Genomic DNA, 57,509 nt, shown 5'->3' on the forward strand with positions numbered 1-57,509 from the left:
TGCTGATTTTCTATAGCATAAGAAATAGTAATCTGACCATTTTCTTGGGAATACTGAATGGCATTTTCAATTAGATTCTTCACGATTGGATAAAACAATTCGTATTTGGTGAAAAACTGGCTCTCTGGCAGACCATGAACGACTGTTTTCAGCTGTTTTGCTGCCAATTGTTGCTGATAAGAACCGAGAATTTCTGTAATAAATTTTTCTAAAGTAATTTCTTGTTCTGCATAAGGAATTGTCGCGCTGCCCCGAGAAAGTTCTAAAATTTCTTGAATTAATTGTTGCAGACGCTGGGCATCTTTTTGCATGATGTGCAAAAATTGATTAAGGACTTCCGGATCTTCTTTGGCACCGTCTATGAGTGTCTCGGTAAAGCCCAAAAGAGAAGTGACAGGCGTTTTTAATTCATGAGACACGTTTGATACAAAATCTTTTTGCATTTTTTCTAGTTGGCGAACGCGCGTTAAATCATAGGCAATTCCTAACACTTGATAATCATTGGCGCTTTGATCATCCAAGTAACGAAGAGAAAGATCTAATCGTAAAGGTGTTGGTCCTTGTGTCACAGTGATTTCTTGATGTAAACTGTTTTTTTCAGCGACGACTTGATGGATTAAATGAATCAAATCGGCGTCTTGAATCACTTCGAGATAATTGCTTTGCATATTTTTAGCAGAGAGTCCTAACATTTCCTGCATTTTAGGGTTCAACAGACGAAGCCGTCCTTGCGTATCAATGATAAAGACACCAATCATCAACTCATCTAAAAGTTCGTGAAATTGCTCATCCGCAGACGTATACGCTTTATACGTTTGACTTACTTGTTGACTCAGTAGGTTAATAGTTTCGTAAAGTTCATTCCATTCAGAAGATTGCTGGATAATGGATCGATTTTCATCTGGATGTTTAAGCATTCGTTTCAGAATCGGTAAGACAGTCACTAGCGGTTGATTTTTTTGCCGTAACAATAAAAAGATAAACAAGGTAATTAGTAGGAACAAGATGCCAAATGTAAAGATAATATAGCGACGAAAAGATTGAATATTTTTAGAAAATAGCGCGGTTTGTTCCGAAATCCGAATAATGCCAACGATTTCTCCTGATTTTAAAACAGGCGTGGCAACGTACAGAAGTTCTTTATTTAACGTTTTACTCTTTCGTAAAGCTGAACCATAGGTAGCTCCTGATAGAACCGCAGCGATTTCAGGTCGTTTTTTGTGCGACTCTAGCGGTTCATTTTGGCTGCTGTCAAAAAAGACGGTACCATTTTTTTGCAACAAAGTTACCCGTTCTTCTGCATCATCTAACGCATGGGTGACAAGGAGTTGTTGTTGGTTTGTCAGTTGCCCTTTTTCGAAAACGGAAGGGGGCAACTGGTCTGTTAAAAGGGTATTTTTTCTTCTTAAATAGGTTTCTTGCTGAGCAACCATTTCTTTTTGAAAGAAAAAATTGGTCGCTGCAATACTCCCGACAAATAATAAAAGCATGACTGCCGCAACTAAAAAATATTCAATCCGCAGTCTCTTTTTCATCGTTTTGGCTCCTGAAAACGGTAGCCAAAGCCACGGACAGTTACTAAGTAAACGGGCCGTTTGGGATCGGGCTCGATTTTATCACGTAAATGACTAATGTGGACATCGACGATGCGACTTTGTCCAGCGAAGTCATATTGCCAAATTCGTTCCAACAAGGTTTCCCGATTAATGACCCGATCTTTGCGTTTCATGAAGTAAACGAGTAATTCAAATTCTTTCGGTGTTAGCTCAATGGGCTGATTGCGCACAAAGACTTCATAATTTTGTTCATCCACACGAATCTCGCCAATCACAAGCGGAGCTTTAGGTGTGTCCTCTTGAAGCGTTTCGGTCGTGGTAGGTTTTAAACGACGGAAAATAGCTTTCATGCGTGCTAGGACTTCTCTGGGACTAAAAGGTTTTGTTAAATAATCATCTGCCCCAATTTCTAAGCCGATGATTTTATCTACTTGTTCATCTTTGGCAGTTAAAATCAAAATAGGCGTGTCAATTTTTTCTCGACGAAGTGCTTTGGTAATTTCTAAGCCATCCATACCAGGAAGCATTACATCTAAAATTATAAAATCATATTGATTAGACAAAGCTAATTCGAAGCCGTTTTTACCATCTTCGGAAGTAGTCACCTGATAGCCTTCTTTTTCCAAATTAAAGGTTAACAAAGTTAAAATCGATGGTTCATCATCGACGACAAGAACTTTTTTCATTTACATAACTCCTTCAAGAAATTTCTGAAAATAAGTGTATATTTCACTATTGTTAGTTTAACATATTTTTAGAGGAAGAACGTACTTTAAAGTAAGCGAGAATGCTACTTTTGAGAAAAGTCAACTCATGGTATAATAGAGAAATGAAATGAGGAGAAGCGAATGATTGGTATTAGTAGTTGCTTAGGTGGGATTTGTTGCCGTTACGATGGAAAATCTCAAGAACAAGAAGCGTTAAAACAACTTGTAACTAATGGAAAAGCAATAATGATTTGTCCCGAAGTTTTAGGGGAGTTGCCTATTCCACGTCCGCCAGCAGAAATCATTGGCGGGGATGGCTTTGATGTTTGGGCGAATACTGCTTATGTATATACGGATAACGGGGAAGATGTGACTGAGACATTTAAAGCAGGGGCACAACGCGCGTATCAAAAATTAAAAGCCCTACAAATTACAACCTTGATTTTGAAAGAAAAAAGTCCCAGCTGTGGCAGCCAGCTGATTTATGATGGACAATTTTCTGGCATTAAAAAAGCTGGAGTTGGAGTCGCAACTGCTTATTTTATTCAACAAGGAATGACCGTTTATTCTGAAGAAACATGGCAACTTGCGGACATTTCTTTTTAAAAGGTAAAAACTTAGTAAAAAAAGATTGACTATTCCCTATGAAATCGGTAACCTATAAGGGATTGAAGATGGGAGCACGGCTCATGGAAATGGAAAAAACAAACCGCATGAATGCGTTATTTGAATTTTATTCGACATTATTAACGGAAAAGCAGATGAATTATATGGAGCTTTACTATGCTGATGACTTTTCTTTAGGAGAAATTGCGGAAGAATATGAGGTTAGTCGCCAAGCGGTTTATGATAACATTAAACGAACCGAAAAAATTTTAGAAGAATACGAAAAAAAGTTACATCTTTATTCAAACTATGTTGTACGGAAAGAATTTCTTGAACAACTACAGCAGTATGTTCAAGAAACTTATCCCAAAGATAGTGAAATCAAAAAATATATTGAACAAATTCAAGAAATAGAGGAATGAAACTATGGCTTTTGAGAGTTTAACAAACCGCCTACAGCAGGCAATGAGTAAAATCCGTCGTAAGGGAAAAGTTTCCGAAGCCGACGTAAAAGAAATGATGCGAGAAATCCGTTTGGCTTTATTAGAAGCCGACGTTAATTTACAAGTGGTCAAAGATTTCACAAAACGTGTCAGAGAACGGGCAGTAGGAGTCGAAGTATTAGAAAGCTTATCACCAGCCCAACAAATTGTAAAAATTGTTGATGAAGAATTAACGAAAACGTTAGGTTCAGAAACGGTTGAACTGAATAAATCTCCAAAAATCCCGACAGTGATTATGATGACAGGGTTACAAGGGGCTGGTAAAACAACTTTTACTGGTAAATTAGCAAAACACTTAATGAAAACTGAAAACGCTCGTCCGCTTTTAATCGCTGGTGACGTTTATCGTCCAGCAGCGATTGATCAGTTGAAGGTTTTAGGTCAACAATTAGAAGTTCCCGTTTTTGATATGGGAACAGATGCTAATCCAGTGGAAATTGTTCGTCAAGGGTTAGCATTAGCAAAAGAAAAGAAAAATGATTATGTCTTAATTGATACGGCCGGCCGTTTACACATTGACGAAGCTTTAATGGACGAATTGAAACAAATTAAAGAGTTGGCTGATCCCAATGAAATTCTGTTAGTTGTTGATGCGATGACGGGGCAAGATGCTGTCAACGTTGCAGATAGTTTTAATGAACAGCTTGGAATTACTGGGGTTGTTATTACCAAAATGGATGGCGATACTCGTGGGGGGGCTGCGCTGTCAATTCGGGCAGTAACGGGTGCTCCGATTAAATTTGTCGGTTCTGGTGAAAAATTAACCGATTTAGAAATTTTCCATCCCGATCGTATGTCGAGTCGTATCCTAGGTATGGGGGACATGTTGACGCTAATTGAAAAAGCGCAACAAGATTACGATGAGAAAAAAGCAGAAGAACTTGCTCAAAAAATGAAAGAAAACAGTTTTGACTTTAACGATTTCATTGAGCAATTGGATCAAGTTATGGGCATGGGACCGATTGAAGACTTATTAAAAATGATCCCTGGAATGAGTAACATGCCTGGTATTGAAAATGTCAAAGTCGATCCAAAAGATGTGGCACGGAAACGGGCGATGGTCTTATCAATGACCCCTGCAGAACGTGAAAATCCTGATCTATTAAATCCTAGTCGCCGCCGCAGAATTGCAGCTGGTTCAGGAAATAGTGTGGTTGAAGTCAATCGTATGATTAAACAATTTAAAGAATCCAAAAAAATGATGCAACAAATGTCCAAAGGGGATATGAACATTCCTGGTATGGATCAAATGTTAGGTGGCGGCGTTAAAGGCAAGCTAGGTAAAATGGCCATGAATCGTATGATGAAGAAAAACAAAAAGAAGAAAAAGAAAAAAAGATAAACAGGCTTTAGTTAATTATTGGAAGAAACAGAAAGTGCGTCATCAGTCTCTTCGACTGATGGCGCACTTTCTGTTTAAGCGTAGTTTTGGATAATTGCGTTTAACGCTTCGGCAAAACCAGCGCCGTGTTGTTCATAATATGACGTAAATCGTTCATCGCCAACATACATAAGGCCTAACCCTTTGTGTGCTTCTGGCGAATAGCTTGACCAAGAGTACATTAACCAATCTTTGTGTAATTGGAAAATTTCTTGCGCAAGTTGGCTAGTCAACTTGGGTGATTTTTGATACATGGCTAACTTAGAAAATAAATCTTTTTCCACGTTCTGCATTGCTTGCATGTCTTTTTCCGTCAAGTTTAAATATTTTTTGTTGGCTTGTTCAATCGTTTCGTTGCCATATTTTTCCCGAATCTCTTTACCATATTTTTCTTCGTTTTCTTGAACTTTTTGTTGTTTGAATGCTTCGAATTTTTGCTGATCTGACATGTTTATCTCTCCTTTGTAATGGTGTAAGGTTTGTTGAACAGAGGCTAAAAGACGATCAATTTCATTGCGCTTTTCCAATAGTTTTTGTTGATGCTCGTATAAAGCCTGTTCAACATTAAAGTCAGGTTGCTCCAAAATTTCTTTAATTTCATCTAGTTTCAGATCCAATTCACGGTAAAAAAGAATTTGTTGCAAACGATTCACCTCGGCTTGCCCGTAAATTCGATAACCAGAAGAATTAATTCTGGCTGGTTGAAGAAGACCAATTTCATCATAATATCGTAACGTCCGTGCACTGACGCCAGATAGTGAAGCCATTTTTTTAATTGTATATTCCATCATTCATTCCTCCTGACAAAATCTATCATAAACCTTTACGTAACGAGAGGGTCAAGCAAAAAAATAAAAAAAGTGAGACAACCTGTAAAAAGTTGCCTCACTTTTTCTCGATTGATTCAATTAGGCAGTTAAGCGATTAAAGAAATCCACGTAAGCATCTACAATTGATTGTAAGAAGCCAACAGTGCCATCAATAATTTTACCATCTTCACCAATTAAGTTCGTAATACCGCCAATATAGGCTTCAGGTTGTTGTAAAGTTGGAACATTTAAGAAGACTAATGATTGTCTTAAATGATGGTTCGCACCAAATCCGCTAATTGCACCTGGTGAAACACTCACCACAAGTCCTGGTTTTTTATCCCAAACGCTTTCGCCATACGGACGTGAACCGACATCCAATGCATTTTTTAAAACAGCTGGTACTGAACGGTTATATTCTGGTGTTACAAACATTACGCCATCTACTTGTTTAACTTCTTCACGGAATGTTGTCCAAGCTTCGGTGGGGGTTCCTTCATCATCCAAATCTTGATTGTATAATTCTAAATCACCTATGTTAATGAAAACAGGTTCGAAATCAGCTGGAAATAAGTCCGCCATTGTTTTTGCTACCAATTTGTTAAATGAATCTTTTCTTAAACTCCCTACAAAAATACCAATTTTTTTTGTCATGTAAATCCCTCCATTTTTCTTTTACTTACTTTATGATAGTACTTTTTCAAAAAAAGCGCAAACGTTTTATCCTTGTACATTGTTGAACTTCGTAACTTCACGTATAATAGCTAGTAAAAGGATGAGTAAAGGAGCAACTGCTTGAATAAAAAAATAAATTGGCGCCGACAGTTAACACAGTTGGAGAAACAAACATTGACTGAATTAAAAAACAAGGAAATGATTAAACAAGGAACTTTTTATAAATTGGAACAAACATTTCCTGAGGAATCAGCTTATACTTATTATGGTTTATACAGGAAGGAACAAACCATTCAAGCATATATCGTAGGGTATTGTTTTGATGGGGAAACCTTGGAAGCGACGATTGTTGCGCCAAATGTAGGACCATTTTTTGAAGAACTTGTTCAAGAACTCGAAAAGCAAGCAGCTTTGTGGGGAATGAAAGAAGTCTTTCTCGTGATGGACGACAAGCAATCTGTTGGCCTGAATTATTTTAATAGACAAGGAATTGTGCCAGCTTTTTCAGAACAGTATCTGGTTTTTCAAAGAGAAACTTACTCACAGGCGTTGGCGAAGCTGACACTTCTCCGACCACAAGTGGCTGATTTGGATTCCTTGGCTAGGTTACTCGAAGGTACGCCTTTGCCGGAGGACCTTCAACGAACACTTATTTATAAAGAAAACAATCAACTTTTAGCCACGCTACGTTTGGATCATTTTGAAAACGAATGGGGGATTTATGGCTTTGTTGTGACAAAAACGCAACGAGGTCGCGGTCTTGGCCGTCAAGTGTTACAGTCTGCGCTCCGAATGATTTTAGAAAATTCAGCTTCAGCGACTATTTTTTTAGAAGTTGAAACAGAAAATCAAGCAGCGCTTCATCTCTATCAAACAGAAGGCTTTCAAGTGAGAAACCAGTACAACTATTATCAAATTTTGTAAAAATTCTTCATTATTTCGTTTGTTTTCCTGCAAATTGGCTAAAAAAATTGAAAAAAAGTAAAGGTGTCAAGAAAAAACTCTTTACAGGTTGTTGTTAATCTGTTAAACTAACTCTTGTGATTAAGTTAATGGAGGTGTATTTAATAATGGCAGTTAAAATTCGTTTAAAACGTATGGGTTCTAAAAAGAGTCCTTTTTACCGTATTGTAGTAGCTGATTCTCGTTCTCCTCGTGATGGACGTTTCATCGAAACTGTAGGTACTTACAACCCTTTGAAAGACCCTGCAGAAGTAGTTTTAAAAGAAGATTTAGTTTTAGATTGGTTATCTAAAGGTGCGCAACCTTCTGATACAGTTCGTAACATCCTTTCAAAAGAAGGCGTTATGAAAAAACATCATGAAGCTAAAAACGTTAAGAAATAAGGTGATTGAACATGGCAGATGTGAAAGAGTTAATTTTAACTATTGTCCGTCCGTTAGTCAGTCAACCTGAAGCAGTCTCATTAGAAATTGAGGAATCAACTGATTTCCTCGAGTATAATTTGACTGTGGCCAAAGAAGATATTGGACGTATCATTGGTAAACAAGGGCGTGTTGCAAAAGCAATTCGGACAATTGTTTATAGTGTACGTATCGATGGTCCGAAAAAGGTCCGTTTAAATATTCTTGATGGTAAATAAGCATTAACAAGGAGGTAGCCTAGCTATCTTCTTTTTTTATACATAACCAAAAAGTTTTCATTGCTAGAGATAGGCCTTTCTTGCTAAAATAGATGTATCCAGAATAAAGGAGCGATTTGTATGGCAAAACGAATTATCATTATGAACTTTGATATTGAAAGTAAATCGTACCAAGCATTTTCCGAAATAAAAAAGATGCAGGCAGAAAGACAGCTTAAAGGTGAGCAAATGGCGGTTGTTACGCATGTTAATGATGGCCAGCATCAATTTAAAATCAATGATTTTATCGATTTTACAGGCAACAATCATACATCAAAAGATAGCATGATTGGGATGCTAGTAGGCATATTAGGTGGTCCTCTGGGCATTCTTTTTGGCTGGTTTGCTGGAAGTATGTATGGTGCAAGCAAAGACGCCAAAGAAATTCAAGAAGCACAAACGGTTTTTGAACATGTGATTCAAAAGATTGATGAAGGACAAACGGGATTGTTATTAATTGCAGAAGAAGAAGACAACCGTCCGCTCAACCAATTGGTTATGTTTGACTTAGGTGGCGAAATCACGCGGCTTGATTTAGAGGAAGTCCAACAAGAAATTAACGATGCGAACGAAGTTGCAAATGAAGCGAAACAATCGTGGCAAGCAAAAAAAGAACAACACAAAGAAGCAACATCGAAAGAAGAATAAGGAGCAAAGACTGTTTTCTGAATAAAGGAAAACAGTCTTTTAAAATACTAAGAAATCACGGTTTTTTATGGTAGTTTGCTAATTTTTTGTTATTTTATCGTAAAATACGGTAAACTAAGAAGGAAACTTTGAGAAAATAGATAAATTATTATTTGCTAAAGGAGCAAACTTCTTCTAAAATAAAAAGGAAGTTTAAAAGAAAGTATGGTAGCAGATGGAAATACAATTTTTAGGAACAGGCGCTGGTGTACCAGCAAAACATCGCAATGTCACAGGAATTGCGTTGAAATTATTAGATGAACGAAATGCAGTTTGGCTCTTCGATTGTGGGGAAGGGACTCAATTGCAAATTTTAAAAAGTAGTATTCGCCCAAGAAAAATTGAAAAGATTTTTATTACACATTTACATGGGGATCATATTTTTGGTTTACCTGGTTTGTTAAGTAGTCGTTCTTTTCAGGGCGGGACAGAACCTTTAGAAATCTATGGACCAGTTGGGATTGCTGACTTTGTCAAGACTTCTTTACGGGTCTCGCAATCGCGGTTGTCCTATCCACTGAAATTTATTGAATTAACGAAAGAAAATGACGTTATTTTTAAAGATAAACAATTCACTGTTCGCTGTAATATCTTGGACCATGGCATCACGAGCTTTGGCTATCGAATTGAGGAAGCAGCGCATGAAGGAGAATTACAAGTAGAGAAACTTCAAGCTTTAGGGATTCCTTCTGGGCCGTTGTATGGCAAACTCAAACGTGGTGAAACGATTGTTTTTGATGGACAGGAAATTAATGGACAAGCGTTTGTGGGAGAGCGTAAACCTGGACGAATCGTGACGATTTTAGGAGACACTCGCAAAACCAAAAATAGTGTAACTTTAGCACGACGAGCGGATGTTTTAGTCCATGAAAGTACGTTTAATAAACACGAAGCAAAAATGGCAAAAGCCTACTTCCACTCAACCAGTCAACAAGCAGCTGAAGTTGCAAAAGAAGCGCAAGTAAAACAACTTATTTTAACGCATATTAGTGCCCGTTATTTAACCAAAGAGGCCTATCAGCTTCAAGAAGAAGCCCAAGAAATTTTCCCCAATACAAAAATCGTAAAAGATATGGATATCATTGAGATTCCATTTGCCAATGAAGGAGGAGCTTAGATGGATTTAACAAATAAAGTCGTTGTCGTAACTGGAGGTTCAGCTGGTTTAGGTGAACAAATTTGTTATGAAGCAGCTAAACAAGGGGCGGTCGTCGTTGTCTGCGCCCGCAGAATTAATTTGATTGGTAAAGTTCGCGAGCAGTGTGCTGTTTTAAGCGGACGAGAAGCATTTTCTTATCAATTAGATATTGCCGATCCAGAAAGTGTTGAACGTGTGGTTGAAGCTATTTCAGCAGAAGTTGGTCCTATAGATGTTTTAGTCAACAATGCTGGTTTTGGCTTGTTTGAAAATTTTGTTGAAATTGACTTGGCTGTTGCACGCCAAATGTTTGATGTCAACGTTCTAGGAATGATGACGTTTACTCAAAAAGTAGCTATTAAAATGATTGAAGCTGGGCAAGGACATATTATCAACGTTGCTTCAATGGCTGGGAAGATGGCTACAGCTAAATCAACCGTTTATTCTGCAACGAAATTTGCTGTGTTAGGTTTTTCAAATGCTTTACGTTTAGAATTGAAACCGTTGGGTGTAGCAGTAACGACTGTCAATCCAGGACCAATCCAAACAGAATTCTTTGATAAAGCGGACCCGACAGGCACATATCTAGCTGCGGTGGATAAAATTGTTTTGGACCCTACGAAATTAGCGAAAGAAGTGGTTGGGAGTATGGGGACTTCTCGACGTGAGATTAATCGTCCATTTGTCATGGAAGCGGCAGCCCGCTTTTATACATTGTTTCCACATTTAGGAGATTTCATAGCGGGAAATATTTTAAATAAAAAATAAAGGAGTCGATCAAGTCATGAAAAATCAATGGCGTGTTATTTTGGGCCTTGTGTTGGTCTTAATTGTTGTTATTTTTGCTGTTTTAAATAATCAAGCTGTTCCAGTAAACTTTGGTTTTACTAAAATTAGTGGACCGTTAATCTTAATTATTTTAGGTTCTGCAATTATTGGCGCACTAGTTGGATTACTAACCTCCACAACCACCATTTGGAACCAACGTAAGGAATTAAAAGCTGTACAAAAAGAGTTGGATATTTATAAAAATGATATGGATAAATTAGTCAAAGAAGAAACGGAAAAAGTTCAACGTTCTTTTGATAATCAATTGGCTGATTTGCAAGCCAAACAAGCGGCAGCACCACAAGTCTCAGAACCAGTGGTCAACGAACAAACGTCAAACACAGAAGTAGACGTAACGCCTGTGTCAGGTAGTCGTATTGATCGTTATGTGAAACCTCGTGTGAATGAAGAGGAACAAAAATAAGGAAGAGACTTTATCACTAAGTTTCTTTTAAAATAAAACTGTGATATCTGCTATTTATCTAACAGATATCACAGTTTTTTTCTCAGATTTAAAAAAATGCTTTCTTTAGTTTTTGGAAAAATTTTGCTATAATTACTTGGTTAGGAGTGACGTCGTGAAAAAATCAAACTATCAATGGCAGTTACAGACAAAGACAGAATTACCTGTAGAATTTATAGAACAATTAAAAAAAGAAGAAATTAATCCATTAATTGGCCAACTTTTATGGCACCGCAATATCCGGACAGAAGAAGCATTACGTAAGTTTCTACATCCGACTATCGAAGATATTTATGATCCGTTCTTAATGCATGATATGGAGAAAGCGGTAGCCCGCATCCAGCAAGCCGTCGAAGCGGGTGAACAAATCCTTGTCTATGGGGATTATGATGCAGATGGCATCACTAGTACCACGGTTATGAAAGAAGCAATCGAATTAGTCGGTGGCATGGTTCAGTACTTTCTACCGAATCGTTTTGTTCATGGCTATGGGCCTAATAAAGACGTATTTGCTGAACAAATTGAACAAGGAGTCCAATTAATTGTAACCGTTGATAATGGTGTAGCCGGACATGAAGCAATTAACTACGCTATGGCACAAGGAGTAGATGTAATCGTTACTGACCATCATGAATTGCCTGAACAATTACCAGAAGCCTATGCGATTGTCCACCCTAGACATCCACAAGGTGACTATCCTTTTGGAGATTTAGCTGGTGTTGGCGTGGCTTTCAAAGTCGCTACTGCGTTACTTGGTGAATTGCCAATTGAGTTATTAGATTTGGTAGCAATTGGGACGATTGCTGACTTGGTTTCATTAACCGATGAAAATAGAACGTTTGTCAAAATGGGCCTTCAAATGATTCAAACTGGTGATCGAATTGGTTTAGACGTTTTATTACAAGAAGCGGGTGTGAAAAAGGAAGCTGTTTCAGAAGAATCAATTGGCTTTACCATTGGACCTCGTTTAAACGCATTAGGTCGATTAGGGGAAGCCGCACCAGGTGTTGAATTGATGACTACATTTGATGAAGAACAAGCGCTGGAAATCGCTAAATATATTGATCAACAAAACAATGAACGAAAAGACATTGTAACGACGATTGCCAAAGAAGCCCTGGATTTAATCGACCCGAATGCGCCGGTCCATATTTTAGCGAAACAAGGCTGGCATGAAGGCGTCTTAGGGATTGTCGCGGGCCGCATTATGCAAGAAACGGGGAAACCAACCATTATTTTAGCAATAGATGAATCTGGTACGACTGCTAAAGGCTCTGGACGCAGCATTAGCGCATTGAATCTCTATGAGGCGTTGAACGAAGTGCGTGAGCAATTCACTCATTTTGGTGGGCATCATATGGCAGCGGGAATGACTTTACCTGTTGAAAATATTCCTTTTGTTCAAGAACATTTGGCACACTTTATTGAAAAAAATCAAATTGATATGGCTAATGGACAAGAGTTGCTCATTAGTGAGAGCTTAGCGGTTTCGCAGGCCACGACTACTTTTATTGATCAATTGCGTATTTTGGCGCCTTTTGGGACCGATAATACTGTTCCAACTTTTGTATTTAAGGAAATCACGCCTACGCAAATTCGGCAAATTGGTGCAGATAATGCACATCTGAAATTTCAAATGAATCAAGAAGGGGCACAATTGGATGCAATTGCTTTTCAAATGGGGCCTCAAGCGGATGAACTAGCACAAGGAACCGCCGATGTGGCAGGCCAACTTTCCATCAATGAATGGAATGGTCGTAAGAAACCACAATTAATGGTGACTGATTTTGCTGTATTGGGAAGACAATTATTTGATTTTCGTGGCAAAAATAATCAAACGAAACCAATTCCTTCAGAAGCAACAGCTTATCTTTTGTTTGATGAAAAAAATCAAAAATTCATTTCAGATCCAACCGCTAATATTATTGTTTGGTCAAACCAAGAAGAATTGGTGGAAGCTGTTTCTCAAAATCAAATCGAACAACTGGTTTTTGTCGACTGTCCTGTGGAAGCAATCACGGTTAAAGAAATTGTTGAAGCGACTGAGATACAACGTATATACATGATGTTTATTTCACCAGAAGAAGCTTATTTAAACGGTATGGCTTCACGTGAACAATTTGCAACATTGTATAAATTTATTTTGCAGCAAAAAGAAGTAAATCTACGTTCCCAGCTATCGAAGGTGGCAAATTACTTAAATATCCAAGAAAAATTATTAATTTTCATGATACAGGTGTTTTTTGACTTAGGATTTGTTACAATAGAAAGCGGTGTTTTAAACAGTATTGAGAAACCCGACAATCGACCATTGACTGAAAGTCAAGTGTACCAACAACGATTGAAAAAAATAAAAACAGAAGAATTTCTACTTTACAGTGATTGTCAAACAATACAACAATGGCTGTGGAATGAGGAGGACAAATAAAAATGGATTTAAGAGATTACATTGCAAGCATTCCAGATTATCCTGAGAAAGGGATCGTGTTCCGTGACATTTCTCCATTAATGGCTAATGGGGATGCCTATCGTGAAGCAACGAAACAAATCGTGGATTACGCGAAAGAAAAAAGAATTGATATGGTTGTAGGACCGGAAGCTCGTGGCTTTATTGTCGGCTGTCCAGTGGCTTATGAACTAGGGGTTGGCTTTGCTCCGGTTCGTAAAAAAGGAAAACTTCCTCGTGAAACCATCGAAGTGACTTATGACTTAGAATATGGTTCAGATACATTAACGTTGCACAAAGATGCCATCACACCAGGCCAACGTGTTTTGATTTGTGATGACTTGTTAGCAACTGGTGGTACAATTAAAGCAACCATCGAATTAGTCGAACAATTAGGTGGTATTGTGGTTGGTTGTGCGTTCCTAATTGAATTAATGGATTTACATGGCCGCGATAAAATTGATGGCTACGATATTGTTACCTTAATGGAATACTAATCTAATTTAATTAGAAAGAGCGAAGGATTTAATCTAAGTAGTTCAGTTTTGGAGTACAAAAAGTGAAAATGTAAACCTAAATGAGTATCAAATTGCAACTGAATTTGATACTCGTTTTTTATTGTTAAATCAACGTTTGTTGTTAATTTACACCACAAAATGTAAGTTAAAATGTATATAAAAATGCGAACGTGAAATAATTATTGTAGGAATGCAAATTGGTGTGTTAAAATGGTTACAATTTACTAAGCAAAAAGGGGTGCATTTTCCTATGCAATTTCTTGAGCCAAAAAATAAGAACGCTAAGTCTGTGGATTGGGAAATATCAGAGCAAGTAAGGGTGATAGTTAAGCAATACGCTGAATATGCAGAGCGTACTGAAAGCGAAGCAGTGGATGAATTCTTATTGAACATTTTAGACGATAAGAAGTTTATTGAATGGATTGCCAACAAGCGAAGTAATAAGCGGATTGTTGAAAAAATGGGTATCAAAGATAGAGTGGGTTGATAGACAATGACCAAGCTTAAAAGATTAGCCACGAAGGAAGATGAAATTGTAGATGTTAAAATTCCGATTTCAAACGAAGAATTAAAAGATAGGGCTAAACAATATGATTTATTAACTCCAAAACGATTTGCAACAAGGTATAACAAAATGTTGTTCTTGCCAACGTCTTTTAAATGGAACGGTTCTGAATATCCCATTCAATATAATTACTGCATCAATCCGTTTTGTTGTAATTTTGGGAAAGAACAGCACAAATTCAAAGATGTAAAAGGGAAACCAAGTCGATATAAAATGACTGGTAGTTCCAAAGATAAAGGTCATAAAGGTATGTACTGCAATGACAATCCTATTGGCAGAGGTGTATCGCAAAACTGTACAGTAACCCCTTTATCTAATTGGTCTGTTGTTGAAGAAATTAAACGCCTTATAGAAATCAATAGCATCCAAGATGTTGAGCCAGATTATCAATTTCATAAAGAAGGCTGCTCGGAAGAAGAATCAACCCCATTCAATGAGCCGAAGCAATTTTACAAAAGGGGGAAAAGTAGGGGCAAATCTCAACGCTATCAATGTAAGGCGTGTAAGAAGTTCACTAATGTTCTACCAAAAAGAGAAGAAACCACTACTTATCACCAACAAAAGAACACCATTCTTCCAATGTTCGCTAAGATGGTTGTTGGAAGGGTTTCAGTCAGTCGTACTTGTGATATTTTAGGAATTGGAGTTGGAACCTACTATCATAAGCTGGAGTGGCTGTATAGGCGTTGTTTGGAGTTTTTAGAACGATATGAGACACAACCCCTTCAAACAAAGAAATTTAACGAGATGTGGCTTAATACGGACAAGATGCACTACTACCTAAATAACGTCCGTAAGAAAGGACAAGGTTCAAAGAAATATACGGGGTTTGAAGACCTTAATATGCAAACGTATATAGTTGTATCTGCTGAGGTCTTATCAAGATATGTGTTCCGTTCTGATGTTGCCTATGATTGGAATATTTCAATGGATGAATTAAATGAAGATACAAGAAAATTCAAAGAAGACCATCTCAATACTTTTAGTCGTAAAAATGATAGGTTAGATTGGTCTTATTATCCACAAGAACCATCCGCTAACGATAGCGAAAATAGGAATGCTTATCTTCACGAATTAGGGAAAATTACTAATAGGAGTAGATTTGTCGATGGTTTAAATGTTGATGCTCCTTATACTACAACTGCTCACTATTGGTTAATTAAACAAATGGTTAATGCCGACGAATGGCGAATGATTAGTGATGATGACTTCTCTATTAGAAACGCCTTTTATAGAGTATTCACGAAAGAATTAAGGTTGAGCGATGCACATCATTTTATTTGCCAAGTTAACAAGACGAAAAGCAGAAAACAATGCTTAAAAGAATTCGGACAAGCAAAAGCAGAACTGCTCGATTGGGGAGATATCAGAGGATTCAAAACAAAGTTTCTACGGACTTTGGCATCTCATTATCTAACTGAATTACTAACAAGTCATCAATTCCACGAAGAGGCTATTAGTAAAGATGGAGAAAGATATCGCAAATATGCCGATAACCCTATCAAACATCCATTAGCCACTAAGGATAAAGGATTTTATTCAGTTGATTGTAGAACGGATTTATCTGCTCTGGAACCAAACGAAATCGCAAAGATGCTATTAAATGTTAATGACCATTCGACCAATAGCTTTATTCAACAGATAAGACGTTATATATCATCTCTTGAAAGACCATTAACAACAGCTCGTGGTGATAAGAAGAGCTATATTTACGCTAACTTCAATCCGAAGTATGCTCAATTTGCGATTACAATTCTAAGAACTTACTACAACTTTTGTCGCCCTTTTAAATCAGCGGATAAAAAGGTTTTGACACCTGCTCAAAGATTAGGGATTACAGATAAACAATTTGATTGGAAAGATATAATTTATTTCAAATGACAAAAAGAGCTTGGAGTAATCCCAAGCTCTTGTGCTTTATCTTTACTGTTCTTCTTCAATTAACGCACCCGTTAACTCAATAAGTTTTTTCTTTCATATACATGAAAATAGTAGTTATACGGATTTTTATCATTCTTTATCCCTTTTTGGGCAAATACCTCATTCCATTCCTCATAATTCACTTCTGGAAAAAAAGTATCTCCTTCGAATTCATGATGTATTTTTGTGATGTACATTTTCTCAACATAAGGGAAAAACAAATTATAAATCTGTTCTCCTCCGAAAATAAAAATTTCTTCTTCGTTTTTACATAACTCAAAAACATCTTCTATTGAATGAACAATTTCACAACCATTAAAGGTAAACCCCTTATCTCTCGTCAGAATAATATTTCTTCTGTCAGGTAAGGCTCTTCCGATTGATTCAAGGTTCTTCCTACCTAATATTATCGGATGTCCCTTTGTAGTATTTTTAACATATTCCCAGTCCTTGGGAATCCTCCAAGGAATGTCATTCTCTTTGCCAATCACTCTATTCTTATCCATCGCAGCAATCAAAGAAACTTTCATTTATAACACAGCCTTTTTAACTAATTTACCATCTAATTTCTTATTTCTATCAAAAAACCTTTTCTCATTATCCTGCCCGTTAGTTGAATAAGCAATTTTTTCTATAAGTTATATTATCATAATACCACAAAATCACAAATTTTCATTCAATTATCATTTTCAATTGCATTTTATAAATCATTTTGTATGTAATTTGGTATGTAAGTTAAAATGAAAAAAGTAGTCCATTTTGAAGTACATTTTGTCATTTTGTACTCCAAAACTGAACTACTTAGATTTAATCCTTCGCTCTTTCTTTGACATATTTATAAAAACGGAGCGTAGCTTGGGGGGAACACACCGTTTTATTATTTATTAAGGGAACTTACGATAAACGTATCTTGCTTGCTGTTGTTTACGTGTACGTGTATAACGCTTCTCATCCCATGACATAAACCAAAGAATAAATAACGGCGTCACGATCATAAAAGCAAGACGTAATCCTAATGTTCCCAAGAAAATACCTATAACCAATACAAAAAATAAAAATCCAACACGACGAATTGCTTCCATGTGTATCACCTCTTCATTTGATTCGAACGAGTGTTCGTATTGTTATTATACGAATGTATGTTCGTTTTGTAAAGTCTTTTCTACTAATTTATGTTAAAATAATTCGAAAAGAAGAATAATCCTTTATAATAAAGAGATTTAGGGCAATAAAAGAACACGATGCTTTGAGCATCGTGTTCTTATTGTGCTGTGATTACGTATAAAAGAGAACAGAAAAATACATGAGGATCGCTGCAAGCATGACGAACAAATGCCAAACCACATGCATAAACCGCACATTTTTCAATGAATAGAAGGCTGCACCTAATGTGTAAGACACACCCCCTGCGACCAATAACGCTGTTCCTGTAAACCCAAGAGATTCATATAACGGACGAGCAGCTATGATACAGAGCCAACCTAAAACAATATAAATAATCGTTGAAATGTTTTTCACTGTTTCTTGTTTATGCAACGTGAGGGATTTATAGACAATACCGACGATGGCGATTAACCAGACTAAACTAAATAAGGTCCAACCTAACCAACCGCCAATACTAATTAAGCAAAACGGCGTATAGCTGCCAGCAATCAATAAGAAAATAGAACTATGATCGAAGACCTGAAAGACCTTTTTGGCTCTTGTAAAAATTAAACTATGAAATAACGTTGAAGATAAAAAAAGTAGAATCAACATGGAGCCATAAATAGCATAAGATACCACGTGAATCGGTGAGCCTAAACGAGCTCCTTTAACAAGTAAAATGACTAAGCCAGCAATACTTAAACCTGCGCCTATGCCATGTGTAACTGCATTCAAGACTTCGTTCACGATTAGGTATTTTTTTGAGAAATGCGTTTTTTCCAATAAATTCACTTCCTTTATTTTAATTTGATGAAAAATTCGGCAGTGTCTGTTATACTATAACTAGATAATTAACCGTTTAATGGTATTCTACCATGAAAACAGGTTCCTTTTAAAGAAAGAGTGATAAATTTATGACAAACGTTAAAATCGTAACGGATTCTTCATGTACGATGGAAAAAAGTCTTAGAGATGAATTAAATATCCATATGATGCCTTTATCAATTATGGTTGATGGCGTTGTTTATCCAGATGATGATCATTTGCCAGGCGAAAAATTTATGGACATGATGGCTAATGCGAAGGCCTTACCCAAAACGAGTCAACCACCAATTGGTGAATTTGTAGAATTATATGATCGCTTAGGTGAAGATGGCAGTGAAGTAATTTCGATTCACATGACAAAAGGCTTAAGTGGAACGGTTGAAGCGGCCCGTCAAGCTAGCAACTTATCATCAAGTAAAGTAACGGTGATTGATAGCGATTTTACAGACCAAGGTTTGTCTTTCCAAGTCATTCAAGCAGCAAAATTGGCACAAGCGGGAGCGGGTGTTCCAGAAATTTTAGCTGAAATTGAACGCGTCAAACAAAATACTAAATTATACATTGGCATTTCAACATTGGATAATTTGGTTAAAGGTGGACGAATCAGCCGTACAACAGGATTATTATCAAACATTTTTAATATGAAAGTTGTCATGGACTTTGAAAATACGGAATTGATTCCTGTAGCGAAAGGCCGAGGCGTTAAAACGTTTAATAAATGGTTTGACGAATTGAAATCAGAATTAAGTAAGATTCCAAATGTTCGACAAATTGGCATTTCTCATGCGGATGGGCTAGAACTAGCAAATGGATTCAAAGAAGGATTACAAGCAATCTTTAAAGACATGGATATTCCCGTATTACATACGAATCCAGTCATTGCAACACATACAGGAAAAAATGCCTTTGCTATTATGTACTATACAGACTAAGAAATAACGAGGTTGGGTCTCACTCTTAAACGAGTAGACGCAACCTCTTTCTAACAAGAAAAGGAAAATTTCTTGTTGGTTTATTTAAAAGGAAGTGACGAAGATGAAAAAACAAACACAGCATATTTTGCTGACCGTCTTAACACCTATCCTCATTGCGCTAGGTGTTTTTACATTGTTAAGTGTGGCCATCCCCAAAGCAAAGCCACTATTAAAGCAAGAGAAAGTGGCCACAACTGCTCAAAAAAATCAAAAAGAAGTCATTCATTATACAGCTATCGGTGATTCTTTAACTGAAGGAATTGGCGATTTGACGAATAGTGGAGGTTTTGTTCCTATTGTGGCAGATGATTTAAAAGAACACTACAACTTGAACGGTGTTCAAACAGACAATTTTGGGAAAAATGGGGATCGTAGTGATCAAATTTTAAAACGAATCAAAGAGAAACCTGAAATTCAAAAGGGCCTTGCCTCTGCGGACGTGATTACGCTAACGGTTGGTGGAAATGACTTAATGAAAGTAATTAGTAGTAATATTTTCGACTTGAAAGTCAGCTCGTTCAATCGTCCACAAAAAGCCTATCAACGCCGAGTAAGACGACTACTTGAAGAAATCCGAGAGTACAACGAGAAGGCCCCTATTTATGTCTTAGGAATTTACAATCCCTTCTACTTAAACTTTTCCGAAATTACAGAAATGCAAGAAATCGTTGATAATTGGAATCAAGCAACCGAAGAAATGGTTCAAGAGCAAAAACGAGCCTATTTCATTCCTATCAATGATTTACTCTATAAAGGTCGTGGCGATGAAGTTGGCGTAACTGGTGGCGACTCAGAAACTACAGGAAGTAGTGCTAGCAAAGAGGATTTAAACAATTTGTTATATGAAGAAGATCGCTTCCATCCGAATAATCTTGGCTACCAAATTATGTCCGGAGCTGTCCGGGATGAAATGGTCAAGACAGAGAAAGAATGGATAACCAAATCAGAAGGTAGTGAATAAAATGAATGAAGAAAAGCCAAAAACAAGTAAATCAATTAAAAAGACACAACCAACCAATCCTAAACGAAATCCCTGGAAAATCGCTTTTCTTGTTCTAGTGGGTTTAGTCATTGGTAGTGTAGCTTTCGTGACATTTCGAGCAACACAAGTTCGCGAACCAGATTTAAAGAAAATACCAGCAATTGTTGAAAAAGAAGGCGAGCCAGTCGTCACCATTCAGTCAAAAAAACAACAGGTGAACAAACTGATTGACTTTTATTTAGCCGACTTTCAAAAAGGTTCGGAGATCAAATATAAATTTTATTTAGAAAATGATGCTTTATTAAATGGAACATTTCAGGTGTTAGGGCATGACATTCCTTTTTACTTATATTTTGATCCTTACGTGATGGCGAATGGCAATGTACAATTAAAAGCAAAAAGTTTATCTATAGGAACGTTAGGCTTGCCAATTAAAGAAGTATTGAAATTTGCTAAACGTTCTTACAAACTACCTAAATGGGTTGAAATCAATCCAGATGATCAAACTGTTTTATTACGTTTAGATCAGTTTAGAATGCAAAATGGTCTATTTGTTCGAGCAGAAAAGATTAATTTAGTTGACGATGACATTCGGATGAATATATACTTGCCAAAAGAGAAATAAAAAAGGAGTGTTAGAGATGGAAGAAAAAGCAATTTTTGCAGGCGGCTGTTTCTGGTGTATGGTGCAGCCTTTTGATACACAACCAGGGATTATCTCAGTTGTTTCGGGTTATACAGGTGGGCACGTGCCTAATCCAACATATGAACAGGTTCTAACACACACAACAGGCCATACGGAAGCAGTAGAAATCACTTTTGATCCGGCGATTATTTCTTATGAACAATTAGTGGATATTTATTGGCAACAAACGGATCCTACTGATGCTTTCGGTCAGTTTCAAGACCGCGGCGATAATTATCGGCCAGTTATTTTTTATCGTTCTCAAGAACAAAAAGAAATTGCTGAGAAAAGTAAAGAACGTCTAGCTAATAGTGACCGTTTTACAGAACCAATTGTTACCACCATCGAACCAGCAGCACCATTTTATCCTGCTGAAGAATACCATCAAGACTTTTATAAAAAAGACGCTTTGCGTTATGGATTGTCCCATCAACGTAGAAGTGAATTTATTGAAGAAAAATGGAGTGACTAATTTACATGAGACGAAGCTTTTACCATTACTTAATGACATTAAAAGGTCCGGCTAAAGATCCTGAAACTGATTTTGCCAATGAAGCGGCCAAAGATATTCAGTTTCCAAAACAAACCGAGGATTATCATGAACTTTCTTCTTATTTAGAAATGAATGCTGACTATTTAAGCAACATGGACATCTTTGATGAGTTATGGGAAAAGTACCTTGAAAACAATAAATAAATCCAGAGGAAAAGCAAACAAAGCTTTTCCTCTTTTTTCATTCATGTTATAGTAAACAAAAGTAGTGACGAATTTGTTAGAAATGAGATGAAATCTATGAAGAACAAACGAACTGTTCCTTTTTATCAATATATTATTTCGCTCCTCTGTGTCGCATTTTTAGCTGGAGGAAGTAGTTATATTTATTTTGATCATCGTGTTAAAAAGATGAGTCAAGAAGGGGCAATTACCAATGCTGATTTAAGCAAAGTGCAGGATTTATATAATGAAATTAGTACCAATTATGTAGGTGAAGTAGATAAAAATGAATTAGTTGAAGGCGCCTTAAAAGGCATGTCTGAAGCTATTGGAGACCCATACTCAACTTATCTAAATGAATCTGCTGCCAATGATTTAAACGAAAGCTTATCTGGCGATTTTGAAGGAATTGGTGCCACTATGACAATGAAAGATGGCGAACCAGTTGTAGCAGAGGCCCCTGTAGCAGATTCCCCAGCTGAAAAAGCGGGAATCAAAGAAGGCGATATTATTGAAAAAGTTGATGGTACAGCTACAAAAGGGATGAAACTAGCAGAAGTCGTCTCAAAAGTCCGAGGTAAAAAAGGAACTTCCGTTGAATTGACTATCCAAAGAGAGGGAGAAACTAAAAATATCTCAATCAAACGTGGGAAAATTCCCGTTAAAACAGTGACAGGTGAGTTAGACAAAAAAGATGCACAAATTGGCTCGATTAAAATTACGTCCTTTGGTAAAAAAACATATCAAGAATTGAAAGAAACAATCACGAATTTACGAGCCAAAGGAGCTAAATCCTTTGTAATTGATGTACGCCAAAATCCTGGTGGACTGCTAGATCAAGCAGAGCGAATGGCCAGTATGTTTTTAAAAAATGGCGAAACAATTGTTCAATTTGAAGACAAAAAAGGACGTACGATGAAAGAAGTTGCTTCCAAAGAATTAGACGACGGCTTTAAAGTAAAAGAACCTGTTGCAGTTATCATTGATGGCAATAGTGCCAGTGCATCCGAAATTTTTGCTGCAGCACTGCATGAATCTGCGAATGTCCCACTAATTGGAACGAAAACATTTGGCAAAGGAACGGTCCAAACGGTGAAGGATTTAAATGACCAAACCGAAATAAAATTGACTGTTTTAAAATGGTTAACACCAAAAGGCGAATGGATCAACGAAAAAGGAATTGAACCAACCATCAAAGCTGATTACCCCGAGTATGCCTATTTAAAATTGATTCCTCGCGATAAAACGCTAAAAGAAGGGGATCAATCTGAAGATATTCAGAACTTAAATGCTATTTTAGCTGTATTAGCGTATCCTGTTGATGAAAACAATGCAAACTACACCGCAGAAACAAAAGCAGCGGTTAGCGATTTTCAACAGAAAAATGGCTTGCCTGTAACTGGAGAAATCGACAATGAAACAGCCACAAAAATTGAAGCCACTTTAGGTAAATTAATTCTTGAAAATGACGCTGCCTACGATACAGCAGTCAAAGAAATTCAAAAAAACTAGAAAAAAGGTGGCACGAAGTTGAAGAAGAAACGTGATTATGTTGGGTATTTAATGTACTTTCTGAAAATTTTAGTACCAGCAATCGTAGCCGTTTTTATTTTAAGAGGATTTTTCCTGATTCCTGTTCGGGTGGATGGCCATTCCATGCAAAAAACCTTGAATCAAGGAGATATGATTGTGATGGAAAAATTCTCCGCCATTAAACGGTTTGATGTGGTGGTCTTTAAAACAGACACAGGATCGATTCTGATTAAACGTGTGATTGGTTTACCAGGAGAAGCTGTGCGTTACGAAAACGATCAATTATATGTCAATAATCAGCCAATCGCTGAACCCTATTTAACTAAAAACAGAAAAAAAGATCATGAAACGATGCCTTACACTACGAATTTTGATTCAAAAGAATTGTTAATGCAAGAAAAATTACCTAAAGATAGCTATTTTGTACTTGGTGATAATCGCCGTATGTCCAAAGACAGCCGTTCTTTTGGTGCAATACATGCAGATCAAATCTTAGGGAAAGCACAATTTGTTTATTACCCACTCACTCATATGAAGATCATTCCTAAATAAGTAAGACCACTAGTTCGTTTATTTAAATAACGACTAGTGGTCTTTTCTAATCTGAAAAATTGTTCTCTTAGCTGAAAAATGTTAAGGTTAAAGTAATGATAGATGTAGGAGGTCATGCAAATGATTAGAAAAACTATTTTAGCAAGCTCTATCTTAGGCGTTGGGTTGCTAATTGGTGCATGTGGGAATCAAACCCAAACGCAAATGAATTCAACCAATACTAGTGAATCATCACAGCCTAAAGTAACCGAATCAAGTCGCAAGTCATCTGAAAGTGCGTCTAATAACGAAGGTGTATCAAGCGATTCTAGTAAATCCACAAGTTCCACTACAGAATCAGAAATCTTAAAAGGTCTGGCGGAAGAAAAAACGCTAAAAGAAAAAATTCCGTCCTTAAATCAAACAACGATTAAGCAAGTCACTGATAATGAGTATAAACGCATTCTTGTGATGGAAGAAAAGGCTACAGGAACAACCTATAAAAGTATTTTGATCAAAAAACAAAATCGCTTAAAAATTGTCAACGAAACAACCGATGAATTGTTGTACAATGGAACCCTATAAGAAGGAACGGATTCAATCAACTCAAAAGTATCGCCATTGTTTTCAAAGAAAAATTTCTTTGGAAACAATGGTTTTTTTGTTGACAAAAGAATTTCTAAGATATATAGTTAGTTACATAAGTAGTTAACCGTTTAAGCGAGGTGTAAAAATGGAATTTAATTTTTCGGGGGAAAAGCCTTTATTTCAGCAAGTAGCCGATCAGATTGCCGAAGGAATTTTTAATGGCGCTTACTTAGAAGGCGAACAAATTCCCTCAACCACAGAAATATCAAAAAGTTACCAAATCAATCCAGCCACCGTTTTAAAAGGAATGAATTTATTAGTAGAACGACAGCTGATTGAAAAGAAACGGGGGATTGGCATGTTTGTTTTACCAGGCGCTCAAGAGAGAGTAAGAAGGGCACGGAAAGAAGAATTTTTAAATAAAGAAGTATTAGAAGTTGTCGCAGAAGCTAAAAAATTAGGGATTACAGCCGAACAATTAAAACAACTAATTGAAAGAGGGTATGACGCATGAGTTTGCGGGTGGAATCAGTAAGCAAAAAATATCATCAAAAAAAGGCATTAGATAATATTTCAATTACTTTTGAAAAAGAAACGATTTATGGGCTTTTAGGCAGGAATGGGGCTGGTAAAAGTACGTTATTAAATATCATTAATAATCGAAGTTTTGCCACTTCAGGTTCCGTTCAATTGGCGGGAGAAACAGTGACCGATAATGAGACTGCTTTGAATCATATTTACTTAATGAGTGAAGATAATTTATTTCCTCCTCAGTTAAAAATTAAAGATATTTTTAAAACGACTGAAGGTTTTTATGGATCATTTGACTGGTCTTTGGCCGAACAAATGTTAAGCGATTTTGGTTTAGATAGTAAAAAGGCATTCAAAAAATTATCAACTGGTTATCGGAGTATTGCTAAACTAATAGTGGCGCTATCCGTCCCCTGTGAGTATATTTTTTTAGATGAGCCGGTCTTAGGTTTAGACGCCAATCATCGGGAATTATTTTATACTTATTTAATTGAGACATACCAAGAACGTCCCCGTACGTTTGTGATTTCTACCCATTTGATTGAAGAAATTGCGAATTTATTAGAAGATATTATCATCATTGATCAAGGAAAATTGATTCGCGCAGAATCTATTGAAACAATTTTGAAAAACGGTCGCATTGTTTCTGGGCCGAAAGAACAAGTAGAGCGCTATACTCAGTCATTGGAAATCTTAGGCATGGACACTTTAGGTGGGGCAGTTACGGCTTACGTGTACGGCGACTTGCCAACTGAAAAAGCAGAGGTTCAAATTGCGCCGCTAAATTTACAAACATATTTTGTGCAATTAACCAATAGAAAGAAGGAAAAGTAAAATGAAATTTAAAACAGCTTTGCGGTATCGTGTAATTTATCAAGTCCGTTCCTTAGCAATTTATTTTGGCTTTTATGCTTTGTTCGGCATTCTTTTTCCTCTTATTGGGTTGCTCTTTTCTAACGACGTGAATACTGTCAGCTCTGATGCAGTAATTCCTTGTCTGGTTTTTATGGGGATACTATCATTTTTTGGGATGAACACAGATTTTAAACTGTTTATTCAAAACGGGCTTTCCCGCTGGACAATTTTTTTGGTGAATTTTGTAAGTAATGCTATTTTATCTTTGGTTGGATCCTTGGCTGTACTTGTACTGATTAAAGTATTTAGCGGCAATTTCATTTCTCATTTTCAATTATCAATGAAATTAATTGATGTCTATGCTCAAGGAAACTTTTTCATGTCGTGGTTGCTCTTTTTTATCTTACTAATGCTTAGCGGCTCACTTGGCTTGTTAGCAGGTGTCTTTAATGATCGGATAGATGGCGTAAAAAAACTCATTGTTTTATTGCTGTTATTAATGATTCCTATTTTACTGGGCACGATTGCACAATTAGGGGGGACACCAATGCGCCTGAGAATGCTCCACGTCTTGCAAGCAATGGTTGGTTATCAATCCACTGGTTTTACTGTCCTGCCACTTCTTCTGACAATCAGTTGCTTTGTTGGCATTAATCTTGGTTTGGCCTATTTATTGAATAAACATCGTGAAATTAAACGCGTAAATGCATAACTAATTAATAAGAACATGTTCAATGAGGTGAATTTGGAACATGTTCTTATTGTTTTAATTGAGAGATACATCGGAAGTACCATGACAAAGGAAAGGGCTTCCGTCAAAATAGAAAGAGAAGAAAGGAGTATGAAAAGAGTAAAAAAACTTTGTAAATAAGTAAACGACAAAGAATGAAAAATGGAGGGGTAACATGGCGGTAATTGAAGCAAAAAATATCAAAAAAAGTTATGGAAAGAACGAAACAAAATTTGATGCGTTAAAAGGTGTTGATTTAAAAGTTGAAAAAGGTGAATCTGTGGCCATAATTGGTAAAAGTGGCTCTGGGAAATCAACATTTATGCACATTTTGGCATTGTTAGATCAACCAACTTCAGGAGATATTTATTTAAATGGTAAAAATGTTACTAGTATTAGAAAGAAAGTGCTGAATAAAACGAGAAATGAAGAATTTGGTTTTGTTTTTCAACAATTCTTTATGAATGCCAAGGATACAGTTTTAAATAATGTTCTTTTACCATTAAAAATTGGTGGTATTTCCGGTAGCAAGAGGAAAAAGATGGCTTTAGATGCGTTAAAAGCAGTCGGTTTGGAAGATAAAGTTCAAAACAAAGCGAATAATTTATCTGGTGGCCAAAAACAACGGGTATGTATAGCGCGTGCTTTAGTTAATAATCCGCAAATTATTTTTGCAGATGAACCTACAGGGAATTTAGATTCTGCCACTGGGAAGAAAATTGAAGAATTGTTATTTGATTTAAATAAAAATAAAGGAATTACCTTAATTATTGTGACACATGATCCAGATTTAGCAGCACGTTGTGATCGGCAAGTTCATGTTCGAGACGGCTTGATTGTAGGAGGAGATGAGTAAATGAAATTTAGAGATATTTTAAAATCAGCTAGTACCAATTTAATGCGTAATAAAGGTCGAACCGTATTGACCATTATTGCAATCTTTATTGGAGCATTTACCATAGCTTTAACTACAGGAGTCAATATTGGTGTAAATGATTATATTGACAAACAAGTCGGCAGTGTCGGTGGTGCAAATCAGCTATTTATTCAGCCAAAAATGGAGATGAATGTTGGTAACGGAACAGAACCAAGTAAATATAATCCAGAGAAAAAAACCAGTACGATTCAACAACAAAGTATGCTTGCTGAAAAAGATATTGAGAAGATTAAAAAAATCTCGGATGTTACATCAGTGGAACCAATGAAATCCGTTGCTATCGATTATATAAAAGGAGCAGATAAGCATAAATATGTATTTTCAGCAACTTCTGCGCTAGATGAGATGACCATTGATTTAGCGGCTGGCCGTAAAGTTTCGCAAACGAGCCAGGACTTCGAAATTAATTTGTCACCAGAATATGTAAAGGCGCTCGGCTATACATCTAGTAAAGCTGCCGTGGGAGAAACAGTTCAATTAGGTATCTCAAGTTCCTTGAAAGGACAAGAGCAAGTTATTGAAGCAAAAATTGTTGGCGTTAGAAATACCAGTGTCATTCAAAATGGGCTCTCGCTGATGAATAAAGCATTGATTGATAAAGTTGTCTCAATCAATCAAGCAGATCTTCCAGAACATTTAAAAAATCAATACGCGATGATTATTGCTGAAGTTAAAAAAGACAGCACGCCAGAGCAGATTAAGGACATCAAAAAAGATTTAGATAAAGCTGGCTATTTAGCGACTACTGTCGAAGATGAAATTGGTATGATTCGTAATATAATCAATGCAATCACTGGTGTTTTAACCATGTTTGGTGCAATTGCCTTGTTAGCTGCAAGCTTTGGCATTATTAACACGCTGTATATGTCTGTCCAAGAAAGAACGCGAGAAATTGGTTTAATGAAAGCCATGGGTCTTAGCAATGGGAAAGTCTTTACAATTTTTAGTGTTGAGGCGGCTTTAATTGGCTTTTTTGGCTCAATATTAGGCATTTTAGGAGCTGTTGGGGTTGGAAATTTAGTTAATCGTTTGGCAACGGATTCTTTTTTAAAGGCTTTAACAGGATTTAAATTAATTCAATTTTCATTGCCATCTTCACTAACGATTATCTTAGTTATTATGTTTATTGCTTTTTTAGCAGGAACTTTACCAGCTCGAAGAGCAGCAAAATTAGATCCAATTGAATCTTTACGTTATGAATAATAGACTAAAAACAGCTACTTTCTCTCAATTTAACTAAAGCATATTCTTATATAAAAAGAAGGCAATAGGCGTATACTAAAAGTGTGAAAAATGAAACAAATGAGAGGAAGTTGGTTTATGAAAGCTGTTGTGATTAATCAGTACGGAAGTAAAGAGGTACTTGAAGAAGCAGAAGTAACACTGCCAGAATTATCGGAACATCAAGTGTTGGTAAAAGAATACGCGACATCAATTAATCCGATTGATTGGAAATTGCGTGAAGGATATTTAAAACAGATGTTTGATTGGTCCTTTCCGATTATTCTTGGTTGGGATGTCGCTGGTGTGATTACAGAGGTGGGGAGTCAAGTAACGGATTGGCAAGTTGGCGATAAAGTTTTTGCTCGTCCTGAAACTACTCGTTTTGGTACCTATGCAGAAGTAACGATTGTGGATGATCATTTATTAGCAAAAATCCCTGAAACAATTAGCTTTGAAGAAGCGGCTGCCGTTCCGTTGGCTGGTTTAACCGCTTGGCAAGCATTGTTTGATCATGGTCACCTTAAAGAAGGAGAAACTGTTTTAATTCATGCTGGTGCAGGTGGGGTCGGTACTTATGCGATTCAACTAGCAAAAGAAGCGGGCGCACATGTCATCACGACCGCTAGCGCAAAAAATCATGCCTTACTGAAAAAAATTGGTGCAGATGAAGTGATTGATTATCATACAACGAATTTTGCAGAGGTATTAACTGATGTTGATTTGGTTTTTGATACAATGGGTGGTGAGGTTCAAAAAAATAGTTTTGACGTCTTAAAACCAAACACAGGTCGTCTTGTTTCAATTGTGGGCATTGAAGATAAACAATTGGCAGCCGAAAAAAATATTTCTGCTGAAAGTATTTGGCTTCAACCAAATGGAGAACAATTACAAAAAATTGCTGATTTGATGGCAGCTGGAAAAGTGAAATCAATTATTGGTGAAGTTTTCCCTTTTTCTAGACAAGGGATTTATGATGCACATGCACTCAGTGAAACGCACCATGCAGTTGGCAAAATAGTTGTTCAAATGGCAAAATAAAAGAAGCTCAGACAGTGAATTATCTTAAAATAGAAAAAGTGAGCCTGGGACAAAAATCCAAAGAGATTTTTGTCCCAGGCTCAAAACCTGATAAACGGCGGGAACAGAACCAACTCCTTCGGAAATAAGCCGAAATTCTCCAAAAATTATAGAGCAATTTTCGGAAATTTCTTCTTATTTCTCGGAGCTAAACGGTTCTGTCCCGACCTCACTTTTTTGTTAAGAGGACAGATGTGCCAACCAAGTTTGTGTTTCCTTAATTTCTTGATAAGTTAATTGATGACTTTGTGTCCAAACCTCTTGTACGGTTGCTCCATGATTCTGAAATAATTGAATCACACGCATACTCTCAGGAAGTGGGACAATCGGGTCATGCTCTCCTAGAGATAATAAAACAGAAGTGTCGGTCAAGTCTGGTTGATTGGTCAATTCAACAGGAAACATGGGATGATAGAGGACAGCTTGATGGTAGCTGTCGGGATGAGTAAGCAATAATTGAATAGCGATATTGGCCCCATTTGAATAGCCAATAAAAATAATTTTATCCAATGAAAATTGATGTTCGTTAGCGGCTTGTTGAATAAACTTATGAAGCGCCTCGCCGCGTTTTTCTAGATCTTCTAAGTCATAATGACCTTCCGCTAGGCGCTTAAAATAACGATTCATTCCATTTTCTGAAACATCACCACGAATACTTAGCACAGTAGCTTGTTTATTTAGTTCTTGAGCAATTGGTAGGAGAGATGTTTCATCACCACCTGTACCGTGAAGTAGCACAAAGACAGGTGCTTCAGGATGTCCTTTTTTTAAAATTGAATGCATGTTTTTTTCCTCCTTAGGCTCGTTTTGTATTGAAAGGCTTGATAACACTCTCAATATACTCACGACGGTTTTCTAAAAATGGCGCAAGAGATAACTTTTCTCCTAATGTTTCGTAAGGTTCATCCCCCATAAACCCTGGTTCATCGGTGGCTAATTCGACTAAAATATGCCCAATGCGAACATACAATGATTCAAAATAATAACGATCGACATAGCCAGAGTTTTGTAAGCCTAAATGATCAAAGCGCGTTTGCCAAGTCCCAAGTGATTTGCGATCCGCTAAGCGGAATGCAACGTGATGTACTTCACCATATCCTTGTTGCGCTTGTGAGCTAGTATCATCGTCTACCAAAACGACTTGGGCACCATTGCCACCTTGGCCAACTTCAAGTAAATAGCGATTGCCTTCTTGTGCCACTACGTGAAAGCCTAGAATTTCTTCAAAGACTTCTTTGAATTCATGAAAATAGGAAATAGCTATTTCGACAGGTCCTAAGCCATAGATCGCAAATTCTGTTGGAACAGGTCCTTTTTTCCAAGGGGTGCCCGCTGTAACACCCTGATTTAATTCATCAGAGATTAATTGATACGCTTGATCATCAAAATCCCAAAAGCGAAGGACCTTTTTCCCAAATTCTTCAGAAATACCTGTGTGTTTGACAGCAAATTCATTGAAGCGATTTTCATAATAAGTCAAAGCTGCATCTGAAGGAACCCGGAACCCTGTTCTTGAAATTGTATTGGTTCCTTTTAATCCTTTAGGGTTATTGGGAAAATCGAAAAAGGTCATGGTTGTACCTGGTGTACCCAAATCATCGGCAAAATAGGTGTGGTAAGTATAGATATCATCTTGATTCACTGTTTTTTTGACTAAACGCATCCCTAAAACGTCTGTAAAGAAGTGATAGTTTTTTTCTGCATTACTTGTCATAGCTGTAACGTGGTGGATTCCTAATAATTGATCTTCTTTTTTCATCATTATTTCCTCATTTCGTTTCATTTGTTATTTTTCGTAAAGTTTTTTGAAGAAGAGTTAATTCTTCAGAAGAGAGTTGTTCAAATGCTTCTGCAATTCGCTTTGCATGCGTCGGGAAAATTTCTTTAATTAATGTTTTTCCAGCTTCTGTTAATTCAACGTAAGTAATGCGTCGGTCTTTTTCACTGGGGGTGCGCGTTACATAGCCTTTTTTATGTAATTGGTCAATAACATAAGTGGTGCTACTGCTGGCAATTAAAATTTTCTCCTTAATTTTTTGGATGGTCTGAGGACCTTTATGGAGTAACAGCTCTAATACTGAAAATTCTGTAATGTTTAAGTCATAACAAGCGACATCTTGCTTGGCAAGTTGCTCTAGTCGATGACTGGTTCTTAATAAACCGATATAGGCTTTTAAAGCTTCTTGCTGTTGGCTCATTGTTTCACCTCTTTTTTATTTCGAATTCGAGATAAATATAACTTACTTTTGGTAAGTAATCAATTAATATGCTTAAAAAGACAGCCAGCAAAAAATGTGAATTTTTGCTGGCTGTCTTTTTTGTTTATTTTAGAAGATCGTTGGAACTAAGCCGCCATCGATTCTTAAGGCTTCTCCTGAGAAGGAAGAAGAATCTGGGCTGGCCACAAAGGTAACAAAACGACCAATTTCTTCTGGTCGAATGAGCCGTTGGATTTGTGAACGAGAACGATGATTTTTCATGAAATCTTTTTCCCAATCCTCTTTGGGAATGTCTGAATCAGCGTACATATCTTCCAACATTTTTTCTACACCTTCGGTAAGGGTTGAGCCAGGCATAACCGTGTTAACGGTGACATGTGTGCCGACAGTTAAGTTGGATAAACTTTTAGCTAATGAAAGATTCATCGTTTTTGTCATGCTATATTGGGGCATTTCGCCAGAAGGCATCACCGCTTCTTCGCTAGCGATGAAAATAATGCGACCAAAATCTTGTGCAAGCATTTTAGGTAGATAAGCTTTTGCTAATGCATTGCCTGACAACACGTTCACAGTAAAAAATTTTTCCCAAGTGGCGTCATCGATGTCCCAGTATTCCATTGGTTCAAAAATCCCCATATTATTCACTAAAATGTCGACTTTAGGGAATTTTTCAAGTAAAGTAGTTCGTTGACTTTCAATGGAAATATCGGCAGTTCCTGCTTGAGGATGAGTGTCTGGAAACATTGTTTGTATTTCTTCAACAACTTTGATTACTTCGGCTTCATTGCGCCCATTGATAATGACATCGGTCCCTTCACGAGCCATTTCAATCGCAATTGCTTTGCCAATTCCTTTGGTTGAACCAGTAATTAATGCTAATTTATTCGTTAAGTGTAAATCCATTTAAATCCCTCCAACGTTTGTCTATATGTCTATATCTAGTGTAGGTCTTTTTCTGGACTTTTAAAAGGAAAAAGTTTTTTCGGCCCGCGGGAAACAAGCCCCAATAACTACTTAACAGCTGAATTTTCACTTTTTGGGCGTAAAACGAGTAATTATTGTCAGTAAAAAAGCGTCACTTTTTTGATAGAATAACTAGAGACGAAATTGGCTAAGACCAATTTTGTAAAATTGTACATAAAAAAGAAGAGTGGGAATGCTATGAAGAAACAATATTACTGGAATATACCCGATAACTTACTAAACTCGTTAAAACAGCGGAAAAAGTTATACAGCTTTTATAAAAATGAACAAAATAAGGCAAGAGAATTAGTAGAGAATTGTCAGTCGGTTCTTTTTCCTGAATTAGTCGCTTCGCTGAATAAAATAGATGAGCGGATTAAATTATTGATATTCTATCAAAATTTAGAAGATTGTGAGCTTTCAGAAGAAGAAATTATTACTGTGATTGAGCGAGAATATTTTGTGACTTTTTATGAAACAATTGAAGAACCGACCACTGAAATTATTAGTAGTCATTCTATGTATTATTTATTGCAACAGCCGACTAAAGAAATGCTTTGGGATTTAGACTTTAGTAACATGTTAAAACAAGGTCAGTTAGTTGATTTAATGGATTATCAAAAATTGACCAAATGTTATCAAAAGCTGCAGAATCAAGCTAAAAATTTGATTGAAAAATTAAATAAAGAAACATTTTACACATTCTATAGTCAACTTTTATTGATTGATTGCCAATGCAAATTATTAATAGAAGAGGCGCTTCTAAAAGAAGAATCATTGATGACGGTCGATGAATGCTTAACAGCCATTAAGCAAGAAATTCGAAAAATTCATTTTGAACAATTTAAATACCAACATTATTTATTTGAAGATTTATCTTTGCGGTACCAAGTTTAACGAAAGTGACAAAAAGAATGGTTGAATCTAACAAGAATGTTCGTTGTTTTCTGTTATATAAAAAGATATGATAGTTTCTGTAGAAAAAATAAAGGAGACGATTCATGAACGCAAATCGCTTAAAGTTATTGATGATGGGGTTAATGGTTCTTGACCATATTAGTTATTTTGTTCCGCCAGAATGGGCACTGATTTTTCATGTAATTACTCGTTGTGTCGGCGTGTTTTTTGGTTACATGGCTGTAGAAGGTTTCAACTATACACGGAATGTTTATCGTTACAATGGTCGTTTGTATATTTGGGCAGCAATCATGTTTGTTGGAAATACGCTTCTAAATCATTTAGTGAATAATCCAGCTGTCGCAGTTCACAACAATATTTTCTTCACCTTAGCCCTTGGGGTCAGTATGTTAATTGTGACAAAAGCGATGCTAGAGATGCCAAAAATCAGTTTAAAGATTGTTTTATTGATTAGTATATTAGCCATTTTAGGAATAGGAGCAATGTTTGCTGAAGGTGGCATTGTGATGTTACCTTTTATGTTGATTACGTATTTAGCCAGAAAGAGACTTGTCTTACGGAACTGTTTATATGGTGCATTAGCGCTCTTTTTCTTAGTTACAAGTTTTCAATGGTTGGGAGATTGGCCAACGACAATTGAAATGTTAGCTTATAATTCTGATTTTATGTTTATCACTGTGTTACCATTTATATCGCTTTACAATGGTGAGAGAGGGAGCAAAGCACCATTTTTCAAATATTTATTTTACGGATTCTATCCGCTTCATTTATGGCTGATTGCGTTAATAGCCAATTACGTTCATTAAACTTTTTATAATAAAAGAATAAAAACAGCGACTCACCAAAATGTGAGCCGCTGTTTTTTTAGATGGGTAAGCTACTGATTCCTAAAAGAAGAGTGACAAGTAGAAAAACAAAAAACACAATTCGCTTATCATGAACCAGTAAGGCAATGTATTCTCGGATTAGAGCAGTTGGTAAAAAATATAAGGCAGTTGGTGCTCCAACACCTTCAGCTTTTAAGCCGACACGATGGGCATACATAGCTCCTCGTAAGACATGATAGTTATTTGTTGAAAAAATAACAGAGGGTTGTTTAGAATCAGACGGCATCTTTTGCCAATCCGCCTGAATGATTGCTTTAGAAAACAACATATTTTCATAAGTGGTTGTGGATTGGTCCTCCAACAAAATTGCTTCCGCAGGAATATTTTGTGAAAGCAAATATTTTTTCATTGCGAAAGCTTCGGCCACAGGTTCGTCAGGACCTTGACCACCGCTGACTACAAATTTAGCGGTGGGATTTTTTTCATAATATTCAATCCCTTTATCTAACCGACTCTTCAAAAGTGGAGGCACTTCCTCGCTACGAATTCCCGAACCTAAAACAATGATATAATCAACCGCTTTTTTTAAAGGAATCATTTGGTACATCCATGAATACAAGACGTAAGCAGCAAATAGAAAGGTCAGTAAAAGATCCATTAACAATAGAAAAAGTAAGAACAGAAAAAGCACATAAGGTATTTGCGCTGTGCCAACTGATAATAAATATAGAAAGGCGGGTAAAGCAATTAATAAGTTCAGTCCTAAGCCCGCCGACAATTTAGCCGTGACACTTTTGCCTTCTTTCGTTTGCATTGTACGTGAGTTAAAAATAAAGTAAATGCAAATGCCGATAAACACAGCGGGAATTAATAGATAACCAATAGCCAAGGTAATTAAGTCGCCATTCTTAAAATGTAAATAAATTTTGTCTAGTCCGATAAATAGTAAGGTGACTAATGACAATAAGGTGCCAGAAGCCAGAGTGATACCGCCGAGGATACTGCGGTTATTAATTTTTAATATACCAAATCCTAGTAGGGCGATAAACAAAAAGAATAGTAGTAGTGCCATTTAATTCCTCCTAAAAATAAGTATCTAAAGTATAACATGCTTTAGGATCGGACATAAATAAACAGCTGTGCCGAAGCATAAGTTTTCCTTTCATTCTTAGAAAAGAATTTTTTTCATGAAAAGTAAATTAGATAACAATTGTTTAGAGAAAGAAAAGCTTGATTTACTAAGCTTTTCCTTCTCTATAAAAAATATTAATAAGGGCATAAAAATTAACAATTTGTATGCGCTTACATAATGAGGTAGATTTAAAGTGTAAAGAAGAAAAAATGAGGTGAGAAAATGATCACTGTTTCAATTGCAGGAGGTTCACAACCAGAGATTTTACAGCTAGTTAAAAAAGCGCTAAAAGAAGCCGAGCAACCGTTGCAGTTTATTGTATTTGATACAAATGAAAATCTTGATACTGAAAATCTCTGGAAATATGTTCATTGCTCAGATGAGGCCGCGGTAGCACAGGAAGCTGTCAGTCTAGTTGCAACCGGTCAAGCACAAATTTTATTGAAAGGAATTATTCAGACCCACACATTACTGAAAGAAATGTTGAAAAGCGAGCATCAATTAAAAAATAAACCGATTCTTTCCCATGTAGCAATGGTGGAGCTGCCTGCGGGAAAAACCTTCTTGTTAACCGATTGTGCGATGAACATCGCCCCCACTCAAGCGACCCTCATTGAAATTGTTGAAAATGCTAAAGAAGTCGCCCAAAAATTGGGACTGCACCACCCGAAAATTGCTTTGTTAAGCGCAGCGGAAAATTTCAATCCTAAAATGCCTTCGTCTGTTTTAGCAAAAGAAGTCACGGCACATTTTAATGATCAACAAGAGGCTACGGTTTTTGGGCCACTTTCGCTTGATTTAGCGACCTCTGAAGAAGCGGTTGCGCATAAACGTTACAGCGGTCCTATCATGGGGGATGCAGATATTTTAGTGGTCCCAACTATTGATGTTGGAAATTGTTTATACAAATCATTAACCTTGTTTGGGCACGCCAAGGTGGGAGGAACGATTGTTGGCACAAAAGTCCCAGTCGTTTTAACATCTAGAAGCGATTCGACAGAAAGCAAATTCCATTCATTAAGATTTGCCATGAGACAAGTTTAAAAAAAGGAGCAGAAAACAATGGAAACAGTATTGGTTATTAATCCTGGCTCGACCTCCACGAAGTTAGCGCTTTTTGCTAATCATGATTGCTTGGCAGAAGAAACGCTTAGACATAGCGTCCAAGAATTGGCACCTTTTGAAAATGTTGTCAGTCAAACAGCATTTCGAAAACAAATGATCGCGGAATTTTTAGAAACACATAACATCACACAATTAGCCGCTGTCGTAGGGCGTGGTGGTTTGCTTAAGCCTATTCCTGGCGGTACGTATCTTGTCGATCAACAAATGCTAGAAGACTTGCGGACAGAACGCTTTAATACCCATGCTTCAAATTTAGGGGCGATTTTAGCTAATGAGTTTGCAGAAAAATATCACGTGTCAGCCTTTATTGTCGATCCTGTTGTTGTAGATGAGCTACAGCCATTAGCCAGGATTTCTGGATTAAAAGGCATTCAGCGGCGTAGCGTTGGTCACGCCTTAAATCAAAAAGCGGTCGCTCGAAAAATCGCTGAGGATTTAGGGAAAACATATGAGCAAAGCAATTTTATCGTTGTTCATTTAGGTGGGGGCATTAGCTTGGGGGCGCATCAAAAAGGCCGCATGGTGGATGTGGTAAATGGGCTTGATGGTGAAGGTCCTTATACGCCTGAACGCAGTGGCGCCTTACCGCTCGTTGAATTTGCGCAATGGATACTTGAAAAGGAGTTGACGATTAGCCAAGTGAAAAAGCTAATTGCGGGTAATAGCGGTCTTAAATCATACCTAGGTGAAACAGATTTACGGCATATCCAAGCACAAATAGCTGCAGGTGATCAAACAGCAAATTACTATTTAAAAGGAATGTGTTACCAAATCGCAAAAAGTATTGGCGAGATGGCCGTGGTTCTTGAAGGCACAATTGATGCAATTATTTTAACAGGGGGCGCAGCCTATTCGCAAACCGTTGTTCAAGAAATTAGTCAAAAAGTCACTTGGATTGCACCAATTAAGGTTTACCCAGGTGAAATGGAGATGGCTGCTTTATATGAAGGCGTCAATCGAGTATTAACAGGGGAAGAACAAGCTTTAAATTATAGTGAAGCAAAAATTGAGCAGGAGTGATCAAAATGGCGGAACAAACAGATTTACTGATTTTAGGTGGCGGAACAGGAGGCTATGTAGCAGCAATTCGAGCTGCACAAAAAGGGCTAAACGTCACAATTGTTGAAAAATACAAATTAGGTGGCACTTGTTTGCACAAAGGCTGTATCCCTACAAAAGCTTTATTAAGAAGCGCAGAGGTTTTTGATACCTTAAAACAAGCGGCTTCTTTTGGGATTGAAACAGAGGCATCGTCCATTGATTTTTCTAAAATACAACAACGGAAAGAAGGAATTATTGAGCAGTTACACAAAGGTGTTGAAGGCTTATGCAAGAAAAATAAAATCAAAATTTTAGCAGGCGAAGGTGCGATTTTAGGTCCCTCTATTTTTTCACCAGTCTCTGGCGCAGTGGCAGTTACGTTTAATGATCCAACACGGGAAGAAGAAATTATTGTTCCTAAAAATGTCATTATTGCGACAGGCTCTAGTCCTAAAACGTTACCTAATTTGCCATTAGATGAAGAATTTATCTTATCTTCTGATGGGATGCTTGAATTAGAAGAATTACCAGAATCAATTGCAATTATTGGTGGTGGCGTTATTGGTGTCGAGTGGGCTTCTTTATTAAATAGTTTAGGTGTCAACGTAACTATCATTGAATTTTTGGATCGTTTACTTATAAATGAGAGTGCAACAATTTCTAAAGAATTAAAGAAACGTTTAGAGCAACGAGGAATTAACATTCTATTAGGTAGCAAAGTCCAAGAAGCGAAAGTTACTGGACAAAAGGTTCAAGTAGAAGTTGCAGGACAAGAAACCCTCACCGTTGACAAAGTCATGGTAGCAATTGGACGTCAGCCCAATATCAATAAGTTAGGGTTACAGAATACCTCAGTGAAATATACTGACAAAGGCATTGAAGTAAATGAATTTTATCAAACCACAGAAGGACATATTTATGCGATCGGTGATTGTATCGATACACTCCAACTAGCACATGTGGCTATGAAAGAAGGAGAGTTAGCTGTTCAGCATCTTTTAGGCGAGACAGTTGAACCTTTAAATTATACAAACGTGCCTCGAGGTGTTTATACAAATCCTGAAATAGCAAGTGTCGGCTATACTAGAGAAACTTTACCAGCAGATAAAGAAGTAGTGATTGGTACCTTTAATTTTAATGGTAATGGTAAATCACTTGTTTATGGAGAAACAGATGGCTTTATAGAAGTAATTCGTGATAAGAATACCGATGATTTATTAGGGGTTTCTATGATTGGCCCACATGTCACGGATTTAATTGCCGAAGCAAGTACTGCCATGTATTTAGATGCCGCGCCCATTGAAATTGGCGAAGCAATCCATGCGCATCCAACAATGACAGAAGTATTGCAAGAAGCAGCCTTAGATACTTATGGCTTAGCGATTCACAAATAGAGAAAGGTTGATGAAAATGAAAGCGCTTAAAAAATCGGGTTTATCAAAAGAAGAATTGATTCAGGCATATCGTCAAGTACTAAGAGGACGTCGTTTAGACGAACGGTTGTGGCAATTAACAAGGATTGGTAAGACCTCTTTCAATATTTCTGGTCAAGGGGCAGAAGTTGCACAAGTAGCGATGGCGATGGCTTTTGATCCTCAAAAAGATTATTTTTTACCGTATTATCGTGATATGACCGCGTGCTTGGTTTGGGGCATGACCTCCAAAGATATTTTAATGGGTTCTTTTGGAAAAGAAGCGGATCCTTCTTCCCATGGTCGTCAAATGCCGAATCATTATGGTTCAAAAGAGCATAATATTGTTTCCTTCTCTTCAACAGTAAGTACACAAATGCCATTAGCGACAGGTGTTGGTTATGCAGCGCAACTTCAAAAAGCTGATTTTGTTGCATTGACCACCACTGGGGAAGGGTCTGCCAATCAAGGAGAAGTCCAAGAAGCTATGAACTTTGCAGGCGTAAAAAAATTACCAGTCATTTTTGTTGTTGAAAATAATGAATATGCGATTTCTGTCCCAATTGAAGAACAGTATGCCAATAAACGAATGGCCGATCGCGCGAAAGCTTATGGCTTTGAAGGTGTGACCGTTGATGGTAGTGATTTTACTGAAGTCTATCTAGCATTTAAAGAAGCAGTAAAAGCGGCTCGCGGGAAAAAAGGACCAAAATTGATTGAACTAATGGTTTCTCGCTTGACTTCTCATTCCGCTGACGATGATCAATCTGTTTATCGTTCAAAAGAAGAAATTGAAGAGATGAAAAAGAACGATGCAGTGAAGCTTTTTGAAAAACAATTATTAGAAGAGGGCTATTTAACAGACGAAGACATTGCCAAAATTGATGAAGAAATTCGTGCAGAAATCAATCAAGCAACGGATGAAGCAGAAGCAATGCCAGATCCTGTACCGACATCAATTTTAGAAGAAGTGTATGCAAAATAAGAGAAGAGGAGAAGAAATATAATGGCTGAGATGACTTATTTAGAAGCAATTAACTTAGGAATTTCTGAAGAAATGGCTCGTGATGAAAAAGTAGTTATTTTTGGGGAAGATGTCGGCGGGGACAAAGGCGGCGTATTCGGTGTAACAAAGGGCTTGGCTGCTAAATACGGTGACGAGCGTTGTTTTAATACACCGTTAACAGAAGGCTTAATTGGTGGTTTAGCTGTCGGCTTAGGTTTAATGGGTTATCGTGCAATTGGTGAATTTCAATTTGCGGATTACATTTTGCCTGCAACCAATCAATTGTTATCAGAGGCTCGGACAATGCGCTATAGAACAAAAGGCGATTGGACTGCGCCAATCGTTTATCGGACCCCTTATGGCGGCGGTGTTCGTGGTGGGCTGTATCATTCTCAGTCTACAGAAAAAGTTTTTTGTGGACAACCAGGATTAAGAGTGGTGACCCCCTCTAATCCTTATGATGCAAAAGGGATGATTAAAGCAGCAATTCGTTCCGATGATCCAGTCATTTTTTACGAACATAAGCGTTTATATCGTTTACTAAAAGATGAAGTGCCTGCAGATGATTATATCGTACCAATTGACAAAGCCAATGTCGTTAGAACGGGTAGTGATTTAACCGTGATTAGTTACGGCATGACCTTGCAATTAGCTTTAGCTGCGGCGGAAAAACTAGCCGCTGAAGGTATTGATGCCGAAATCGTCGATGTTCGCTCATTATATCCTTTAGATCGCGAAACATTAGTGGCTGCAGCTAAGAAAACGGGGAAGGTTTTACTCGTAACAGAAGACAATAAAGAAGGCAGTGTGATGAGTGAAATTGCAGCAATGATTTCAGAAGATGCTCTCTTTGATTTAGATGCACCGATTCAACGACTTGCAGGACCTGATTGTCCAAGCATGCCTTATGCATTACCTTTAGAAAGAGAATTTTTAATCAATGAAGAGCAAGTATTAGCAGCAATGAAAGAATTAGCAGAATTTTAATTGAAGCAAGGAGGAAAAAATAAATGGCCACAAAAGAAATCAAAATGCCTCATCTAGGCGAAAGTGTCACAGAGGCAGCCATTGTTCAATGGTTAGTTAAACCAGGGGATTCGGTGAAACGCTATGATCCTTTAATGGAAGTCGTTTCTGATAAAGTCACCACGGAAGTCCCATCAGATTTTGATGGTGTAGTAAAAGAATTTCTGATTTCTCTAGATACAGATGTGCCCATCGGAACAGCGGTGATGACGTTAGAGACAGAAGAAACAACAGAAGAAACAGAAGTAGCTACTTTAGCACCAGTGAAAGAAGCAAGTGCGGAACAAGCACATGAACATGAAACGGCTGAAACAACAAGCACTGCGACGTCCCATCAAAAAAATAATGGTCGTTATTCCCCAGCAGTCCTTAAAATTGCCCAAGAAAAAAAGATTGATTTAACACAAGTTACAGGGACAGGTCGTGATGGTCGAATTACTAGAAAAGATGTCACAAACTTTACACCAACACAGGCAAGAACACCTGAGAAAACAGTGAGTCCAGGAACTAGCCCTTCAATTTCAGAGGAGCCAGTTGCTTCGCAAAATGAAAGCGCCGCAACAGCTAGTCCAACTGAAACAACCACAGATAAAATTGTCTCTGCAGATCCTGTACGTAAAGCGATTGCTAAAAAAATGGTACAAAGTGTCAACGAAATCCCTCATGCTTGGTTAATGGTGGAAGCGGATGTGACCAACTTAGTCCAACTTAGAAATTCATTAAAAGATGAATTTAAACAACAAGAGGGACTGTCTCTAAGCTTCTTCCCATTTTTTGCCAAAGCAGTCATTCAAGCGTTAAAGAAAAATCCAAAAATCAATACATCTTGGGATGATGGCTCAATTATTTATCATAAAGATGTTAATTTATCCATAGCTGTAACGACAGACGAGCATCTTTACGTGCCAGTGATTCAACAAGCGGATAACTATTCGATTGCAGGGCTAGCTAAAGAAATCAATCGTTTGGCACAAGAAGTCCGACAAGGAACGCTGGCAAGCAAAGAAATGCAAGGAGGGACCTTTACCCTTAATAATACTGGGACACTAGGTTCCGTCCAATCGATGGGAATTATTAACCATCCACAAGCTGCGATATTACAAGTAGAGTCAATTAATAAACGCCTTGTGCCAACCGCAGATGGAGGCTTTAAAGTGGCAGATATGGTTAACTTATGTCTTTCTATTGATCATCGAATTTTAGATGGACAACAAGCAGGTAAGTTCTTGCGAGATGTTAAAGATAATTTAGCGAAATATAATGCGGATACGGATGTATATTAAAAATCGTTCCTTACTTTAGTTAAATAAAAAGCGCCTCAAAGAAATAAACGCTCTTCTTTGAGGCCGCTCTTTATCTAACAGAAAGTTCAATCATTCTCAAACTTATTCTAAAAAAACAAAAATAATCAATAGGAGTGTTGAAAATGCCCACTGATAAACTGGATGCTCAATTAACCCCAAGAATATTTTTTAACAAAGTGTTAGCTGGAACAGCTTCCGGCACCATTATCGCCTTAATTCCCAATGCTGTATTAGGAGCCATTTTAAAATATTTTGCAGAATACAAGATTATCGAAATGATTATTCATGCGGCGCAAATTTTCCAACTAGCCACCCCTTTAATTATTGGTGGACTGATTGCTTTTCAATTTGGCTTAACGCCACAGAAAATGATGATTGCTGGCGGTGCAGCATTTGCTGGCTCTGGCGTGATTAAATTTAATTCAGAAGTGAAAGGCTTTATTGGTGCAGGCACTGGTGACATCATTAATATTATGATTACCGCTTCTGTTGCAGTCTTACTTTTATTGGTCATCGATAAAAAATTCGGTTCAGTGGAAATCATTGCTTTACCGATCGTTGTTGGAGTAGGTGCAGGCTTGTTTGGCATGTTGATTTATCCATATGTGACACAAATCACGGTCGCCATCGGGAAAGTGATTAACAATTTTACTGATTTTCAGCCAATTATCATGAGTATTTTAATTGCTTGTTCATTTGCTGCACTGATTATTTCGCCAATCACTACTGTGGCAATCGGTTTGGCGATTCAGTTGAATGGCTTGTCTGCAGGTGCTGCTGCAATGGGAATTGCAGCCACAACTGTTGTTCTTGTGATTAATTCTTGGAATGTCAACCAATCGGGAGTGACACTGGCTGTCTCTTTGGGCGGCATGAAAATGATGATGCCTAACTTATTTAAATACCCAATTATTTTAATTCCTTGTTTATTTACAGCGACTATTTCAGCAATTCCTGTGGTTCTATTCAACATTTCAGGAACCCCACAATCGGCTGGATTTGGCTTGGTTGGACTCGTGGGACCACTTGCTTCATTGGATGCGGGCTTAGGGATCTTACCCTTACTCTTTTCTTGGTTTGTTGTTCCAATTGTCGCGGGTTTATTCTCAAAATTCTTATTTGAAAAAGTGTTGAAACTTTATGATAGTAAAGTCGTCTTTGCTTATCAAGGCTAGATTATCCATTAATTTTCTTTAATGATTTGGATAAAATCTCTAACATCTTCTGTCAGACTAAAATCGCGGCGCAAAGCAATGCCGATGGGGAAATAGTCAAACTTATCTTTTAAAGGAATCCATTTCAGTCCCTGACTTTTTCCCACTTCATAATATTCAATCGGCAGCAAACAAATCGAATTATTTTTTTGTAAACTATAAAGAAGTACTTGTAAATCATCGTTATGCAAAATGATATTCGGCTCATAACCGAAGCTCCGAGTCCGATCTAATAGTAGGCGACCAATCATAAAATTATCACTTAACGATGAAAATCGTTGATCTTTCAAATCTTTAAAAGTTAATTTTTCATATTGGGAGAGAGGATTTGATTCTGGTACCACGACATAAACATGGTAGCCTTTGGTAGTCGTTTCTAAAGGTTCAATATGAATAATTTCAGGTAAGGTATTTGGAAAAGAAATTAGTCCCATATCAATTTCTTTATTTGCTAACATCGTTTGTAATTTTGGCGAGCCATCTTGTTGTAATATTAAATTCACATGTGGATGGGTTGTTAAAAATCGTGAAATTTCTTTCATAAATTGTACAGCAAATAAAGTAGTTAAGCCTAAACGTAATTGCTTTTTGACTGGTTTCTGGTTCATTTCACGAATATCTGTTACCAATTGATCGAATTGAAAAACAACTTCTTGGCCATGTTCATATAAATAAACACCAGTATCGGTTAATTGAAACGGTTGATCAGAATGATCAAACAACGCTGTGCCTAACTCAGATTCCATTTTTTTCAATGCTAAAGAAAGTGTTGGTTGGGTGACAAATAAATTGCGAGCGGCCGCCGATAAACTGCGGGTATTAACAATTTCAATGAAGTACTTTAAAAGCTGAATATTCATCAGAAACTCCCTTTCTTTTTAAAAGCGCTTACACAAATGTGCTTGGATAAAAAATAACAAATAGATCACTTATAATATAACATATGTTTTGCCTTTTTATTGCTATAAAAGTAAGAGATAGAGATTTTCTTAGCAGATTTTTACCTAAAAATAAAAAATTGAACGGAGGAAAAGAAATGAAGATTATTATCGCAGGTGCTGGCGCTATGGGCAGTCGTTTTGGACTAATGTTACATCAAGCAGGAAATGACGTTATTTTTGTTGATGGTTGGCCAGAACATATTGAAGCAATAAGAAAAAACGGGTTAGTTGCTGATTTTAATGGCGAAGTGGTGACCGCTAAAATTCCTATCTATCCTCAGACAGAAGTAGCAAGCATCGATTTTACAGCAGACTTAGTTATCCTATTTACAAAAGCAATGCAACTGGAAGGAATGCTTGAAGCATTAGAACATTTCCTTAATAAAAATACGAAAGTTTTATGCTTGTTAAATGGAATTGGGCACGAAGATCTTATCAAAAAATACGTGCCTTACGAAAATATTTTATTAGGAAACACAATGTGGACCGCTGGGTTAGAAGGACCGGGCAAAGTAAAATTATTTGGTAATGGTTCGATTGATTTACAAAATTTAGGGGCGCAAAGTGAACAAGCAGCGGAAGCAGTCATTAAGGTATTAAATAACGCTGGCTTAAATGCACGTTATTCTGAGAATATTTTATCATCCATTTATAAGAAGGCCTGTGTGAATGGAACAATGAATGGTTTATGTACTTTGTTGGATTGTAATATGGCAGACTTTGGCGAAACAGAGCAAGCAGATCAAATTGTTCAACAAATAGTTAATGAATTTTTAGCAGTCGCTGAAGTGGAACAAGTTACGTTAGATAAACAAGCAGTTCTTCAACAAATCCGCTCGTGTTATAATCGAGAAACAATTGGTTTGCACCATCCATCGATGTATCAGGACTTAATAACCAATCATCGTTTAACCGAAATTGATTATATCAATGGAGCAATTGTTCGCAAAGGGAAAGCTTATGGGATTGCTACACCGTACTGTCAGTTTTTAACAGAGTTAATTCATTGTAAAGAAAATTTACTTCATGCTAAATAACAAGTAAAAACAGAAATACTCTTGAGTCGGTCTTGAGAAGAGCTTGACCTACTTCTTTCTATACTTTGCCAGTGTATAAGTCTGAGACAAAATCCAAAGTGAGTTTGTTTCAGCTTTTTTGTTTTTTAAAGAACACTGCAGAAAATAAATCAAATCCGTGAAAAATATGTTAAACTAGAGAAGGTGTTTTTTTCGCAAGAATCTACGCGGGACACAGGACTCGTTGAAGAATTTAATCAAAGAAACAATGTGTTAAAGAAGGGATTTGAACAGATTATGACCATTCAATGGTTTCCCGGCCATATGGCCAAAGCAAGAAGAGAAGTTTCTGAAAAAATCAAATATGTCGATATTGTATTTGAACTAGTTGATGCGCGGTTACCGCTTTCTTCTCGTAACCCAATGATGGACCAAATTGTCCAACAAAAACCACGATTAGTCCTTTTAAATAAAGGGGACTTAGCAGATAATGACCAAAATAAAAAATGGCAACATTACTTTCAAAAGAAAGGGTACCAAACCCTAGTTATCAATGCCCAACAAAATAAAGGAATCAATAAAATTGTGCCAGCAGCCAAGGAAGCGTTAAAAGAAAAATTGGCTCGTGAACAGGCGAAAGGTTTGAAACCGCGTGCGATTCGCGCAATGTGTATTGGGATCCCCAATGTTGGTAAGTCAACCTTAATGAACCGTTTAGTCGGAAAAAAAATTGCGCAAACTGGGAACAAGCCAGGCGTGACAAAAGGACAACAATGGTTACGATCTGGTTCCCAATTGGAATTACTGGATACACCAGGGATTCTCTGGCCAAAATTTGAAGATGAAGAAATTGGGAAAAAATTAGCTTTAACTGGCGCTATAAAAGATCAATTATTGCATCTAGATGATTTGGCGATTTATGGATTAGAATTTTTTGCACGTTTTTATCCGCAACGTTTGACGGAACGATATGGTTTAACAGAGGAAGAGCTATTTTTACCTGCCCCAGAACAGTTGATGTTAATTAGCCAAAAACGTGGTTTTAGAGATGATTATAATCGAGCCAGCGAAATGATTATTTTAGAAATTCGCAGTGGAAAATTAGGTACGTATACTTTGGACCGCTGGGAAGAACTAGGAGACGAATAACATGGCAAAAGAGTCGATTCAGGCAATCAAAGAAGCGTTGTTAACTGTCACTGATGCAACCGATGAACGATTAGCAAGCTGGCGAGAAGATGAACGTTCAGGAGTGCAACAAGCGATCAAACAATGGGAACGTCGCCAGTTAGCCAAAGAACAAGAGTGGCAACTTTTTAAAGAAATGAGTCAATTTGAGGAAGCGGCCTATAAAAAAGGCCATCGTTTAATTGCGGGAATTGATGAAGTAGGCCGCGGACCATTAGCTGGTCCTGTTGTGACAGCTGCAGTTATTTTACCGAAGGATTGTCAATTATTAGGCTTAAATGATTCAAAAAAGCTATCTGCTAAAAAACGGGAAACGTTATATAACCAGATTCAAGAACAGGCTGTCGCTATCGGGTTAGGTATCGCTGATCAAGGAGTCATTGATCAGATTAATATTTATCAAGCAACTAAACAAGCGATGAAAATGGCAATTGACGATTTAGCTTTTACACCAGATTATTTATTAATTGATGCAATGCAGTTAGACGTTCCCCAACCACAAGAAAGTTTGATTAAAGGGGATGCACGCTCCATTTCAATTGCAGCAGCCAGTATTATTGCAAAAGTAACAAGAGATCGATTAATGGAAGAATATGATGAATTATATCCTGGATACGGATTTAAAAACAATGCAGGCTATGGAACAAAAGAACATCTTCTCGGGTTAGAAAAATACGGTGTAACACCCATTCATCGACGTACTTTTGCGCCAATAAAAGATATGATTTAAAAATAAAACACTTTTTTTACGTATTCTTATTTTAAGAAGATGTGAAAGAGGTGTTTTTTGTTGGAAATTTTACAACGACAATTATTATTTAAATTAGCGGTATGCCAAGGAATTGGCAATTTAGGTATCTTAAAAGTATTACAAGAAGCTATCGCACAAAAGCGTGTTGATTTTTCCAGTACAGAAATTATTAGAATTGCTGAAATCAAGAAATATCGTGAATTATTTGAACAATCTTGGTTACACCATACGATTCATAGTGAAGCGTTATATATACGACAATGCCAACACCAATTTATGACAATTTTAGATGCCGTCTATCCTAAATTATTACGAGAAATTTATAATCCACCAGCAATTCTTTTTTATAGAGGAAATTTACAATTGTTAAGCAGAAGGAAAATTGGCATCGTCGGCGCTCGCTATGCCACTTCGTATGGGTTAAGAGTGACTGAAGCTCTGGTTCCTAAAATAGTCAAAGAAGGGTTCACAATCGTCAGCGGTCTTGCCAAAGGTATCGATAGTCGTAGCCATGAGATGGCCATCCAGAGCGGGGGTCAGACAATTGGAATTTTAGGCACTGGATTAGATGTATATTATCCGTATGAAAAGAAAGAATTACAGCAAACTATGAAGCAGAATCAGCTTGTTTTAACAGAATATGTGAATGGAAGTGGGCCGAAAAAATATCATTTTCCTGCACGTAATCGCATTATTGCTGGATTATCTTTAGGGGTCTGCGTGATGGAAGCTCGTAAGAATAGTGGCTCTTTAATTACTGCACAAGCGGCGATGGATTACGGGCGCGAGGTATTTGCCGTACCGGGAAGTATTTTCCAGTCTTTTTCAACAGGCTGCCATGAATTAATTCAGGACGGCGCTAAATGTGTTCAGACAATTGATGATATTTGTGAAGAATTGTGACTTTTACTAATTGTGAATTGACAACCTACGTTCACTTCGGTACTATTTAATCAGATTTTAATCTTTTGGTTGGTAGTTAGGAGTGTCTAAATGGAAACGGTTGTTAGAAAAAGATGGTTGTTTGGTATGCAGCTACTGGGCTTTTTGATTTTGGATCAAATTCCTTTGATGATGGTCTCAGTTGTTCAATTTTCTACAGAAAATTTTTGGTTTCGCTTTGTTAGTGGATTAGTGGCTGTTGGACTTGGTGCCTATTTCGTCTATCTATTTGTTGCTTTTTTGAAAAAGAAAAAGCTCATAACTTGGACTTTTTTAGGAATCAAAGAAACCTTGCCAGTGGTCTTGTTAGGTTTGGTGATAATCTTTTGTGTGGGAATATTTGGTGATTTATTATTACGTCTGGAAGGATTAGAGACGACCTCTAACCAACAAAGTGTTGAAGAAATTGTCCAAGCCATTCCTAAAGGGCTTATACTTATTTTTGCAGGTGTGATTGGACCAATTTTTGAAGAGGGAATTTTTCGTGTCGGGATTCAAGCGTTTTTCAAGCCAGCTTCAAAAATAGGCATACTCGTTTCTTCTATTTTATTTGCACTTGTGCACACGCCCACAGATATAGGTAGTTTTATTATTTATTGGGGCATGGGTTTAGCGTTAAGTTGGGTCTATCTACGCACGGGTCGCTTTGAAGCTGCTGTCTTGACTCATTTTATTTGGAATGTTTTGGGTATTTTAATGCTTTAGGATAAAATCTATAAATCATAGGCATTTTTTATTTATAAATTCGGACAGTCAAACAGAAATGACAGAAATGTTAGAAAGCCTAGTCTTGACAAACCTATTCTATATAGCATATGATGTATTACGATTTGTGCGTTTTTTACATATATTATATAGTAGGAAAGCGAACGCGAAAGGAGCTAATTGAATGGCCTATAAGTATCTCGTGATTGTAGAATCACCTGCCAAAGCCAAAACAATTGAAAAATATCTAGGAAGAAACTACAAGGTGGTTGCCAGTGTTGGTCACATTCGCGATTTACCAAAAAGTAAAATGGGGATTGATATTGAAAATAATTATGAACCTCATTATATTTCGATTCGCGGAAAAGGCGATGTCATCAAAAGTTTAAAAGCGGCTGCAAAAAAAGCTGAAAAAGTCTATCTCGCAGCCGATCCGGACCGAGAAGGTGAAGCAATTGCTTGGCATTTAGCTTATCTTCTTGGCCTTGATTTAAAAGATAAAAACCGTGTGGTATTCAATGAGATCACTAAAGAAGCGGTAAAAGCGGCATTTAAAGAACCTAGAACCATCAACGTTGATTTAGTTGATGCACAACAAGCACGGCGCATTTTAGACCGTTTAGTCGGATACTCGATTAGTCCTATTTTATGGCGTAAAGTCAAAAAAGGCTTGAGTGCTGGTCGTGTGCAATCTGTTGCTTTAAAAATGATTATTGATCGAGAAAATGAAATTCGAGAATTTAAACCTGAAGAATATTGGAGCATTGATGGGAATTTCCAAAAAGGTCGCAAGAAATTCAAAGCAAATTTCTGGGGCGTAGATGGTAAAAAGAAAAAATTACCAAATGCAGAAGCGGTGAAAGAAATCACTTCTCGGATTGACGGTAAAGATTACGATGTTACAAAAGTTGAGAAAAAAGAACGGAAACGTAATCCTGCATTACCTTTTACAACCAGTAGTTTACAACAAGAAGCGGCACGTAAATTAAATTTCCGTACCCGTAAAACCATGATGGTTGCGCAACAATTGTATGAGGGAATTGCTTTAGGGAAACAAGGCACTGTGGGGCTGATTACCTACATGCGTACAGACTCAACCAGAATTGCCGATTCCGCCAAAGCAGAAGCTGCTGAATTCATTGAAAAGACCTACGGAGATGAGTTCTCAGCACATGGCGGTCGCAAAGCAAAAAATACGCAAGGTGCACAAGATGCCCATGAAGCGGTTCGTCCGTCAAGCGTTTTAAGAACACCTGATGAAATGAAGAAGTATTTAGATAAAGATCAATTAAAATTATATACTCTTATTTGGTCGCGCTTTGTTGCTAGTCAAATGACACCAGCGATTTTAGATACCATGAAGGTCACGCTTCAACAAAACGGCGTAACGTTTATTGCCAATGGCTCTAAAGTGAAATTTAAAGGGTTTATGCAAGTATATGTTGAAGGACGCGATGATGGTAAAGAAGACAAGGAAAATATTTTACCTGAATTAGTGGAAGGTGACGTTGTTAAATCGGTCGATATCGAACCGAAACAACACTTTACTCAACCACCGGCTCGTTTTAGTGAAGCCACGTTAATCCGGACTTTAGAAGAAAATGGTGTGGGCCGACCATCAACATATGCGCCAACATTAGAAACCATTCAACGGCGTTATTACGTGAAGCTAACGAATAAACGGTTTGAACCAACGGAATTAGGTGAAATTGTGAATTCCCTAGTTTCAGAGTTTTTCCCACAAATTGTCGATACACATTTTACAGCGACAATGGAAACGGACTTAGATAAAGTCGGTGAAGGTCAAGAAAAATGGGTTGAAGTTGTCGATCGTTTCTACAAGCCCTTCGAAAAAGAATTAACAAATGCCGAAGAAAAGATTGAAAAAATCCAAATTAAAGATGAACCAGCAGGTTTTGACTGCGAACTATGTGGACATCCAATGGTGATTAAGCTGGGTCGCTACGGGAAATTTTATGCATGTAGTAATTTCCCAGATTGTCGGAATACAAAAGCGATTGTCAAAGAAATTGGCGTGACTTGTCCTGTGTGTCACGAAGGACAAGTTATTGAACGGAAATCAAAGAAAAATCGGATTTTCTATGGCTGTAGTCGGTACCCAGAGTGTGACTTCACTTCTTGGGACAAACCAGTTGGCCGACCATGTCCAAAATGTGGGCAATATTTAGTAGAGAAAAAAGTTAAAGGCGGCAAACAAGTCGTTTGTATCAATGGCGATTATGAAGAAAACGTCCAAAAATAAGAAAAATTGAGACCGAAGAATTTACTTCGGTCTTCTCTTTTAGTAAAATGAATTGAGTTTGTAAGAGACAGCTCTTAACTTCTTGACATAGAAAGGAATTTTTATACATGACAAAAAAAGTCACAATTATTGGTGCCGGTTTAGCCGGAAGTGAAGCGGCATGGCAAGTGGCCAATGCTGGCGTACCAGTTGATTTATATGAAATGCGCCCTGTCAAAAAGACACCAGCGCATCAAACAGAAAATTTTGCAGAGTTAGTTTGTTCTAATTCATTACGTGGAAATAGTTTAACCAATGCGGTAGGTGTTTTGAAAGAAGAAATGCGCCGTTTAAATTCAATCATTATTGGTAGTGCAGATCAAACCGCTGTACCAGCTGGCGGCGCCTTAGCAGTTGACCGTGATTCTTTTTCTGAAACAATCACTGAAAAAATTAAAAGTCATCCATTAATTACAATCAAAAATGAAGAGATCACCGATATTCCAGAAGGGATTGTAATTATTGCAACTGGTCCCTTAACTTCTGAAAGCTTATCACAAAAAATTCAAGAATTTAATGGTTCTGAAGGCTTTTATTTTTACGATGCAGCAGCACCAATTATTGATAAATCAACAATTGACATGGATAAAGTTTATTTAAAATCTCGTTATAACAAGGGCGAAGCGGCTTACTTAAACTGTCCGATGACTGAAGAAGAATTCAATGCTTTTCATGAAGCACTAGTCAATGCAGAAGTGGTTCCTTTACGCACGTTTGAAAAAGAGAAGTTTTTCGAAGGCTGTATGCCTATCGAAGTAATGGCGCAACGTGGCATTAAAACCATGTTGTTTGGCCCGATGAAACCTGTCGGACTAGAAGACCCTAAAACAGGTAAACGCCCTTATGCTGTAATTCAATTACGTCAAGACAATGCTGCAGCTTCTTTATACAATATTGTTGGTTTCCAAACGCATTTAAAATGGGGCGAACAAAAACGAGTATTCCGTATGATTCCGGGATTAGAAAATGCTGAATTTGTTCGCTATGGCGTCATGCATCGTAATAGTTTTATGAATTCTCCAGAGTTGCTAAAACCAACCTACCAATCAAAAAAACGTGACGATCTGTTTTTTGCTGGACAAATGACTGGTGTTGAAGGATATGTTGAAAGCGCGGCAAGTGGTTTACTTGCAGGTATTAACGCAGCTCGTCTTGCCAAAGGGGAAGAGCCGATTGAATTCCCTCGCGAAACGACTTTAGGAAGTATGGCTTATTATATTACACATGCAGAAGGCAAACATTTCCAACCAATGAATGCAAACTTTGGGCTTTTCCCAGAGTTACCTGAACGAATTCGTGACAAAAAAGAACGCTATGAAGCAATTGCTAATCGGGCCTTAGATGTCCAAGCTCAAGTTATCCAATCTTTAGACTAAATTAGAAAAAATATGAGAAAAGACTGAGCATCATTGCTAAGAAATGCGATGATACTCAGTCTTTTAATTTTTAGAAAAAAATAACAAAAGCTAAAGAATAGTTAAAATTGTGAACATATTTAGAAATATTGATTAAATTCTGACAACTTAATTGTCTTTTGAAAAAGGTTATGCTAAAGTTACTTTGTAATCGAATGAGGAGGGCTATCACATGGAAGAAAAGAATTGGCCTGAGTTATTTGCTCGTTATCTTATTGTCGAAAGAGGCTATTCAGAAAAAACAAAAAAAGCATATCAAGAAGATATACAACATTTTTTTTCGTTTTTAAAGACTTCAGGTAGTGACAATTATTTGACTGTGGAACATTTGGATGTTCGGGCTTATTTGAGCGAATTATACGATCAGGAATATAGCCGCAATTCGATTAGTCGAAAAATTGCCAGTCTGCGTTCTTTTTATCAATTCTTATTAAAAAATGAAGCAATCCAAGAAAATCCTTTTTCCTATGTTCATATGAAAAAGAAACAGTTACGGTTGCCCCGTTTTTTTTATGAAAAAGAAATGGATGCATTATTTGAGAGCGCACAAGGTGAGCAACCTCTTGATTTGAGAAATCAAGCGTTGCTAGAAGTTCTGTATGGGACTGGCATTCGGGTCAGTGAATGTGCGAACTTAACGGTGGACGCAGTTGACTTTCAAGCTTCTGTTTTATTGGTTCACGGAAAAGGAAATAAAGACCGCTATGTGCCTTTTGGTTCATTTGCACAAGACGCCTTAAAGGATTACTTAGAGAATGGCCGCGCGCTATTAATGACAAAATATCAAAAAAAACATCCGTATGTCTTTGTTAATCATCATGGTGAACAAATCACGCCAACAGGGATTGAATATGTCTTAAACCAACTAATTAAAAAAAGTTCATTAAATGCGGAAATTCATCCCCACATGTTACGCCATACATTTGCGACACATTTATTAAATAATGGCGCCGATATGCGGACAGTTCAAGAATTATTAGGACATGCTAATTTATCAACAACTCAGATATATGCGCATGTGACAAAAGAAAGTTTACAAAAAAATTATCGAACGTTTCATCCTCGTGCATAATGGAGGGAAACGTCTAGGAGGAACAATAATGGTTGAATCACAATTTCACTCTACAACAATTTGTGCAGTCGAAAAAGATGGAAAATTTGCAATGGCTGGTGACGGCCAAGTAACAATGGGCGAATCTGTCGTTATGAAAGGTACAGCCAAAAAAGTGCGCCGTATTTACAATGATGAAGTCGTTGTCGGTTTTGCAGGAAGTGTGGCAGATGCCTTTACATTAGAAGAAAAGTTTGAAGGAAAATTAAATGAATACAACGGAAACTTAACGAGAGCTGCGGTTGAGTTAGCCCAAGAGTGGCGGACACAACAGTCTATGCAAAAATTAGAGGCTATGCTGATTGTGATGAATAAGGAAGAAATGCTCTTAGTTTCAGGAACTGGGGAAGTCATCACACCAGACGATGGTATTTTAGCAATTGGTTCTGGCGGTAATTTTGCTTTGTCCGCTGCAAGAGCCATGAAAAACTTTGGCGATAAAGAAATGCCAGCGAAAGAGATTGCTAAAAATGCCTTAAATATTGCTGCAGATATCTGTGTATTTACGAATCATAATATCATTGTAGAAGAATTATAAGCGAGGGAAAATCCATGAATGAATTAAACAAAACACCAAAAGAAATAGTCAAAGAACTAGATCAATATATTGTTGGACAGCAAGCTGCCAAAAAATCAGTGGCGGTAGCTTTACGTAACCGCTATCGTCGCTTGCAATTAGAAGAAAATATGCAACAAGATATTACGCCTAAAAACTTACTAATGATTGGACCAACAGGTGTTGGTAAAACTGAGATTGCTCGTCGTCTTGCAAAAATTGTCAATGCGCCTTTTGTAAAAGTTGAAGCAACCAAATTTACAGAAGTCGGCTATGTTGGTCGGGATGTCGAATCAATGGTTCGAGATTTAGTAGAAAATGCGATCCAAATTGTTGAAAAACAACAATACAGTCGCGTGTATGCGCAAGCGTTGAAAAAAGCCAATCAACGTTTAGTCAAAGTATTAGTGCCTGGAATTAAAAAAGAACAAAAGCAGGCTGGTGGTAATCAATTTGAACAAATGATGAACATGTTTAACATGGCTCAGCAACAGCAAGAAGCACAAGAAGAAGTAACGGAAGATATTCGAGCGAATCGCCGAACAATTTTGGAACAGCTGGAAAAAGGTCTATTAGATAATCGTGAAGTAACAATTGAAATTGAAGAACCGAAGAAAACGATGCCAGCTATGAATAATGGCCTAGAACAAATGGGCATCGACTTAAATGAAACGTTAGGCGCTCTGTCACCAAAGAAAAAAATCGAACGTACTGTAACGGTGAAAGAAGCACAAGAATTATTAGTGAAAGAAGAATCAGCAAAAATTGTCAATGACGCTGATATTCATAGTGAAGCGATTCGTTTAGCTGAATCAAGCGGAATTATTTTTATCGATGAGATTGATAAAATCACCTCTAAAAGCCAACAAAATTCGGGCGAAGTCTCTCGTGAAGGAGTGCAAAGAGACATTTTACCGATTGTTGAAGGCTCCCAAGTTAACACGAAGTATGGTCCTTTACAAACGGATCACATTTTATTTATCGCTTCAGGTGCTTTCCACTTGTCAAAACCAAGTGACTTGATTCCAGAATTACAAGGTCGCTTCCCAATTCGAGTTGAATTAGATGATTTAACGGCGGATGACTTCGTAAGTATCTTAACCGAGCCAAACAATGCTTTAATTAAACAATATGTAGCATTAATTGGCACAGAAAATGTTTCAGTTATCTTTACAAAAGAAGCAATTGAACGGTTAGCACACATCGCTTATGATGTAAACCGTGATACAGATAATATTGGGGCGCGTCGTTTACACACAATTTTAGAGCGTTTATTAGAAGATTTATTATATGAAGCACCAGATATGCAAATGGGTGAAATTACGATTACCGAAGCATATGTCAATGAAAAATTGAATGACATTGTTCAAAATGAAGATTTAAGTCGTTACATCTTATAAAAAAGGCTGGAGGAGAAAAGATGGCTACATTATTAGAAAAAACACGTCAAGTGAACGAGCTTTTGCAAAAAAACAATCTGTTTGACGTACAAGCAGAACTTCCGTACAACAAAATGGCAATGATTTTAGGGGATATTTTAGAAAGTAATGCGTATATTATTAGCAGTTCAGGGGATTTGTTGGGGTATACTGAAAAATTAGATGTTAATAATACCCGTATCAAAAATATGTTTAAAGAGAAAAAATTTCCTCAAGGATACACCGAGGCCGTGGATATGCTCAAAGTAACCGAAGCCAATATTCCAATAGATAGTGATTTAACTGCATTTCCTTTTGAATCACGAGAGCTATATCCGTTTGGTTTAACCACTATTGTACCTTTGTACGGTGCTGGCAAACGCTTGGGTACGATTATTTTAGCGCGTGTTGAAAAATCCTTTAACGAGGATGATTTAGTGTTAGCTGAATATAGTGCGACCGTTGTCGGCATGCAAATTTTGTATCATCAATCCAGAACAATTGAAGCAGAAGTTCGCAGTGCGACTGCCGTGCAAATGGCCATCAACACTCTTTCCTATAGTGAATTAAAAGCCGTCCACGCCATTTTTGAAGCCTTAGATGGCGAAGAAGGTCGTTTAACTGCTTCAAGTATTGCAGATGAAATAGGCATTACTCGTTCCGTAATTGTGAATGCCTTAAGAAAATTAGAATCAGCTGGCATTATTGAATCACGTTCTCTTGGTATGAAAGGGACTTATTTAAAAGTGTTAAATCAACAATTTATTAAAGAGTTGGAAAAATAAGCAATTGCTCGTATCAACTAGGAGGACAACGCAATGACTGTACAAATTGAAAATGAATTTCTAATCGCAACATTTGCTGAAGAAGGAGCAGAATTAGTAAGTTTACAATCAAAAGAAACCGGCATTGAATATATTTGGCAAGGAAATCCTGAATTTTGGGCCCGCCATGCGCCCGTACTTTTTCCGATTGTCGGTCGTCTAAAAGAAGATACGTATATGTACCAAAATCAAGCGTATCATTTAACTCAACATGGTTTTGCTCGTGATCAAGTATTTGATGTGATCGAAAAAGGCGCAGAAGAAGTTTCTTTTTCACTAAAATCAACAAAAGAAACCAAGAAAAAGTATCCTTTTGATTTTGAACTAGTGATTACTTATACATTAGAACATCAAGAATTGACTGTAAACTACCAAGT

Annotated in this window: 61 protein-coding genes and 2 pseudogenes (2 of these 63 running past the window's edge); 50 read left to right on the forward strand and 13 right to left on the reverse strand. The window is 37.2% G+C overall.

The window, feature by feature from the left end; genetic code table 11:
• Positions 1 to 1,535, reverse strand: partial view of a two-component system histidine kinase PnpS gene (pnpS, locus tag HMPREF2810_RS06260; protein ID WP_002390658.1) — the 5' portion only. The gene continues 241 nt to the left of window position 1, outside the view; the window shows 1,535 of its 1,776 coding nt (coding positions 1-1,535); its start codon is at positions 1,533 to 1,535; the stop codon falls past the left edge of the window.
• Positions 1,532 to 2,242 carry a response regulator transcription factor gene (locus tag HMPREF2810_RS06265; RefSeq protein WP_002357427.1) on the reverse strand — a complete coding sequence of 237 codons (711 nt, stop codon included), beginning with the start codon at positions 2,240 to 2,242 and terminating at the stop codon, positions 1,532 to 1,534. The genes pnpS and HMPREF2810_RS06265 overlap by 4 nt, the downstream gene beginning before the upstream one ends.
• Positions 2,243 to 2,404: 162 nt before the next feature.
• On the opposite strand from HMPREF2810_RS06265, the gene HMPREF2810_RS06270 reads away from it, so the two are divergent.
• The 3 genes from HMPREF2810_RS06270 (at position 2,405) to ffh (ending at position 4,714) form a co-directional block, all read left to right on the forward strand.
• Entirely contained in the window at positions 2,405 to 2,869 is a 465-nt protein-coding gene (locus HMPREF2810_RS06270) for a 2-thiouracil desulfurase family protein (RefSeq protein WP_002369322.1), read from the forward strand.
• Positions 2,870 to 2,952: 83 nt separating this feature from the next.
• Positions 2,953 to 3,291 (forward strand): putative DNA-binding protein, encoded by a 339-nt coding sequence (locus tag HMPREF2810_RS06275; RefSeq protein ID WP_002369323.1) that lies wholly within the window; start codon positions 2,953 to 2,955, stop codon positions 3,289 to 3,291.
• 4 nt (positions 3,292 to 3,295) lie between these two features.
• A complete protein-coding gene (ffh, locus tag HMPREF2810_RS06280) occupies positions 3,296 to 4,714 on the forward strand; it encodes a signal recognition particle protein (RefSeq protein WP_002361897.1) in 1,419 nt (472 codons plus the stop codon).
• Positions 4,715 to 4,788: 74 nt separating this feature from the next.
• Here ffh and HMPREF2810_RS06285 read toward each other — a convergent pair whose 3' ends face one another.
• Both HMPREF2810_RS06285 and HMPREF2810_RS06290 read right to left on the reverse strand, forming a co-directional pair.
• Entirely contained in the window at positions 4,789 to 5,544 is a 756-nt protein-coding gene (locus HMPREF2810_RS06285) for a MerR family transcriptional regulator (RefSeq protein WP_002357431.1), read from the reverse strand.
• Positions 5,545 to 5,661: 117 nt separating this feature from the next.
• Positions 5,662 to 6,216 carry an NADPH-dependent FMN reductase gene (locus HMPREF2810_RS06290; protein WP_002357432.1) on the reverse strand — a complete coding sequence of 185 codons (555 nt, stop codon included), beginning with the start codon at positions 6,214 to 6,216 and terminating at the stop codon, positions 5,662 to 5,664.
• A 141-nt stretch (positions 6,217 to 6,357) separates the two neighbouring features.
• Between HMPREF2810_RS06290 and HMPREF2810_RS06295 the strand changes: the two genes are divergently transcribed.
• The 11 genes from HMPREF2810_RS06295 (at position 6,358) to HMPREF2810_RS06345 (ending at position 16,405) form a co-directional block, all read left to right on the forward strand.
• Entirely contained in the window at positions 6,358 to 7,161 is an 804-nt protein-coding gene (locus HMPREF2810_RS06295) for a GNAT family N-acetyltransferase (protein ID WP_002369325.1), read from the forward strand.
• A 146-nt stretch (positions 7,162 to 7,307) separates the two neighbouring features.
• A complete protein-coding gene (rpsP, locus tag HMPREF2810_RS06300; protein WP_002357434.1) occupies positions 7,308 to 7,583 on the forward strand; it encodes a 30S ribosomal protein S16 in 276 nt (91 codons plus the stop codon).
• An 11-nt stretch (positions 7,584 to 7,594) separates the two neighbouring features.
• Entirely contained in the window at positions 7,595 to 7,840 is a 246-nt protein-coding gene (locus HMPREF2810_RS06305) for a KH domain-containing protein (RefSeq protein ID WP_002357435.1), read from the forward strand.
• A gap of 120 nt (positions 7,841 to 7,960) precedes the next feature.
• Entirely contained in the window at positions 7,961 to 8,527 is a 567-nt protein-coding gene (locus HMPREF2810_RS06310) for a hypothetical protein (protein ID WP_002357436.1), read from the forward strand.
• Positions 8,528 to 8,741: 214 nt separating this feature from the next.
• Complete coding sequence (gene rnz, locus HMPREF2810_RS06315) at positions 8,742 to 9,683, forward strand: ribonuclease Z (protein WP_002360200.1); 942 nt, start codon at positions 8,742 to 8,744, stop codon at positions 9,681 to 9,683.
• Positions 9,684 to 10,472: an SDR family NAD(P)-dependent oxidoreductase gene (locus HMPREF2810_RS06320; protein WP_002357438.1), complete on the forward strand. Its 789-nt coding sequence runs from the start codon at positions 9,684 to 9,686 to the stop codon at positions 10,470 to 10,472. It abuts the gene before it with no gap.
• 16 nt (positions 10,473 to 10,488) lie between these two features.
• A complete protein-coding gene (locus HMPREF2810_RS06325; protein WP_002369327.1) occupies positions 10,489 to 10,956 on the forward strand; it encodes a LapA family protein in 468 nt (155 codons plus the stop codon).
• Between the two features lie 154 nt (positions 10,957 to 11,110).
• On the forward strand, positions 11,111 to 13,423 hold the full coding sequence (gene recJ, locus HMPREF2810_RS06330; protein WP_002382374.1) for a single-stranded-DNA-specific exonuclease RecJ: 2,313 nt from the start codon (positions 11,111 to 11,113) through the stop codon (positions 13,421 to 13,423).
• Positions 13,424 to 13,425: 2 nt separating this feature from the next.
• Positions 13,426 to 13,938: an adenine phosphoribosyltransferase gene (locus tag HMPREF2810_RS06335; RefSeq protein ID WP_002357441.1), complete on the forward strand. Its 513-nt coding sequence runs from the start codon at positions 13,426 to 13,428 to the stop codon at positions 13,936 to 13,938.
• Positions 13,939 to 14,149: 211 nt separating this feature from the next.
• Positions 14,150 to 14,446, forward strand: coding sequence for a hypothetical protein (locus HMPREF2810_RS06340; RefSeq protein ID WP_002311824.1), 297 nt, complete (start codon positions 14,150 to 14,152; stop codon positions 14,444 to 14,446).
• 6 nt (positions 14,447 to 14,452) lie between these two features.
• Entirely contained in the window at positions 14,453 to 16,405 is a 1,953-nt protein-coding gene (locus HMPREF2810_RS06345) for a hypothetical protein (protein ID WP_000163792.1), read from the forward strand.
• Between the two features lie 71 nt (positions 16,406 to 16,476).
• On the opposite strand, the gene dfrG is transcribed toward HMPREF2810_RS06345, so the two are convergent.
• The 3 genes from dfrG to HMPREF2810_RS06360 all read right to left on the reverse strand — a co-directional run bounded on the left by dfrG (position 16,477) and on the right by HMPREF2810_RS06360 (position 18,373).
• A complete protein-coding gene (gene dfrG / locus HMPREF2810_RS06350) occupies positions 16,477 to 16,974 on the reverse strand; it encodes a trimethoprim-resistant dihydrofolate reductase DfrG (protein ID WP_000868795.1) in 498 nt (165 codons plus the stop codon).
• A gap of 354 nt (positions 16,975 to 17,328) precedes the next feature.
• Positions 17,329 to 17,526, reverse strand: coding sequence for a hypothetical protein (locus tag HMPREF2810_RS06355; RefSeq protein ID WP_002360203.1), 198 nt, complete (start codon positions 17,524 to 17,526; stop codon positions 17,329 to 17,331).
• Between the two features lie 193 nt (positions 17,527 to 17,719).
• A complete protein-coding gene (locus HMPREF2810_RS06360; protein WP_002357443.1) occupies positions 17,720 to 18,373 on the reverse strand; it encodes a PAQR family membrane homeostasis protein TrhA in 654 nt (217 codons plus the stop codon).
• Positions 18,374 to 18,504: 131 nt separating this feature from the next.
• Between HMPREF2810_RS06360 and HMPREF2810_RS06365 the strand changes: the two genes are divergently transcribed.
• From HMPREF2810_RS06365 to HMPREF2810_RS06430, 14 genes are all read left to right on the forward strand, one after another.
• Complete coding sequence (locus tag HMPREF2810_RS06365; RefSeq protein ID WP_002357444.1) at positions 18,505 to 19,347, forward strand: DegV family protein; 843 nt, start codon at positions 18,505 to 18,507, stop codon at positions 19,345 to 19,347.
• Positions 19,348 to 19,450: 103 nt separating this feature from the next.
• Positions 19,451 to 20,350 (forward strand): SGNH/GDSL hydrolase family protein, encoded by a 900-nt coding sequence (locus HMPREF2810_RS06370; protein ID WP_010715239.1) that lies wholly within the window; start codon positions 19,451 to 19,453, stop codon positions 20,348 to 20,350.
• Positions 20,343 to 20,996, forward strand: a complete 654-nt coding sequence (locus HMPREF2810_RS06375; protein WP_002377303.1) for a YpmS family protein — start codon at positions 20,343 to 20,345, stop codon at positions 20,994 to 20,996. Before HMPREF2810_RS06370 ends, HMPREF2810_RS06375 begins: the two co-directional genes overlap by 8 nt.
• Positions 20,997 to 21,012: 16 nt before the next feature.
• Positions 21,013 to 21,528, forward strand: coding sequence for a peptide-methionine (S)-S-oxide reductase MsrA (gene msrA, locus HMPREF2810_RS06380; protein ID WP_010715237.1), 516 nt, complete (start codon positions 21,013 to 21,015; stop codon positions 21,526 to 21,528).
• A gap of 5 nt (positions 21,529 to 21,533) precedes the next feature.
• Positions 21,534 to 21,752, forward strand: a complete 219-nt coding sequence (locus HMPREF2810_RS06385; RefSeq protein WP_002357449.1) for a YozE family protein — start codon at positions 21,534 to 21,536, stop codon at positions 21,750 to 21,752.
• A gap of 87 nt (positions 21,753 to 21,839) precedes the next feature.
• A complete protein-coding gene (locus tag HMPREF2810_RS06390; protein WP_025188430.1) occupies positions 21,840 to 23,282 on the forward strand; it encodes a S41 family peptidase in 1,443 nt (480 codons plus the stop codon).
• A gap of 18 nt (positions 23,283 to 23,300) precedes the next feature.
• Positions 23,301 to 23,855, forward strand: a complete 555-nt coding sequence (gene lepB, locus HMPREF2810_RS06395; protein ID WP_002382369.1) for a signal peptidase I — start codon at positions 23,301 to 23,303, stop codon at positions 23,853 to 23,855.
• A gap of 114 nt (positions 23,856 to 23,969) precedes the next feature.
• Complete coding sequence (locus HMPREF2810_RS06400) at positions 23,970 to 24,419, forward strand: hypothetical protein (protein WP_002371090.1); 450 nt, start codon at positions 23,970 to 23,972, stop codon at positions 24,417 to 24,419.
• 148 nt (positions 24,420 to 24,567) lie between these two features.
• The gene (locus tag HMPREF2810_RS06405) at positions 24,568 to 24,936 is read left to right on the forward strand and encodes a GntR family transcriptional regulator (RefSeq protein WP_002408441.1); all 369 of its coding nucleotides are present in this window, start codon (positions 24,568 to 24,570) and stop codon (positions 24,934 to 24,936) included.
• Positions 24,933 to 25,787, forward strand: coding sequence for an ATP-binding cassette domain-containing protein (locus HMPREF2810_RS06410; protein WP_002408442.1), 855 nt, complete (start codon positions 24,933 to 24,935; stop codon positions 25,785 to 25,787). Before HMPREF2810_RS06405 ends, HMPREF2810_RS06410 begins: the two co-directional genes overlap by 4 nt.
• 1 nt (position 25,788) lies before the next feature.
• Positions 25,789 to 26,520: a hypothetical protein gene (locus HMPREF2810_RS06415; RefSeq protein WP_002408443.1), complete on the forward strand. Its 732-nt coding sequence runs from the start codon at positions 25,789 to 25,791 to the stop codon at positions 26,518 to 26,520.
• Positions 26,521 to 26,713: 193 nt separating this feature from the next.
• Positions 26,714 to 27,394 (forward strand): ABC transporter ATP-binding protein, encoded by a 681-nt coding sequence (locus HMPREF2810_RS06420; protein WP_002357457.1) that lies wholly within the window; start codon positions 26,714 to 26,716, stop codon positions 27,392 to 27,394.
• The gene (locus HMPREF2810_RS06425) at positions 27,395 to 28,678 is read left to right on the forward strand and encodes an ABC transporter permease (protein ID WP_010715236.1); all 1,284 of its coding nucleotides are present in this window, start codon (positions 27,395 to 27,397) and stop codon (positions 28,676 to 28,678) included. It abuts the gene before it with no gap.
• Between the two features lie 90 nt (positions 28,679 to 28,768).
• A complete protein-coding gene (locus tag HMPREF2810_RS06430; RefSeq protein ID WP_025192226.1) occupies positions 28,769 to 29,737 on the forward strand; it encodes an NADP-dependent oxidoreductase in 969 nt (322 codons plus the stop codon).
• A gap of 219 nt (positions 29,738 to 29,956) precedes the next feature.
• Here HMPREF2810_RS06430 and HMPREF2810_RS06440 read toward each other — a convergent pair whose 3' ends face one another.
• From HMPREF2810_RS06440 to HMPREF2810_RS06455, 4 genes are all read right to left on the reverse strand, one after another.
• Positions 29,957 to 30,559 (reverse strand): alpha/beta hydrolase, encoded by a 603-nt coding sequence (locus HMPREF2810_RS06440; RefSeq protein WP_010709448.1) that lies wholly within the window; start codon positions 30,557 to 30,559, stop codon positions 29,957 to 29,959.
• 13 nt (positions 30,560 to 30,572) lie between these two features.
• Positions 30,573 to 31,535 carry a ring-cleaving dioxygenase gene (locus HMPREF2810_RS06445; RefSeq protein WP_033601223.1) on the reverse strand — a complete coding sequence of 321 codons (963 nt, stop codon included), beginning with the start codon at positions 31,533 to 31,535 and terminating at the stop codon, positions 30,573 to 30,575.
• 10 nt (positions 31,536 to 31,545) lie between these two features.
• Positions 31,546 to 31,974: a MarR family winged helix-turn-helix transcriptional regulator gene (locus tag HMPREF2810_RS06450; protein ID WP_010715233.1), complete on the reverse strand. Its 429-nt coding sequence runs from the start codon at positions 31,972 to 31,974 to the stop codon at positions 31,546 to 31,548.
• A 129-nt stretch (positions 31,975 to 32,103) separates the two neighbouring features.
• Positions 32,104 to 32,898: an SDR family NAD(P)-dependent oxidoreductase gene (locus HMPREF2810_RS06455; RefSeq protein ID WP_002360217.1), complete on the reverse strand. Its 795-nt coding sequence runs from the start codon at positions 32,896 to 32,898 to the stop codon at positions 32,104 to 32,106.
• Between the two features lie 258 nt (positions 32,899 to 33,156).
• Between HMPREF2810_RS06455 and HMPREF2810_RS06460 the strand changes: the two genes are divergently transcribed.
• Positions 33,157 to 33,855, forward strand: coding sequence for a DUF7006 family protein (locus HMPREF2810_RS06460; RefSeq protein WP_002364008.1), 699 nt, complete (start codon positions 33,157 to 33,159; stop codon positions 33,853 to 33,855).
• Positions 33,856 to 33,959: 104 nt separating this feature from the next.
• Complete coding sequence (locus HMPREF2810_RS06465) at positions 33,960 to 34,682, forward strand: TraX family protein (protein WP_002357468.1); 723 nt, start codon at positions 33,960 to 33,962, stop codon at positions 34,680 to 34,682.
• A gap of 58 nt (positions 34,683 to 34,740) precedes the next feature.
• On the opposite strand, the gene HMPREF2810_RS06470 is transcribed toward HMPREF2810_RS06465, so the two are convergent.
• Positions 34,741 to 35,775, reverse strand: coding sequence for a YdcF family protein (locus HMPREF2810_RS06470; RefSeq protein WP_002420166.1), 1,035 nt, complete (start codon positions 35,773 to 35,775; stop codon positions 34,741 to 34,743).
• A gap of 282 nt (positions 35,776 to 36,057) precedes the next feature.
• On the opposite strand from HMPREF2810_RS06470, the gene ptb reads away from it, so the two are divergent.
• The 8 genes and pseudogenes from ptb (at position 36,058) to HMPREF2810_RS06505 (ending at position 43,924) form a co-directional block, all read left to right on the forward strand.
• A complete protein-coding gene (gene ptb / locus HMPREF2810_RS06475; protein ID WP_002360223.1) occupies positions 36,058 to 36,879 on the forward strand; it encodes a branched-chain phosphotransacylase in 822 nt (273 codons plus the stop codon).
• 18 nt (positions 36,880 to 36,897) lie between these two features.
• Positions 36,898 to 37,980, forward strand: coding sequence for a butyrate kinase (buk, locus tag HMPREF2810_RS06480; RefSeq protein WP_002420167.1), 1,083 nt, complete (start codon positions 36,898 to 36,900; stop codon positions 37,978 to 37,980).
• 5 nt (positions 37,981 to 37,985) lie between these two features.
• Entirely contained in the window at positions 37,986 to 39,395 is a 1,410-nt protein-coding gene (gene lpdA, locus HMPREF2810_RS06485) for a dihydrolipoyl dehydrogenase (RefSeq protein ID WP_010715232.1), read from the forward strand.
• Positions 39,396 to 39,405: 10 nt separating this feature from the next.
• Positions 39,406 to 40,398: a thiamine pyrophosphate-dependent dehydrogenase E1 component subunit alpha gene (locus HMPREF2810_RS06490; protein WP_002374771.1), complete on the forward strand. Its 993-nt coding sequence runs from the start codon at positions 39,406 to 39,408 to the stop codon at positions 40,396 to 40,398.
• Positions 40,399 to 40,419: 21 nt separating this feature from the next.
• Positions 40,420 to 41,406, forward strand: coding sequence for an alpha-ketoacid dehydrogenase subunit beta (locus HMPREF2810_RS06495; RefSeq protein ID WP_002357475.1), 987 nt, complete (start codon positions 40,420 to 40,422; stop codon positions 41,404 to 41,406).
• Positions 41,407 to 41,450: 44 nt separating this feature from the next.
• A pseudogene (locus tag HMPREF2810_RS16225) lies at positions 41,451 to 41,600 on the forward strand (biotin/lipoyl-containing protein); the annotation flags it as partial.
• Between the two features lie 195 nt (positions 41,601 to 41,795).
• A pseudogene (locus HMPREF2810_RS06500) lies at positions 41,796 to 42,728 on the forward strand (dihydrolipoamide acetyltransferase family protein); the annotation flags it as partial.
• Positions 42,729 to 42,871: 143 nt separating this feature from the next.
• Positions 42,872 to 43,924 (forward strand): PTS sugar transporter subunit IIC, encoded by a 1,053-nt coding sequence (locus tag HMPREF2810_RS06505; protein ID WP_002384478.1) that lies wholly within the window; start codon positions 42,872 to 42,874, stop codon positions 43,922 to 43,924.
• A gap of 8 nt (positions 43,925 to 43,932) precedes the next feature.
• Here the strand turns inward: HMPREF2810_RS06505 and HMPREF2810_RS06510 are convergent, their stop codons facing one another.
• On the reverse strand, positions 43,933 to 44,823 hold the full coding sequence (locus HMPREF2810_RS06510) for a LysR family transcriptional regulator (protein ID WP_002369350.1): 891 nt from the start codon (positions 44,821 to 44,823) through the stop codon (positions 43,933 to 43,935).
• Positions 44,824 to 44,999: 176 nt separating this feature from the next.
• Between HMPREF2810_RS06510 and HMPREF2810_RS06515 the strand changes: the two genes are divergently transcribed.
• The 12 genes from HMPREF2810_RS06515 to HMPREF2810_RS06570 form a co-directional block, all read left to right on the forward strand.
• The gene (locus tag HMPREF2810_RS06515) at positions 45,000 to 45,941 is read left to right on the forward strand and encodes a 2-dehydropantoate 2-reductase (RefSeq protein ID WP_010715229.1); all 942 of its coding nucleotides are present in this window, start codon (positions 45,000 to 45,002) and stop codon (positions 45,939 to 45,941) included.
• 276 nt (positions 45,942 to 46,217) lie between these two features.
• Positions 46,218 to 47,069, forward strand: coding sequence for a ribosome biogenesis GTPase YlqF (gene ylqF, locus HMPREF2810_RS06520; protein WP_002357480.1), 852 nt, complete (start codon positions 46,218 to 46,220; stop codon positions 47,067 to 47,069).
• A gap of 1 nt (position 47,070) precedes the next feature.
• The gene (locus tag HMPREF2810_RS06525) at positions 47,071 to 47,838 is read left to right on the forward strand and encodes a ribonuclease HII (protein ID WP_002408462.1); all 768 of its coding nucleotides are present in this window, start codon (positions 47,071 to 47,073) and stop codon (positions 47,836 to 47,838) included.
• A gap of 60 nt (positions 47,839 to 47,898) precedes the next feature.
• Entirely contained in the window at positions 47,899 to 48,762 is an 864-nt protein-coding gene (gene dprA, locus HMPREF2810_RS06530; protein WP_002393384.1) for a DNA-processing protein DprA, read from the forward strand.
• 90 nt (positions 48,763 to 48,852) lie between these two features.
• A complete protein-coding gene (locus tag HMPREF2810_RS06535) occupies positions 48,853 to 49,506 on the forward strand; it encodes a CPBP family intramembrane glutamic endopeptidase (RefSeq protein WP_010715228.1) in 654 nt (217 codons plus the stop codon).
• 184 nt (positions 49,507 to 49,690) lie between these two features.
• Entirely contained in the window at positions 49,691 to 51,769 is a 2,079-nt protein-coding gene (topA, locus tag HMPREF2810_RS06540) for a type I DNA topoisomerase (RefSeq protein ID WP_002357484.1), read from the forward strand.
• A 107-nt stretch (positions 51,770 to 51,876) separates the two neighbouring features.
• Positions 51,877 to 53,184 carry an FADH(2)-oxidizing methylenetetrahydrofolate--tRNA-(uracil(54)-C(5))-methyltransferase TrmFO gene (trmFO, locus tag HMPREF2810_RS06545; RefSeq protein WP_002357486.1) on the forward strand — a complete coding sequence of 436 codons (1,308 nt, stop codon included), beginning with the start codon at positions 51,877 to 51,879 and terminating at the stop codon, positions 53,182 to 53,184.
• 211 nt (positions 53,185 to 53,395) lie between these two features.
• Positions 53,396 to 54,295: a tyrosine recombinase XerC gene (gene xerC / locus HMPREF2810_RS06550; protein ID WP_002398307.1), complete on the forward strand. Its 900-nt coding sequence runs from the start codon at positions 53,396 to 53,398 to the stop codon at positions 54,293 to 54,295.
• 28 nt (positions 54,296 to 54,323) lie between these two features.
• Positions 54,324 to 54,872 carry an HslVU peptidase proteolytic subunit gene (hslV, locus tag HMPREF2810_RS06555; protein ID WP_002357489.1) on the forward strand — a complete coding sequence of 183 codons (549 nt, stop codon included), beginning with the start codon at positions 54,324 to 54,326 and terminating at the stop codon, positions 54,870 to 54,872.
• Between the two features lie 14 nt (positions 54,873 to 54,886).
• A complete protein-coding gene (gene hslU, locus HMPREF2810_RS06560) occupies positions 54,887 to 56,290 on the forward strand; it encodes an ATP-dependent protease ATPase subunit HslU (RefSeq protein ID WP_002366731.1) in 1,404 nt (467 codons plus the stop codon).
• Positions 56,291 to 56,310: 20 nt separating this feature from the next.
• Positions 56,311 to 57,093, forward strand: coding sequence for a GTP-sensing pleiotropic transcriptional regulator CodY (codY, locus tag HMPREF2810_RS06565; protein ID WP_002408465.1), 783 nt, complete (start codon positions 56,311 to 56,313; stop codon positions 57,091 to 57,093).
• Between the two features lie 33 nt (positions 57,094 to 57,126).
• Positions 57,127 to 57,509: the 5' portion of an aldose 1-epimerase family protein gene (locus HMPREF2810_RS06570; RefSeq protein WP_002408466.1), read on the forward strand. The gene runs 493 nt beyond the window's last position; the window shows 383 of its 876 coding nt (coding positions 1-383); it begins with the start codon at positions 57,127 to 57,129; its stop codon lies beyond the right edge, outside the window.

Origin of the sequence: Enterococcus sp. HMSC078F03, assembly GCF_001811595.1 — a bacterium.
Taxonomy (GTDB): Bacteria; Bacillota; Bacilli; order Lactobacillales; family Enterococcaceae; genus Enterococcus; species Enterococcus faecalis.

Bases quoted from the DNA above. Each gene is read 5' to 3' on its own strand.
- HMPREF2810_RS06455 (WP_002360217.1), bottom strand. From the start codon at position 32,898: ATGGATTTACACTTAACGAATAAATTAGCATTAATTACTGGTTCAACC.
- HMPREF2810_RS06370 (WP_010715239.1), top strand. From the start codon at position 19,451: ATGAAAAAACAAACACAGCATATTTTGCTGACCGTCTTAACACCTATC.
- rnz (WP_002360200.1), top strand. From the start codon at position 8,742: ATGGAAATACAATTTTTAGGAACAGGCGCTGGTGTACCAGCAAAACAT.
- HMPREF2810_RS06385 (WP_002357449.1), top strand. From the start codon at position 21,534: ATGAGACGAAGCTTTTACCATTACTTAATGACATTAAAAGGTCCGGCT.
- HMPREF2810_RS06465 (WP_002357468.1), top strand. From the start codon at position 33,960: ATGAACGCAAATCGCTTAAAGTTATTGATGATGGGGTTAATGGTTCTT.
- trmFO (WP_002357486.1), top strand. From the start codon at position 51,877: ATGACAAAAAAAGTCACAATTATTGGTGCCGGTTTAGCCGGAAGTGAA.
- dfrG (WP_000868795.1), bottom strand. From the start codon at position 16,974: ATGAAAGTTTCTTTGATTGCTGCGATGGATAAGAATAGAGTGATTGGC.
- HMPREF2810_RS06270 (WP_002369322.1), top strand. From the start codon at position 2,405: ATGATTGGTATTAGTAGTTGCTTAGGTGGGATTTGTTGCCGTTACGAT.
- HMPREF2810_RS06420 (WP_002357457.1), top strand. From the start codon at position 26,714: ATGGCGGTAATTGAAGCAAAAAATATCAAAAAAAGTTATGGAAAGAAC.
- HMPREF2810_RS06470 (WP_002420166.1), bottom strand. From the start codon at position 35,775: ATGGCACTACTACTATTCTTTTTGTTTATCGCCCTACTAGGATTTGGT.
- HMPREF2810_RS06335 (WP_002357441.1), top strand. From the start codon at position 13,426: ATGGATTTAAGAGATTACATTGCAAGCATTCCAGATTATCCTGAGAAA.
- HMPREF2810_RS06275 (WP_002369323.1), top strand. From the start codon at position 2,953: ATGGAAATGGAAAAAACAAACCGCATGAATGCGTTATTTGAATTTTAT.
- HMPREF2810_RS06320 (WP_002357438.1), top strand. From the start codon at position 9,684: ATGGATTTAACAAATAAAGTCGTTGTCGTAACTGGAGGTTCAGCTGGT.
- buk (WP_002420167.1), top strand. From the start codon at position 36,898: ATGGAAACAGTATTGGTTATTAATCCTGGCTCGACCTCCACGAAGTTA.
- HMPREF2810_RS06290 (WP_002357432.1), bottom strand. From the start codon at position 6,216: ATGACAAAAAAAATTGGTATTTTTGTAGGGAGTTTAAGAAAAGATTCA.
- HMPREF2810_RS06310 (WP_002357436.1), top strand. From the start codon at position 7,961: ATGGCAAAACGAATTATCATTATGAACTTTGATATTGAAAGTAAATCG.
- ptb (WP_002360223.1), top strand. From the start codon at position 36,058: ATGATCACTGTTTCAATTGCAGGAGGTTCACAACCAGAGATTTTACAG.
- rpsP (WP_002357434.1), top strand. From the start codon at position 7,308: ATGGCAGTTAAAATTCGTTTAAAACGTATGGGTTCTAAAAAGAGTCCT.
- HMPREF2810_RS06495 (WP_002357475.1), top strand. From the start codon at position 40,420: ATGGCTGAGATGACTTATTTAGAAGCAATTAACTTAGGAATTTCTGAA.
- HMPREF2810_RS06325 (WP_002369327.1), top strand. From the start codon at position 10,489: ATGAAAAATCAATGGCGTGTTATTTTGGGCCTTGTGTTGGTCTTAATT.
- HMPREF2810_RS06345 (WP_000163792.1), top strand. From the start codon at position 14,453: ATGACCAAGCTTAAAAGATTAGCCACGAAGGAAGATGAAATTGTAGAT.
- HMPREF2810_RS06355 (WP_002360203.1), bottom strand. From the start codon at position 17,526: ATGGAAGCAATTCGTCGTGTTGGATTTTTATTTTTTGTATTGGTTATA.
- msrA (WP_010715237.1), top strand. From the start codon at position 21,013: ATGGAAGAAAAAGCAATTTTTGCAGGCGGCTGTTTCTGGTGTATGGTG.
- HMPREF2810_RS06425 (WP_010715236.1), top strand. From the start codon at position 27,395: ATGAAATTTAGAGATATTTTAAAATCAGCTAGTACCAATTTAATGCGT.
- HMPREF2810_RS06450 (WP_010715233.1), bottom strand. From the start codon at position 31,974: ATGAGCCAACAGCAAGAAGCTTTAAAAGCCTATATCGGTTTATTAAGA.
- HMPREF2810_RS06535 (WP_010715228.1), top strand. From the start codon at position 48,853: ATGGAAACGGTTGTTAGAAAAAGATGGTTGTTTGGTATGCAGCTACTG.
- HMPREF2810_RS06460 (WP_002364008.1), top strand. From the start codon at position 33,157: ATGAAGAAACAATATTACTGGAATATACCCGATAACTTACTAAACTCG.
- HMPREF2810_RS06285 (WP_002357431.1), bottom strand. From the start codon at position 5,544: ATGATGGAATATACAATTAAAAAAATGGCTTCACTATCTGGCGTCAGT.
- topA (WP_002357484.1), top strand. From the start codon at position 49,691: ATGGCCTATAAGTATCTCGTGATTGTAGAATCACCTGCCAAAGCCAAA.
- HMPREF2810_RS06440 (WP_010709448.1), bottom strand. From the start codon at position 30,559: ATGCATTCAATTTTAAAAAAAGGACATCCTGAAGCACCTGTCTTTGTG.
- codY (WP_002408465.1), top strand. From the start codon at position 56,311: ATGGCTACATTATTAGAAAAAACACGTCAAGTGAACGAGCTTTTGCAA.
- HMPREF2810_RS06400 (WP_002371090.1), top strand. From the start codon at position 23,970: ATGCAAATGATTAGAAAAACTATTTTAGCAAGCTCTATCTTAGGCGTT.
- lpdA (WP_010715232.1), top strand. From the start codon at position 37,986: ATGGCGGAACAAACAGATTTACTGATTTTAGGTGGCGGAACAGGAGGC.
- HMPREF2810_RS06305 (WP_002357435.1), top strand. From the start codon at position 7,595: ATGGCAGATGTGAAAGAGTTAATTTTAACTATTGTCCGTCCGTTAGTC.
- hslU (WP_002366731.1), top strand. From the start codon at position 54,887: ATGAATGAATTAAACAAAACACCAAAAGAAATAGTCAAAGAACTAGAT.
- HMPREF2810_RS06505 (WP_002384478.1), top strand. From the start codon at position 42,872: ATGCCCACTGATAAACTGGATGCTCAATTAACCCCAAGAATATTTTTT.
- HMPREF2810_RS06510 (WP_002369350.1), bottom strand. From the start codon at position 44,823: ATGAATATTCAGCTTTTAAAGTACTTCATTGAAATTGTTAATACCCGC.
- ffh (WP_002361897.1), top strand. From the start codon at position 3,296: ATGGCTTTTGAGAGTTTAACAAACCGCCTACAGCAGGCAATGAGTAAA.
- HMPREF2810_RS06415 (WP_002408443.1), top strand. From the start codon at position 25,789: ATGAAATTTAAAACAGCTTTGCGGTATCGTGTAATTTATCAAGTCCGT.
- HMPREF2810_RS06390 (WP_025188430.1), top strand. From the start codon at position 21,840: ATGAAATCTATGAAGAACAAACGAACTGTTCCTTTTTATCAATATATT.
- HMPREF2810_RS06340 (WP_002311824.1), top strand. From the start codon at position 14,150: ATGCAAATTGGTGTGTTAAAATGGTTACAATTTACTAAGCAAAAAGGG.
- HMPREF2810_RS06405 (WP_002408441.1), top strand. From the start codon at position 24,568: ATGGAATTTAATTTTTCGGGGGAAAAGCCTTTATTTCAGCAAGTAGCC.
- HMPREF2810_RS06410 (WP_002408442.1), top strand. From the start codon at position 24,933: ATGAGTTTGCGGGTGGAATCAGTAAGCAAAAAATATCATCAAAAAAAG.
- HMPREF2810_RS06445 (WP_033601223.1), bottom strand. From the start codon at position 31,535: ATGAAAAAAGAAGATCAATTATTAGGAATCCACCACGTTACAGCTATG.
- hslV (WP_002357489.1), top strand. From the start codon at position 54,324: ATGGTTGAATCACAATTTCACTCTACAACAATTTGTGCAGTCGAAAAA.
- HMPREF2810_RS06365 (WP_002357444.1), top strand. From the start codon at position 18,505: ATGACAAACGTTAAAATCGTAACGGATTCTTCATGTACGATGGAAAAA.
- HMPREF2810_RS06430 (WP_025192226.1), top strand. From the start codon at position 28,769: ATGAAACAAATGAGAGGAAGTTGGTTTATGAAAGCTGTTGTGATTAAT.
- HMPREF2810_RS06525 (WP_002408462.1), top strand. From the start codon at position 47,071: ATGGCAAAAGAGTCGATTCAGGCAATCAAAGAAGCGTTGTTAACTGTC.
- xerC (WP_002398307.1), top strand. From the start codon at position 53,396: ATGGAAGAAAAGAATTGGCCTGAGTTATTTGCTCGTTATCTTATTGTC.
- HMPREF2810_RS06515 (WP_010715229.1), top strand. From the start codon at position 45,000: ATGAAGATTATTATCGCAGGTGCTGGCGCTATGGGCAGTCGTTTTGGA.
- HMPREF2810_RS06265 (WP_002357427.1), bottom strand. From the start codon at position 2,242: ATGAAAAAAGTTCTTGTCGTCGATGATGAACCATCGATTTTAACTTTG.
- ylqF (WP_002357480.1), top strand. From the start codon at position 46,218: ATGACCATTCAATGGTTTCCCGGCCATATGGCCAAAGCAAGAAGAGAA.
- HMPREF2810_RS06490 (WP_002374771.1), top strand. From the start codon at position 39,406: ATGAAAATGAAAGCGCTTAAAAAATCGGGTTTATCAAAAGAAGAATTG.